The sequence below is a fragment of the Bradyrhizobium sp. sGM-13 genome, assembly GCF_018398875.1.
Lineage (GTDB): Bacteria > Pseudomonadota > Alphaproteobacteria > Rhizobiales > Xanthobacteraceae > Bradyrhizobium.
Genome location: NZ_JAGWDK010000005.1, coordinates 330,494 through 382,943, shown reverse-complemented (window position 1 = coordinate 382,943; position 52,450 = coordinate 330,494). Strand labels below are relative to the sequence as shown.

Below are 52,450 nucleotides of genomic sequence, written 5' to 3'. Positions count from 1 at the left end.
TTCATATTCCGTTGTCGTCACCCGCGAAGGCGGGTGACCCAGTATTCCAGAGACGTCAGTGATTGAACTGACAGGCCGCGGCGTACTGGATCCCCGCCTGCGCGGGGATGACAACTGTTGCTGCGTCGTCACTATTCGTCATCTCGTGGAACGCAGCGCCCTACTCCCGCCCCGGCGGATTTTCCTTCAGGAAACGATCGACGTCCTCCTGCACCGAATATGGCAGCGGGATCGGGTCGCCCATGTGGTCGATCGCACGGTCGAGGCAGAGGCGCAGCATGCGCGCCAATTCGGCTTTGCGGTACGGCTTGGCGAGCAACAGCACGCCCTCGCCGGGGCGCTCGCTCGAACCAAAGGCATCGAAGGTATGGCCGGACGTATAGAGCACTCGAAGCGGCCGGCGCAGCTTGGCGACCTCCTCCGCAAGCTGCCGGCCATTGATCGCGCCGGGCATGACGATGTCGGTGAACAGAAGATCGAATGCTGCACCGGAGTTGACCAGCTCAAGCGCCTGCGCCGCGCTGGCGGCGGCAATGACCTTGTAGCCGAGGCTTTCGAGCCGGCCGACGACGTGCGCCCGCACCACGTCGTCATCCTCCACGCAGAGGATGGTTTCCGTTCCGCCCCGCAGTTCGCCGTCCGCCTCCGGCGGTGCATCGCTCGCGTCGAGCGCGTCCGAGGGCTCGGTATCGGCCTTGGGGAGAAGGATGCGGAAGCAGGCACCCTTGCCCTCCTCGCTCTCGACCACGACGCTGCCGCCGGATTGCTTTGCAAATCCGAACACCATGCTCAGCCCAAGTCCCGTGCCCACGCCGAACTGCTTGGTCGAAAAGAACGGCTCGAAAATCCTGTCGCGGATCGCGGGTGGAATGCCGGCGCCGGCATCGATCACCTCGATCACGACATAGGCGCCCGCGCCGAGCCCGCCCATGTCGGCGTCATGCTCGCCGCGCGTGAGATTTCCCGTCCTGAACAGCAGCCTGCCGCCATCGGGCATGGCGTCGCGGGCGTTGATCGCGAGATTGACGAGGGCGGAGGAGAGCTGGCTGCCGTCGACCAAAGCCGGCCAGACCTGATCGCTCAACGCGGTTTCGATTTGAATCTGTCGTCCGAGGGTCGGCTCCAACAGTTGCACCACTTCCTCGACCAGCGCGTTGACGTCGGTCTCGCGCGGGCGCAGCGGCTGTTTGCGGGCAAAGGCCAAGAGGCTGGCCGTAAGCTGGGATGCGCGATCGGCGGCGTCGCCGATCATTCGGGCGATCGAGGCGAGCGCCGGATCATGCTTGACGCCGTCGGCCAGGATTTCGATCGTGCCCGTGATTACGGTCAGCACGTTGTTGAAGTCATGGGCGATGCCGCCGGTCAGTTGCCCGACCGACTCCATCTTCTGCGTCCGGAACAACTGCTCCTCCGCGGCGCGCTTCGCGGTGATGTCCCTAATGAAAGCGTTGATGACATAGCCTTCGCCGCGGCGCAGTGCTGTGAGCGATACTTCGGCGAAGAATTCGCGGCCGTCCTTGTGCAGCAACAGCGTTTCGTAGCGTCCTCCGACGGCATCGCCCGCCGCCTCGCTCAGGAATCGATCGATCCATTGCCGGTGCACCGTGCGCTGCGATTCCGGAAAGACCAGTTCGTCCACGCTCCGGCCGATGGCCTCAGTGCGCGTCCATCCCATCAGGGCCTCGGCATGCGGGCTCCAGCCGAGGATGACGCAGCGCTCATCGGTCTGGACGAAGGCGTCGAGCGAGCCTTCGATAATGGCTTGCGCCATTTCGCTGTCGATCAGCGTCTGGTCAGCGCGTCCCTCCTCCGCTCCGTTGCGTCCATCCGCAAGATCCGCGACATCGGAAAGCCTGTGCCAAAGCCTCGCCGCGGCAAGAATCGCAAACAGGCCGATGATTGCAGCGCTCGCCAGCGCGGCGCCGACGATGATCGCCAGCGGCCCCAGCGAGGGGGCGCGCGTCGCCAGGAAATAGGTCACTGCACTCACGACGCAGGACGTCACGAGGACCAGCAAGATCATCGCCGGCGCGAGACGTCCTGGTTGCTTCATGGCGGCTTTACCAGCGTAGAGATGATGGCTGACTTAACCAACTTCCCGGAGCCGGTCCTATCTTTTCGGCCCCGTAGGATTACGGATCAGGTCGCTTCGGGACGCGCCCGCTCGGGATTTGTCCGGTCAGCTCGCGCGCGTGTGCGCTTTGAGCGCCGCCCCGAACGCCTCGAACAGCTTGCGATTGATCGGGTTGCGCTGCGGATCATACTCGGCATGCCACTGCACACCGAGCGCAAAGCTCGGTGCGTCCGCGATCCGGATCGCTTCGATGGTGCCGTCCTCGGCAATGCCTTCGATGACGACGCGCCTCCCCGGTTCGAGGATGCCCTGCCCGTGCAGCGAATTCACCCGGATGGTTTCGCAGCCGAGCAGGCTTGCAAAGGTGCCGCCGGGCGTGAGATGGACGTCATGGCGGTCGGCGAACACGACCGTCGGGTCCGGATGGATTTCGCCGTTCTCCAGGCGCGGCATGCGGTGGTTCATGCGGCCGGGGATCTCGCGGATTTCCGGATGCAGCGAGCCGCCGAAGGCGACGTTCATTTCCTGCAGGCCGCGGCAGATGCCGAAGATCGGCACGCCGCGGGCAACGCAGGCCTCCGTCAGCGCCAGCGCGACGTCGTCCCGGTGGATGTCGTAGGGCTCGTGCCTCTCGTGCGGCTCGGTCTTGAAGCGGGTCGGATGGACATTGGCCCGTGCGCCGGTCAGCACGATACCATCGACGACGTCGAGCAGCGCGCCGATGTCGGTAATCTCGGGCGATCCGGCAAACATCAGCGGCAGGGCCCCCGCCACGTCGGCGACCGCGCGCAAATTGCGCTCTCCGACCACCTGGGTCTGAAAACGATTTTCGACGCGATAGGCGTTCCCGATCACACCGACCACGGGCCGTCTCATCGCCAATTTTCCGCTGTCATCGTCCTCTGCAAGGATCTTGTGGGTTGGGCCGCTATTGCGGACGATAATGCCCGCGAGCCGGCGGCGGATCAATATCCGGCAAGGGCTCGCGGGCCTGCCCTGCTATTTTCGCGTGAAAGCCTCGCGGGCGTCCATGCCGTCGACCCCGGGCAAACCGGCCGCCCGGAGCGCCGCGGCAGCCGAATTGCCGGCATCACCAAGCCATGGCAGTTTCGCCTGAATTCCACGTGTGACCGGCTCGCCCAGCGCGCCGCCGAAATCGACCGGCCAATATCCATTCGGCACCACTTCAGCCGATATCCCCTGAATGCGATACCCGCTGCCGAGCACCGCCTCGGCATCGTCGGGTGCGATCCGCCGCGCGGTGCCGGGCTTGGCCGGATCGGTAAAGGTCACGAGCACCGGGATCAGCGTGTCCTTTACCGGCACGACGCCGGTCAACCGGCTCATCTCGTCAAACGAGACCCGCTTGCCGGCCGCCGACGTGTAGGCGCGCAGAGCCACGTAGTTCACGTCGTCGAGGACGAGGTTGTTGTCGACATGCGCGAGCAGCGCGACAAGGTTCTTGCCCTGCCCGAGATCGACGAAAATGGCGTCGCCGACGGTGCGGGTCTGACCGCGGCGGGTGTAGCTGCGATCGGGATGAACGGCGACCACGCCAGATGCCGATTTGCGCCCGTCCGGCGTCTCGACGTCGACCGACAGACGATATTTGTGGGCGGGACGGTTGATTCTGATCTGGTCGCCGATCACCAGCGCCGCCAACAGCGCAATCGGGCCGAACCATTTAAAATTCATCTCGTCCTCGCCGGCGCTATATCGGATTCGGCTACCGCTTGGCATACCGGACGTGGCAGCGTCAAACCGGCGCGTGCGCTCCCGCTTGATCCCGGCGGCGTTTTTGGCGAAAGACTGCAGACGACATTCTGCGAAAAGGAATCAACGTGAAAGGTCCGGCTGACAATCGCCTTCAGGCCCGCAACGATATGGCGTGGGCGATATCGGTCGGCGGCATCGGCGTCGTGCTGTTCGCCGCGCTGCTCGTGTTCACCTGGCACTTTGCCGCGACACTGTTTCTTATCTTTTCCGGCATCCTGCTCGGCGTCACCCTCAACGCCATGAGCAACCTGCTTGGACGCGTGGTGCGGCTGCCGCATGCGCTGCGCCTGACGATGGTCTGCCTGGTGGTCGCGGGCATGCTGTCGGGCATCGTCTTCCTCGGCGGCACCACAATCGCCCAGCAGACAACGACGTTGAGCAACACGCTCAAATCGCAGCTCGTCAACGTCAAGGGCTTCCTGGAGCGGAACGGCATCGATACCAGCTTTTTCGATTTCGGCACCCTGTCCTCGACGTCGGATGATGGCACGCCGGCGCCCGCCGCGACGCCGACGCCGCACACACTTCCCAGCGCCGGCACGATTGCGGCCAGCGGCGGCGCCATCTTCAGCCAGAGCCTCAAACTGATTCTCGGCACCGCCAGCGCAGTCGGAAACTTCTTCATCGTGCTGTTTTTGGGGATTGCCTTCGCCACCCAGCCAAGCGTCTACCGCAACGGACTGCTGTTCATGGCGCCCGTGAGGCATCGCGCGCGCGCGGTTGCGATCGTCGACCGGATCGGCGAGACGCTGGAGCGCTGGCTGATCGCGCAGATCATCACCATGGTTGCAGTGTTCCTGGTGACCTGGATCGGGCTATCGATCATCGGCATCCAGAGCTCGTTCATCCTGGGCATCCAGGCTGGGCTGCTCGCCTTCATCCCGACGGTCGGCGCCATTCTCGGCGGGCTGATCGTGGTGCTGGCCAGTCTCGCGTCGGGATGGGTCGCGGGCCTCTCCGCCTTCATCCTGTTCCTCGGGGTGCACGCGCTGGAAAGCTACGTGCTGACACCGATCATTCAGCGGCAGGCGCTGGACATTCCGCCTGCGACGCTGTTTGCGTTCCAGATACTGCTCGGCGTCGTGTTCGGCATTTGGGGGCTGGCGCTCGCGCTGCCTCTGATGGCGATCGCCAAGGTGATGATCAATCATTTCAAGGCGGAAGCGGCGCCGGCCGCGATTGCAGCCGGCTGATAGCTTCAGTCCGCCGTGGTCAGCACCGTCTCGGTATGCTCGACCTCGGGCGGCGAAGCAAAGTACGGGCCGACCAGCGCGCGCCAAGCGGTGAAATCTTCCGAGCCGCGAAAGTCCACGGTGTGGTTTTCCAGCGTCTCCCATTTCGCCACCAGCCGATATCGCTGCGGCTTCTCGATCGACTTGTGCAGTTCAAACCCCTTGCCGCCCTTGGCGCGCAGGAACAGCGGACGGGCCTTGGCGACGGCCGCTTCAAAATCCTTCTCGGTGCCCGGCTTGACGTCGATTTGCGCGATTTCGGTGATCATTGGTTACGCCCTCTCATGAGAATTGGCGTGTCTAACCCAGCCGCCTCAAAAGCAAAAGGCGGATGCATGGACGTTGTTGCGATGCACGGTAGTCGTTGATGCCGCAAGCGTGAGGAAACCGCGCCAGTGACATGCTCCCGCCGCAACCCTGGTCTGGTGTAGGCTTGCGCCAATAACGAGCGACAACAAGCTCATGGTCACGGGGAGAGAAACGATGAATCTCGGTCGGATCCTGTTCTCCTTCACCCTGGCTGCGGCGGCAAGTGGACTGAGCTTGATGGCGGCGCCATCGCATGCGCAGCAGCCAGCGGCGGTTGCGATCGACAATGATGATATCGGCGGCGTGGTGCGCGGATCGAGCGGCCCGGAGGCCGGCGTCTGGGTCATCGCTGAGACCACCGAGTTGCCGACGAAATTCGCCAAAATGGTGGTTACCGACGACCAGGGCCGCTACGTGATCCCGGACCTGCCGCCGAACGTCAACTACGCGATCTGGGTTCGCGGCTATGGTCTTGTGGATTCACCCAAGCTGCGCGCCAAGCCCGGCCAACAGGTCAATCTCACGGCGGTCGCGGCGCCGAACGATGCCGCCGCCGCTCATTATTACTCGGCGATCTATTGGTACACGATGATGAAGATCCCGCCGGCGAAAGATTTCGGCGGCTCCACCGAGATCCCGAAGGAGATTACCCAGGAGATCTGGCGCCAGCGGATGAACAATGTCGACTGCATCGGCTGCCATCAGCTCGGCCAAGAATCCACGCGCACGATGCCGGCAGCGTTCGGCGAATTCAAGTCCGGCGAGGAAGCCTGGATGCGCCGTGTCGCTGCAGGGCAAACCGGCGAATGGATGGTGAACCGGCTCGCGGGGCAAATGGGCGGCGTGCCGTTCAAGTATTTCGGCGACTGGACAGACCGGGTCGCCAAGGGCGAACTGCCGAAAGAAAAACCGCCGCGGCCGGCCGGCCTCGAGCGCAACGTCGTCATCTCATCTTGGGAATGGGCGACCGAGAAGCACTTCGTCCACGATCTGATTTCGTCAGACCGCCGCTACCCGACGGTCAACGCCTACGGCCCGCTGTACGGGGCGAACGAATATTCCTCCGATGACATGCCGATCCTCGATCCCAAAACGCACAAGGTGACGTTCTCGAAAATGCCCGTCGCCGATCCCAACGCTCCGGAATCGTTCGGCCCTCCGCTGCATGGCACGGCCCTCCTCAATCCGGTCAGCCCTTCGGCCTATTGGGGCGACGAGAAGATATGGAGCCAGCGGACCAATAATCACAACAGCATGTTCGACAAGAAGGGCCGGCTGTGGTTGGCGGCCGCCGTGCGCGGCATCGAAAATCCGGCGTATTGCAAGAGAGGATCTGATCACCCGTCGGCCAAGGCGTTTCCGCTCGAACGCTCGGGCCGGCAAGTGTCGGTATTCGATCCCAAGACCCAGAAGTACAGCTTCGTCGATACCTGCTTCGGCACCCATCATCCGCAATTCGGCTACGACGCCGACGATACGCTGTGGCTCTCGGGGACCGGTCCGGTCGCCGGATGGGTGAACACCAAGCTATGGGACGAGACCGGCGATGCCGTCAAAGCGCAGGGATGGGCACCATTCGTGCTCGACACCAACGGCAACGGCAAGGTCGACGAATATACCGACCCGGGTAAACCGGCGGAGGCCAACAAGGACATGCGCATTGCGGGCTCCGGCCCCTACGCGGTGATGCCGCATCCGACTGACGGCTCGGTCTGGTACACCGTCAACGTGTTCGTCGGTCCACCCGGCTTCATGCGGTTCGATCCCAAGACCAAGCTGTCGGAATTCTACGCGATTCCGAAGGAAGGCATCGGCATCCGCGGCGGCGATATCGACAAGAACGGCGTGCTCTGGGGCTCGGGCTCGAACGGCAGCCTGATCCGCTTCGATCGCAGCAAGTGCAAGGCGCCGCTGAACGGGCCGGGCGCGACCGGCAATCACTGCCCGGAAGGCTTCGCCTACTTCAAATATCCGGGCCCCGGCTTCGAAGGGTTCGAGAACTCCAGCGCCGAGGCGAGCTATTACACCTGGGTCGATCACCACAACACGGCCGGGCTCGGCGAGAACATCCCGATCTCCACCGCCAACCTCAACGACGGCTTCGTCGCCTTCAAGGACGGGCAGATGGTGATGCTGCGCATCCCCTATCCGCTCGGCTTCTTTGCCAAGGGCCTCGACGGACGCATTGATGATCCAAACGCAGGCTGGAAAGGCCGTGGTCTCTGGAGCTCGAGCGGTGACCGCACACCATGGTTGATGGAAGGCGGCAAGGGCTCAAAGCCGCGGGCGGTGCATATTCAGGTTCGCCCCGACCCATTGGCGAAGTGAGGAGTAGCGGCTAGCCGAACAGCAGCGCCGTGCCGGCGATCATCAGCGCAAAGCCGATGAACAGTATGGCAGGCCAGCGCATTCTGCGCTGAAGGTAACGCCCCTGCGCACGGCGCTCGGTGATGAGCGCCATCTCAAATTCTTCCGAGGTCGAGAACATGCAACCAAACCCGCCGCGGGCGGAGGCCGCGGCCGCTTCGAGCGACATCAGGGCAGCCTGTGGGTTTCGTCTGCGGGGTGAATTCATACGCCGATGATATGGATGGAATGGTAAACGGGAGGTTACCGCGCCAACTTCATCCGGAGACCAATTCGAAAGTGTTGAATTGGCCTTCGGACGTATCGTCTTGTTCACGCGTAGAGAAGCGCTACTCCAGCTTGATGTTGGCGGCTTCGATGACCTTCTTCCATCGCGCCGTCTCCGACGCGATGTAAGCCGCAAACGGTTGAGCATCGAGCGCCACGGCGTCAGCGCCGAGTTCGGCCATCTTTTGCACCGTCTCCGGCTGCTGCATGAAAGCCCGGATCTCCGCCGACAGCTTTTCGACGATCGGCTTGGGCGTGGCGGCCGGGACGAAGAAGCCGTGCCAGGCGACCGCCTCGAAGCCGGGTAGATGCTCGGCGACGGTGGGAAGGTTCGGATCGAACGACGCGCGCTTGGGCGTTGCGGCCGCGATCAGCGCGAGCTTGCCGGTCTTCGCCTGCGGCAAGAGCAGCGGCACATTGTCGAACGCGAGGTCGATCTGGCCGCTGAGGAGATCCGTCAACATCGTGCTCGAGCCCTTGTAGGGCACATGCACCATTTTGGTACCCGTCATCTGCTGGAACAACTCGCCCGCCAGGTGCTGCGAGGTGCCGACGCCGGCCGAACCGAACGACACCTTGTCCGGATTGGCCTTCAGATAGGCGATCAGGTCCGGCAGGGTCCGCGCCTTGATCTTGTCAGGATTGACGACCAGCACGTTGGGCACGACGCTGATCTGGGCGATCGGCTGCAGATCCTTATCGGGCTGATAGCTGAGCTTCGGACCATACAGCGACGGGTTGATCGCAAGCGCGGATGTGCTTGCCAGGCCCAAGGTCAGTCCGTCCGGAGCCGAGCGCGCCAGCCGGGTCACGCCGACGATGCTGCCGGCGCCGCCGACATTTTCGACCACGAACGGCTTGCCCAATTTCGCCTGAAGGTGATTGGCGACCATCCGCGCGAAGATATCCGCAGTACCGCCGGCGGCGAAGGGAACGATCACACTCACCTGCCTGGAAGGATACGCCTCTTCCGCCTTCGTTGGCGCCGCCGCCAGCAGCATCGCTGACGTAATAATAAGCCTCATCGATCTCATCGAAGTTTCCTCTGCTTCCTGCTTGTTATTGGTTGGTGCCGTGCGCCGCAGCCGGGCGGGCTAGAACGCCTTCTCGTACATCTTCAAAATCTCGTCACGGCTCAAATCGCGCGGGTTGTTGTCGAGCAGACGACGGATGGCATGCGCCTCGTCCGCCATGACGCCGAGATCGTCCTTGGGAACGCCGAGCGCGGACAACCGCATCTCGATGCCGAGATCGGCGCAGAACCCATAAGCGGCGTCGAACGCAGCCGCTGGAACGTTACGTTCTGGCAAGCCGAGCGCGTGCAGCGCGGCGATCGTCTTCGCCGAAGTCGCCGGCATGTTGAACGCCAGCGTATGCGGGAAGATCACCGCGCAGGCGAGGCCATGCGCCACGTGATGCCGCGTGCCGAGCGGATAGGCCACCGCGTGGCCCGCCGTTGTATTGACCGGGCCGAGGCAATAGCCGCCATAGAGCGAGGCCAGCGCGAGGCCGGCGCGCGCCTCGCGATCGCTGCCATCGGCTACCGCGCGCCGCAGATAGCGCCCGACCAGCCGCGCGCCTTCGATCGCGTAGAGGTCGATCGCAGGATGCGCCTTGCGGCTGGTATAGGCTTCGACGCAATGCGCCAGCGCATCGACGCCGGTTGCTGCGGTGACGTCGCGCGGCACAGTCATCGTGAGGTCGGGATCGACGATGGCGATATCAGCGAGCATAACGCGGCTCTGCACCGCGAGCTTGTTGCGGCTGGCCGGATCGGTCACGAGCGCCCGGGTGCCGGCTTCGCTGCCGGTCCCCGAGGTGGTGGGGATCTGCATCAGCGCAACGCTGCGGCCCGTGACCTTCTCGGCACCGACGACGTCGGCAAAGACGGTATCATCGGTGCAGAGCACGGCAACCAGCTTGGCGAGATCCATCGCGCTGCCGCCGCCGAAACCCACGATGAGATCGGGCGCGGCTTCACGCGCCATCGCCACCGCCTTATCGAGGTTGGGCATATCAGGCTCGGGCTTGACGTCGCCGAATACCTTAACGGCACCGGGCAATGCCAACTGATCGACGCGCCGCGCGTTGAAGGGATCCGAAATGACCAGCGGCCGTCGCGCGCCGATCCGCTCCGCAAAGCGCTGAGCGGCAGCAATCGTTCCGCATCCGAACTCGACCACCGTGGGACGCAGAATTTCGATCGGCGTGAAGGAATTGGTCATTGGATGTCTGCTCTCGTCACTTTGGAGCTATGGAGGTCCGCCGGCCAGGCGCTCGGCGTAATCGATGGCCTCGATCAAGCTATGTTCGTTGGCAATGCCCTTGCCTGCGATATCGAAGGCGGTGCCGTGATCGACGGAGGTGCGGATGATCGGAAGGCCCAACGTGATGTTGACGCCGGAAAGCTCCTGCCAGCGGCCAGTGGTAGGATCGACCTGGAAACCGAGCAACTTCACTGGAATATGCCCCTGGTCGTGATACATCGCGACGACCGCATCGAATTGGCCGGCGCGCAGCTTGACGAAGATGGTGTCGCCGGCCACCGGGCCGACGACGTCGAGACCATCGGCGACCGCCTTGGCAATGGTCGGCGCCGAGACGTCGATATCCTGCCGTCCGAACAACCCGCCCTCGCCCGCATGCGGATTGAGCGCCGCAATTGCGATCTTGGGGCGCGCGATGCCGAGCCGGCGTAACGCATCGTCGGTGAGGTCGATCACCTGACGGAGCCGCTCCGGGGTCAGCCGCTTCGGCACGTCTTCGAGCGCCACGTGCGTCGAGACATGGCTGACGCGCATGTTGCCGTGGGCCAGCAGCATCACCGAGCCGCGCACGCCGGTGAGATGCGCCAGCATCTCGGTGTGACCGGGATAGTGGTAGCCCGCCTTGTTGAGCGCCTCCTTGTTCAGTGGCGCCGTGACGATGGCCGCTGTCCGCCCGGCCTGTGTCAGCCGCACGCCCCGCTCGACCGCCTTGAACGCAAACCTTCCGCCATCGGCACTCAACACGCCCGGATGGATCGGCGCGCCGTCAGCGTCGGCCTGTAGAAAACAGAGATTGGGCCAATCGCGGTCTTCGGCGCTCACTTCCGGAATCGCGATGCTTGCGCCAAGCGCGGCCTTCGCGGCGCCCAATGCGGCGCCGCTGCCGATGATCAGAAGGCCCAGATCGCCCTTGGCGATCCTTTCCTGCAAGCCGATGCAGGCCTTGACGATGATCTCCGGCCCGATGCCGGCCGGATCGCCCATGGTGATCGCGAGATGGCGAGAGGTCATGTCGGTTTCCCTGTTCTGAGCAGTTGATTGTCATGGAGCAGATCGCGCCATAACTCCCTTGTACCAAACGCTCCGGATTTGGAGATCACGTCAACGCCAGCCCAACGGCCGCCCTGCAGGGTCGAGCGCGGCAGGCCCGGCACGAGGCGGCCTGCGACCCGCAACGCCTGCGCGCCGAGAGCGACGCAAACCGCTTTCAAGGTCTCGCCGCCGGCCACGATCAGCGTGCCAGGAGGATCAAGCGCTGCAATCAATGCGGTCATTTCACGCGCGATCCGCCTGGCCGCCTCCGGGCGCGAAAGGCCCTCGGAAAGCGAGAACTTCACCAGCGCCACGCCGTCATCGGCAAGCTTGCGGTGCACCCGCGCCGCACCTCCGGCCTCGGCTTCGACAAGGGCGATGGTGGCCTCTCCGCATGCCTCAAGCTGGGATGCGGTGACGATTTGATCGGAGCCAAACAATCCGAGCACCGGCTTCTTCAAGCGCCGCGATGCGCCAGCGTAGCTGCCGCGCGCCAACGCGCCGGCCAGTCCGCCGCTCCCGGACCATAGCACGGGCGCAGCAAGCTGGCGGCCCATTTCGACCACACGATCGAGATCCTGGTCACTCGCGGCATCGAAGACCTGAACGCCGCCATGCGACAGCGTCTCGAACCGGCCTTGCCGGGCGTGGATGCTTTCCGCTTCGAGTTGCGCCAGCAGATTCGCGCCGACCGGATACCACTCGCCCTGCGACTTGCGGGCGAACTGCTGACCATCGCACGTGCGGCGTCCCTGGTACTCGAAGGCCGGCGCAATGACGCAAGAGGCCCAATAACCAGTACGCAAGCAGGCGCCAAGTTCGGCAACCCACGCTCCGCGCAACAGGCTGTCGATCTTCTTGTAGGCAATCGTGCCATCACAAAGCAGCGGCGCCAGCCGTCCAACGATCTCGACGCCCTCTGCTTTTGCGAGTTCGCGCGTTCCGCTGTCGATCGCAAGGTTTTGCGGTTCGCGCGTCGGGAGCGCCTCCGGCCAGGTCACGTCGAACGGTCCGCACAAGCCGACGAACTCGGCCGCGGTGTCGAGCGCACCGGTGAGGTCATCGGCAAGAAGGCGGACGCTCGCCATCGTCATGCCCCTCCAGCGCTGCGGGTCGTACGGCGCTCGCTCGCGAAGATCTTGTCTGGATTCATCAGGCCGTTCGGGTCGAGCAATTGCTTGATGCCGCGCATCAGGTCGACATCGAGCGCATCGGCCACCCGCGCGAGCCGGTCACGATTGGTGATGCCGATGCCGTGCTCGGCGCTGATGGCCCCGCCCTGAGCGGCGGTTTCGTCGTCGACAATCTCGTTGATCTCCGCCACCAACGCGGCCGTCGCGTCGGGCTCACGGCAGCGATCACGGTCGATCAGGGCGATCACGTGAATATTGCCGTCACCGATATGGCCATGCATCACGACCCGCGCATGGGGTACCGCCGCCATGATCCTGGTCTCGACATTGGCGACGAACGCGGCCTGCCGCTCCAGCGGAACCACGCTGTCGTGCGATAGCACATGGCCGCTGCGCTTGTTGCCTTCGGACACGCTGTGCCGCACCGCCCAAATCGCCTTCGCCTGGGCAACGCTCGAGGCCAGCACGGCATCCTCGGCCAGTCCCGCATCCAACGCCTCCGAGAGCACGGCGGCCAGCGGCTCGTTGAGGTCAATCCCGGCCAGCGTATCGGTCAGTTCGACGATCAGATACCACGGCGTGGTGAGTTCGAAGGGAATGGCGACATGGGGCACGGTCGCGGCGATCGCCTCGATCTGGCTGCGCGACATGATTTCCAGGCTGCCGAGCCGATCGCCGACGGCGCCGCGCAGCCGCTGCATGATCTGCAGGGCGTGGTCAACGCTCTGCAGTTTCAGCAGCGCCAAAGCCGAGCTGCGTGGCGGCGCGAACAGCTTCAGCACCGCCGCGGTGACGATGCCGAGTGTCCCCTCCGCGCCGATGAAGAGCTGCTTGAGCGCGTAGCCGGTGTTGTCCTTGCGCAGCGCGCGGAGGCCGTTGAAAATCCGCCCGTCCGGCAGCACCGCTTCTAGCCCGAGCACCAGGTCCCGCATCGGTCCGTAACGCAGCACCGCCGTGCCGCCGGCATTGGTCGAGATATTGCCACCGATCTGGCACGAGCCCTCGGCGCCGAGGCTCAACGGAAAATGACGGTCCACAGCCGCGGCCGCAGCCTGCACTTCGGCGAGGATACAGCCGGCCTCCACCGTAATCGTATTGGCGAGCGGACTGATGTCGCGCACGCGCCGCATGCGGTCGAGCCGGATTACGACGTTGAATGCGCTGTCATCCGGTGTGGCGGCGCCGCACATCCCGGTGTTGCCGCCTTGCGGGACGATCGAGAGCCGCTTGTCTGCACAATAGCGGACAACCGCCGCAACCTCAGCCGTCGAGCCAGGCTTGACCACCGCGACAGCGCGGCCGCGATAGCGTCCGCGCCAGTCCACCACATAGGGCTCCTGATCGGGTGCGGAATCGATGACATAATTGTCGCCGACGATTGCCGCCAGTCCAGCAAGCACATTTTGGAAGGATCCGGTCATCAGTTCGTCTCGTCGCCCACTGGCGCTAGACGCCGGCGGCGGCAAACGCGCCGGCGTTAGCAAGCAGCTCTTTCAACTGCGGTGCCGGCAGCAACTCCAGCGGCGGCCGGAGGCGTTGCCATCCGGCATGGCCGGTTCGCTGCGCAACCAGAGCCTTCAGCGATGCCATTTGCGCAAAACGTGAGACAAGCTCGCGCGCCTTCACGATGCGCGCCTGCGCCGCCGCGAGCCCGGGGTCATCGTCGCTGTCGCGGAAGTGCCGATAAACATAGGCAAGATCGCGCGCGACGAGGTTGGAGGTGGCGGTGATGCATCCCGCGCCTCCTTTGCGCAACAGCGGCAGGAGCAACGGATCCGCGCCGGCCAGCACCGCAAAACCCGGAAAGCGCTCGACTATTGCGGTCATGTTAGCGAAGTCACCCGAGGAGTCCTTGATGCCGACGAAGGTCGCCGGATAGACCGCAAGCAGCCGCTCTATCAATGCATGCGAGATCGGTTGCGCCGACATCTGGGGAATATGGTAGAGCACGATCTTGAGCCGCGCATCGCCAAGCCGCTGCACGACTTCGCTGTAGGATGCATAGACGCCGTCATCGGTGACGCCCTTGTAATAGAATGGCGGCAGCATCACCACGGTATCGATGCCGACCGAGAGCGCGTGGCGCGTCAGCACAATCGTATCGGTGAGCGCCGCGACTCCGGTTCCGGGCAGCAGCCGGTTCGGCGCGATGCCGTCCCGCACGACCGCCTCGAGCAGCGCGGTGCGTTCGGCGACCGAGAACGAGTTGGCTTCGCCGGTGGTGCCGAGCATCGCGATGCCATCGCAGCCCTCACTCAGGAGATAGCGGCAGTGCGCGACAAAGCGCGCGTGATCGGGTGCGAGCTCGGCGTCGAGCGGCGTCAGCGCCGCACAGAATACACCGCGAGGATGCAGGGATGATGTCGACAAAGTTCCTCCGATCGCCCGAAACCCGTTGTTCGGAATGCGAACATTTGTTATGTAGCTTGCACTCTCCTAGAACCGGACCGCTGCCCCCGTCAAGGGCCGCCGGCCGTCGTTCTTGCAAGCGGGCACTGACGAGATGGCCAAGACATCCAAGCGCGCGCCGACCACCGCGCCGAAAAACCCGAAGAACCACGTCGCATCCGTCGGCAAGGCCTTCGGTGTTCTGCAGAGCTTTTCGAGCGACGCCTTCGAGTTGACGCTCAGCGAGATTGCCGCGCGCGCCAATCTCGATCGCGGCACGGCGTTCCGTTTGATCCAGACGCTGATTGAGCTTGGCTATCTCCACCCCGTTCCGCAAAGCCGCCGGTTCAGGCTTGGCGTCGCCTGCCTCGATCTCGGCTACACGGTGCTATCGGGGGGAGCGCTGCGCGCTTTGGCCGAGCCGTTACTGCGCGACCTCGTGCCGTCAGTATGTGATGCGGCCTCGCTCGGCGCGCTCGACGGAGGCGACGTGATCTATCTCGCACGCGTCGGCACGGGCCTCGACCGGCACAAGATGGACCGTCGGCCCGGCACGCGAATTCCGGCTTACAGCGCCGCACTCGGCCACGTCATGCTGGCGTATCTGCCGCGGGACGAACAGATCCGCCGGCTGGAATCGCGGCCTCGTATCAAATTATCGGAGCGAACCCTGACGGATCTCGATGCCCTGCTCGACCGGCTCGACCTCGTCAGGCGGCAGGGACACGCGATCTCAGACGGCGAAAACGCTTACGGTCTCCGCACGCTGGCAGCGCCAATCTTCGACGCGCAAGGTTCGGTGACTGCCGGCTTGAGCATCACGGTCGATGCGACGCGCGTGGACATGGCCGCCTTCCACGACCAGGCCCTGCCCCAACTGATGCGTGTCGCCACCGTCGTGCAAGACCTCGCAATCAAATCCGGGCTCCCGAACTAGCACTTCAGCCGCGCGCACCATTCCGGGCTAGGTCGCTGTCGCGGGGCGTTGCGAAGCTGCGCGCCCCGCGGTCTTGCGTCGCCACTTCTCGAGCGACAGCGGCAGCTCTTCCGCGGCCTCGACCCGGTTACGGCCGCCGCGCTTGGCCTGATAGAGCGCGGTATCGGCTGCCGCCAGCAATACTTCGAGCTCCGTCCCCGCCGGCCCGCCGGCGACGCCGATGCTGACGGTGGTGTCGACCGGGCCTTCCTCGCAGACGATGTTGGATGCCTCGAACGCCTCGCGCACGCGTTCGGCCACGATTACGCCCTCTTCCAGCGGACACGCCAGCAACGCCGCGAACTCCTCGCCGCCGATGCGCCCCGACAGATCGCTGATGCGCAAATTACTGACCACGACAGTGGAGAACAATTTGAGGATTTCGTCGCCCGCGGGATGGCCGAAGCGGTCGTTGATGCTCTTGAAATGGTCGATGTCGAAAATCATCACCGTCACCGGCCGCCCCGCGGCGGCCTCGCGTTCGATCACCTGATTGCAGGCTTCCGAAAAGCCGCGACGGTTCAGCATTCCGCTCAAGGGATCGACCGAGGCCGCGGTCTTGTGCACCGTCACGGCGCGGTCGGACACCAGCATGAAGATCACGAAGACGGTGCCGATCGCATACAAGATCAGTTCGACCGAGAATGCCGTCACCCATATGCTGCTGGCAAACGTCTCGTCATGCGGGCGCAACAGGCTGCCGAGCAGGATCGGCAGCGCCAACACGCAACCATGCATCACGGGCACGACAATCGTCGGCCAGCGCTTGTGCATCGTCCGCCGCCGTTCGCTCCACAATTCGGAAGCCGTCAACCCAGCGTAGATCGCGACGATCGCCGCACCGACGACCAGCCGCATGGCGGGATTCAACGACGGCAAAGCCAGCACCGTGCCGACCCAGGCGATCGCGCCGAGGGAAAGCCCTGGCAGATTGGGCTTGCGGCCGTGGAATACGCGTGCGGCGTTCCAGACCATGCCGCAGGCCGCGAAACCAAGCGCATGCAGCGTCAGCAACAGCGGCTCGCCGAGTTTGGCGCCGCCGATGGTCCAGATCGCCACCGACGATGCGCCAAGCAGATAGGCCGTCCCCCACCACTTCAAGGCTGGAATGTTTTCCTGCTTGCCGAACAGCACCAGCATCGCCCCGAGCATGCCTGCGACCATCGTGGCAAATAAATAGAGCGTGGAAGTATCGAACGACATGGGCTCACCCGAACGCGTGTGATGGTACTTGTTCGGCGCACACTGAAAATGCAATTTCGCGCCAGCGCATCAGGGGACACTAGGAGGGCCGTGTTCCAATTTCGTGAGTGCGGGTAAGCAAGTTTTCACGAAAATCCGTGGTAACCCATCACTAAATAGTAAGCAAAAAGGGCGCCGATCGGCGCCCTCTTTTCTTCCGGTGAATGCAGCAATCCGCTGCAATTTTTAGCGAAGCTATTAGCGCTTCGAGAACTGGAACGACTTGCGCGCTTTGGCCCGGCCGTACTTCTTGCGCTCCACGGTGCGGGAGTCGCGGGTCAGGAAGCCGCCCTTCTTCAGCACGCCGCGCAGATCGGGCTCGAAGTTGGTCAACGCCTTCGAGATGCCGTGACGCACGGCACCCGCCTGGCCCGACAGACCGCCGCCGGCGACCGTGCAGATGACATCGTACTGGCCGGCACGCGCGGCCGCGACCAGCGGCTGCTGGATCAGCATGCGCAGCACCGGACGGGCGAAGTAAATCTCGACTTCGCGGGTGTTGACCGTGATCTTGCCGGCGCCCGGCTTGATCCAGACGCGGGCGACCGCATCCTTGCGCTTGCCGGTGGCATAGGCGCGGCCGTATTTGTCGACCTTCTTGACGTATTTCGGCGCTTCCGGAGCGGCCGTCTTCAACGACGCCAATTGGTCGAGCGACTGCATGGTATCCGACATCTTATGCGGCCCTCATGTTCTTGCGGTTCATCGAAGCGATATCAACCTTCTCGGGCTGCTGGGCTTCATGCGGATGTTCGGCGCCGGGGTAGACGCGCAGATTGCCCATCTGCACGCGTCCGAGCGGACCGCGCGGGATCATTCGCTCGATGGCCTTCTCGACCACGCGCTCGGGGAACCGGCCCTCGAGGACCTGTTTCGCGGTGCGCTCCTTGATGCCGCCGATGAAGCCGGTGTGCTTGTAGTAGACCTTGTTGTCGCGCTTGCGACCGGTCAGCACCACATGCGCCGCGTTGATGATGATGACGTTGTCACCACAATCGACATGCGGGGTATAGGTGGGCAGATGTTTGCCGCGCAGGCGCATCGCGACGAGCGTGGCGAGACGGCCGACCACCAGACCTTTGGCGTCGATCAAGACCCACTTCTTCGTCACCTCGGCGGGCTTTGCCGAATAGGTTTTCATGTGAGGAAATCCGTGAAAATGGAAATCGGCGCCAGATGCGCCGAACTGGCGGGTTTCTAGAGAACGGCGCGTTCCCAGTCAACGTCAATGTTTGCAAATTACATCAATAAAAACAATTGCTTAAAAATATGGTGTAATACTACCTTTCAAAACTCTATGTGTTTGGAATGGAATAGGTCGCCGTCACATGGGCGATCGGATCGGGCGACGAGCCTGACAGCAGATTGACCTCGCCAACCGCAAGCCGCTTGCCGAGTTTCAGCAGGCGCGCTGCGGCTAGCACGTCCTGTCCCGGCTGGCCCTTGCGCAGGAAATTGATGTTGAGATTGGTCGTTACCGCCAACCCCACCGGGCCGATCGCCGAGAGCAGCACCACATACATCGCGAAATCGGCCATCGCCATCAGGGTCGGCCCCGACACCGTGCCGCCTGGACGCAGCATGCGCTCGTCGTACCGCCGGCGCAGCAGGCAAGTCTCGCCGTCGGCGCTCTCGATCGTGATATCGCCATCGCTGAAGGCCTGCGGAAATTCCTCGCGGAGGAACTTTTCCAGCTCAGCCACGCTCATTTTCGCTGCCGCCATGCCGCCCCTGCCCTCGATTAAGACTGCCTGTTACATTACGTTATCAGCAAAGCCAAAATGAAAATCTTGGAGTGGAAACCTCAGAGATGACCGCCCAAACTGCTCGCGCACCTACGCCGCAACCTCCGATCCTGCTGCAGGAAAATGTCGGCAGCATCCGGGTGCTCACGCTCAACCGGCCGGCGGCGCGCAACAGCCTGTCGGAGGGGCTGATCGCCGAGCTGCACGGCGCGCTGCAGGCAATCCACGGCGACAACAGCGTCCGCGCCGTCGTCATCGCCGCCAACGGTCCCGCGTTCTCCGCGGGCCACGACATGAAGGAATTGACTGCACGCCGCAGCGATCCCGATCGCGGCCGCGCCTATTTCGGGCAGGTTATGAACGCCTGCAGCGCGATGATGCAGACTGTCGTGCACCTACCGAAGCCCGTCGTCGCCGCCGTGCAGGGCATCGCGACCGCCGCCGGCTGTCAATTGGTGGCGAGCTGCGATCTCGCGGTCGCCTCCGAGGCCGCAGGCTTCGCCACCCCCGGCGTCGATATCGGCCTGTTCTGCTCGACCCCCATGGTGGCGCTGTCGCGCAACGTCCCGCGCAAGCAGGCGATGGAGATGCTGCTTACCGGTGAACCGATTTCGGCGACGACGGCGAAGAATATCGGCCTTATCAACCGTGTGGTGGCCGCCGGCACCGAGCGCGATGCGGCGATCGCGCTGGCGCAGAAGGTCGCGCTCAAATCCGCCTATACCATCAAGCTCGGCAAGGAGGCGTTCTATCGCCAGGCCGAAATGAGCCTCGCCGAGGCATATCGCTATGCGGCCGAAGTGATGACCGAGAACATGATGGCGCGCGACGCCGAGGAAGGCATAGGCGCCTTCATCGAAAAGCGGGAGCCGAAGTGGCAGGATAAGTGACGACGCAAAGCGTCGTCACTCCGGGGCTCGCGAAGCGAGAACTATGGGGCGCCCCTTGCGCCCCTGAGAATCTCGAGATTCCGGGTTCGATGCTTCGCATCGCCCCGGAATGACAGGAATTAAAAATGAACCACGACACCTACGACGACAATTACATCCGCAGCATCCTCAACTCCGTGAAATCGATCGCGATGGTCGGGGCCTCGCCGGTCAATGTGCGGCCGAGCTACTTCGCGTTCAAATACCTGGCGCAGCGTGGCTACGACATGATTCCGGTCAACCCCGGTCATGTCGGAAAGCAGCTACTCGACAAGCCCTTTGTCGCCTCGCTCTCCGATATCGGCCGTCCCGTCGACATGATCGACATCTTCCGCAGCTCCAGCCACATCATGCCTGTCGTCGACGAGGCCCTGACATTGTCGCCGTTGCCAAAAGTGATCTGGATGCAGCTCGGCGCGCGCGACGACGCGGCTGCCGAAAAAGCCGAAGCCGCCGGCATCAAGGTGGTGATGAACCGCTGCCCGAAGATCGAGTGTGGTCGGCTGTCGTCGGAGATTTCATGGATGGGAGTCAATTCGCGCACGCTGAGCTCGAAGCGCGCGCCGATCCCGACGCAGGGCATGCGGCTGTCGCTGAACCGGATGAGCGTGGGCGGGGCGGCAACGGCAGCATCGGATCGCGCCGCGAAGAACAAAGGCGAGCCGACGTGAAGCAATGAGAAACAATAATTTCGAAGACGCGGCCTGAAGAAGCAGACCCGTTTCCAATCCGCCGCATGTGAACGCCTCGCCTTGACGCCGGACGCGGCTGCGATCAGCATCGTCAACGCATTTTCAAGCAAGCCAGAGAACAGGACGAAGAAGAATGACCGACCGTCTCCCGGGATTTTCGACCCTTGCCGTGCATGCCGGCGCGCAGCCCGATCCCACCACCGGCGCGCGGGTGACGCCGATCTATCAAACCACGTCCTTCGTATTCAATGATGCCGACCATGCCGCCTCGCTGTTCGGGCTGCAGGCGTTCGGCAACATCTATACCCGCATCGGCAATCCGACGACTGCCGTACTGGAAGAGCGCATGGCGGCGCTGGAAGGCGGCACTGCAGCGCTTGCGGTCGCCTCGGGACATGCCGCGCAGGTGGTCGTGCTGCAGCAATTGCTGATGCCGGGCGACGAATTCATCGCCGCGCGAAAACTCTACGGCGGCTCGATCAACCAGTTCACGCATGCGTTCAAGAGCTTTGGCTGGAACGTGGCGTGGGCGGACCCCGACGATATCGGCAGTTTCGAGCGCGCGGTGACGCCGCGCACCAAGGCGATCTTCATCGAGTCGATCGCCAACCCCGCCGGCAGCATCACCGACATCGAAGCGATCGCAGAGGTGGCCCGCAAGGCCGGCGTGCCACTGATCGTCGACAACACGTTGGCAACTCCATATTTGATCCGTCCGATCGATCACGGCGCCGACATCGTCGTGCACTCGCTGACGAAATTCCTGGGCGGCCATGGCAATTCGCTCGGCGGCATCATCGTCGATGCCGGCACCTTCGACTGGTCGAAGGACAACAAATATCCGATGCTCAACGAGCCGCGGCCGGAGTATCACGGCATCAGGATCCAGGAGACGTTTGGCAATTTCGCCTTCGCGATCGCCTGCCGCGTGCTGGGTCTGCGCGATCTCGGCCCGGCGCTGTCGCCGTTCAACGCCTTCATGATCCTGACCGGCATCGAGACGCTGCCGCTGCGCATGCAGAAGCATTGCGAGAACGCCAAGGCTGTCGCGGAATTTCTGGCCGGCCATCCCGCGGTGGCCTCGGTGAACTATGCGGGCCTCGCCAGCGACAGGTACAACAAGCTCGCGCGCAAGTACGCGCCGAAGGGCGCCGGTGCCGTATTCACCTTCAGCCTCAGAGGCGGCTACGACGCCGGCGTCAGCCTGGTGTCGAACCTGAAATTATTCTCGCATCTGGCCAATGTCGGCGACACCCGCTCGCTGGTGATTCACCCGGCTTCGACCACACACAGCCAGCTCGACGACGACGCCAAGGTGAGAAGCGGCGCGGGGCCTGATGTCGTGCGCCTGTCGATCGGCATCGAGGACAAGGAAGATTTGATCGCGGATCTGGAGCAGGCGCTGACGTAATCGTTCGTCATTCCGGGATGGTGCGTTAGCACCAGACCTCAAGTGCGCAATTGCGCACCGGGGAATCTCGAGATTCTCAGGGGCGCAAGGGCGCCCCATAGTTCGATGCTTCGCATCGCCCCGGAATGACGATCGTTTGACGCGATCGCCTGCCGAAGTGCCCGAAACGCCAAGCCTCTCGTTAACCGTCATTCCGGCATAAAGTGGCGTGACCCGCCCCCGAACGATTCGGAGCCAACCATGCTGCGCTGGACGATGTCATTGCTGATTGCGACGTTCGTGATCGGAACCGCTGTCGCCGCCGACGGCCCCGCCGCCAGCAAGCGCGCCGCGGTTCGTGCCGCCAGCAATTTGCCGCTGGGCCTACCTCGGGCGCATTACAATTACCGAACCACGGTCGCCCCCGCCGCATCACTCTACGTGCGGCGCGGCCGCCAACTGGTGGTCGTCGCGGAAGACGAGCCCGAAGTGCTGATCAAGCCGGTGGGCGTGATGCCCTACGTGCCGCTGGTCAGGGGTACGCCATTGCTGCCAGGGTCGTCGACGCTGCCCGGCTATTATGGAACGAGCCATTCCTACAGCTATGACGGCCCTTATTATGGCGGCGCCTATACACCCTACTGGGCTCGCCTGCCCTACGCCTGCGGCGTGTACGGATATTGCTAACGGCGCATCAGCGACGGAGACGGACAACAGAGGTGGCAGGGGCATTGAAGAAAGACAGGGCAACAGGTGCTGCCAACGCGGTCACGGCGGATCTGGTCGCCGTCCTCGTCGCCGTCACCGAGGGCGAACCCAAGATCATGACCATCGCCAACGACGGCGCGCTGCCGAGCGGCCCGTTCGAATTCGCGCACCGTTCGCTGCAGTCGGGATTGCGGGCTTGGGTCGAGGCACAGACCGGCCATCCACTCGGCTATGTCGAGCAGCTCTACACGTTTGCCGATCGTGGGCGCACCGGAGATGCCAAGTCGCCGCATTCGATCTCGATCAGCTATCTGGGCCTGACCCGCGAAGACAAGGTCGGCCAGGGATTTGAGGCGCACTGGTCCGGCTGGTACGAGTATTTCCCATGGGAAGATCGCCGAGCCGGTCTCCCCGCTTCGCTGGCCAAGACATTGGCGTCGCGGCTGCGGGCTTGGGCGAAATCCGCTGAGACCACCGGCCTGCAGCGCCAACGGTGGCAGCGCGCCGCCATCACGTTTGGCCTCGACGATCGCGAATGGAACGAGGAGCTGGTGCTGCAGCGCTACGAGCTGCTCTATGAGGCCGGCTTGATCCCGGAAGCGGTGCGTGACGGCGCGGCCGCCACGACCGTCATTCCGGGTAAACCAATGACCGGAGATCATCGCCGCATTCTTGCCACCGGGATCGCGCGACTGCGCGCCAAGATCAAATACCGCCCCGTGGTGTTCGAACTGATGCCGGCGGAATTCACCCTGCTGCAACTGCAACGCAGTGTTGAGGCGCTTGCAGGCCGGCTGGTACACAAGCAGAATTTTCGTCGCCTGATCGAGCAGCAGCAACTCGTTGAGGAAACTGGCGCAATCGCCACTGAGGCCGTCGGCCGCCCGGCCAAATTGTTCAGGTTCCGCCACGGCGTACTGGCCGAACGGGCGATCGCCGGAACCAAGCTTCCCCTATCGCGCACTTGACTCCGATTATGCTCAGGATAAGTATAAGCCAAGATATACTCACGGAGAGTATAAATGGCCAATCTCAGCTCCTCAGCGCTCGCCCGCACCGCACCACTTTATGATCGGGTCAAACGGGTCATCCCGCCACCTGAATGGGCCGTCTTTGCCGAGGATGTCGACGCGATTCTGGCGCTCAAGCGCGAGCGCAACGCCGTCGTCCTGGCGCACAACTATCAGACGCCTGAAATCTTCCACGGTGTCGCCGATATCGTCGGCGACAGCCTGCTGCTGGCGCGCGAAGCCACCAAGGTCAACGCCGACATCATCGTGCTGGCCGGCGTGCACTTCATGGCCGAGACGGCCAAGCTGTTGAATCCGGAAAAGACCGTGCTGATCCCCGACCTTGCGGCGGGCTGTTCGCTGGCAGATTCCATCACCGCGCAGGATGTCCGGCTGATGCGCCAGCGCTATCCCGGCGTTCCCGTCGTCACCTATGTCAACACCTCGGTCGCGGTGAAGGCGGAATCCGACATCTGCTGCACCTCCGGCAACGCGCTCAAGGTCGTGGAGTCGCTGGGCGTGGAGCGCGTGATCATGCTGCCGGATGAATATCTCGCCCAAAACATTGCCACGCAGACGGACGTTAAGATCATCGCATGGAAAGGCCATTGCGAGGTGCACGAGCTGTTTACGGCCTCCGACGTCCGGCAACTGCGCGAAAACCATCCTGATGTGACCATCCTGGCGCATCCGGAGTGCCCACCCGAAGTGGTGGCGGAAGCCGATTTCTCCGGCTCGACAGCCGCCATGTCGGAATACGTCGGCAAGCAGAGGCCGCCCCGCGTCGTGCTGCTGACGGAATGCTCGATGAGCGACAACGTTTCCGTGCTCCATCCCGAGGTGGAGTTCATCCGGCCCTGCAATCTCTGTCCGCACATGAAGCGGATCACGCTGAAGAATATCCGCCATGCACTGGAAACTGGCCGAGACGAGGTGACGATCGATCCCGCGATCGCTGCGCCCGCCCGTCGCGCGGTGGAAAGGATGCTGGCGCTATGAGCACCGAGATTTCAGCGCTCAACCACCGTCCCGTCATCATCGGCGGCGGCGCCGCCGGATTGATGGCGGCGCTTCAGATGGCGCCCGAGCCGGTCGTATTGCTGTCGAAGGCACCGCTCGGCGCGGAAGCCTCGAGCCTGTGGGCGCAAGGCGGATTGGCCGCAGCGATGGCCGACGATGACGCCCCTGCCCTGCACCTGGCTGATACGATCGCCGCTGGCGCCGGGCTGTGCGACGAAGCCGTCACTCACCGGATCGTTCATGCGGCGCCTGCCGCAGTCGAACATCTCGCACGGCTTGGCGTTGCCTTCGATCGTACGCCCGAAGACGGCTGGCGGCTCGGCTTGGAGGCCGCACACAGCCGCAACCGGATCGTGCACGCCACCGGCGACGGCACGGGCCGCGAGATCATGCGCGCACTGATTGCAGCGGTACGCCGCTGTCCATCAATTACGCTGCTGGAGGGTGTCGAGGCGCGGAGCCTGATCGTCGAGGATAACGTCATCAGGGGCGTGCTCGCGGTGAACGCGCAGGGGCCACTGGTGATCGATACCGGTCGCGTCGTGCTGGCGACGGGCGGCGTCGGCGGCCTGTTTCTCGACAGCACCAACCCCGCCGGCTGCTACGGCCACGGACTGGCGCTGGCGGCGCGCGCGGGCGCGCTGCTCGCCGATCTTGAATTCATCCAGTTTCACCCAACCGCCTTCGACGGGCCGTCACGCCCGATGCCGCTGGTCACCGAGGCCGTGCGCGGCGACGGCGCCATCCTGATCGACGACACCGGCCAGCGCTTCATGGCGGATCAGCCAGGCGCCGAGCTCGCGCCCCGCGACATCGTCGCGCGCGCGGTCTGGCGCCGTCGCGCGGAAGGGCGTCGCGTTTTCCTCGACGCGCGCAAACATCCGGGAGCGGAATTTGCAAAGCGCTATCCCGTCATTTCCGCGTTTTGCAAAATGGCCGGAATCGATCCCGCGGTCGATCCAATTCCGGTGAGGCCGGCGGTGCACTACCACATGGGCGGGATCGCCGTTGACGGCGAAGGCCGCAGCAGCGTGGACGGCCTCTGGGCCTGCGGCGAGGTCAGCCGCACGGGCCTGCATGGCGCCAACCGGCTCGCCAGCAATTCGCTGATGGAAGCCATCGTCTGTGCGCAATGGGTTGCAGAGAGCGTCACCGGCGCCAGTCACAGCCCGCTGAAAGCGCGCGTGGCCGACGCGCCTGCGCCCGCGTCCGATCCTTCGGCCATACGGCCGATCCTGTCGCAAGGCCTCGGCGTGCTCCGCGACCGGCACGGCATAGAGCGCGCAATTCGCGGCCTCTATCCTCTGGCCAACGGCAGAAGTGCAGCAGCCGATCCCGCGCTGGTGGGATTGATGATCGCGGTCGCCGCCTGGCGGCGCGAGGAAAGCCGCGGCGGGCATTTTCGCACCGACTTCCCCGATGTCCTGCCTTCGGCCGCATCATCATCCATCTCACTTGCGGACACACTCGACGCCGCGCGCGACATCGTGGAAACCGGATATCTGTTTACCGGGAGCGTCCAGCCGTGACACTAACCCCGCTTCTGCCCGTGATGTACGAGCCGCTGGTTCGAACCGCCCTGCTCGAAGACTTGGGCCGCGCTGGCGACATCACCGCAGACGCGATCGTTCCGGCGGACAAGCGCGCCGCGCTGGTGCTGCGCGCGCGCCATCCCGGCGTGGTGGCCGGGCTCGACATCGCGCGCAGTGCATTTCAGCTCGTCAATCCTGCCACCCAACTCGAAGCGGAGCGCCCCGACGGCAGCGTGGTGGCGCCGGGAGACGTGATCGCCGCGATCGAGGGGCCGGCACGCGGACTATTGACCGGCGAACGGACGGCGCTGAATTTTCTCTGCCACCTCAGCGGCGTCGCGACCGCAACGGCCTCGCTGGTATCGGCCGCACAAGGCACCAAGGCGCGCATCGTCTGTACTCGCAAGACGACGCCCGGGCTGCGCGCGCTGGAAAAATACGCGGTCCGCGCCGGCGGTGGCAGCAATCACCGTTTTGGCCTCGACGATGCCATTCTGATCAAAGACAACCATATCGCACTGGCCGGCGATATCAGGACCGCGATCGAACGCGCAAAGGCGCATGCCGGCCACCTCGTTAAGATCCAGGTTGAGGTGGATACGCTGGCCCAGCTTGAACAGGCGCTCGCGATCGGCGTCGATGCCGTCCTGCTCGACAACATGACCGTCGAGGAACTGCGGCAGGCGGTGGCGATGACCGGCCGTCGGGCGATTACCGAGGCTTCCGGCCGCATCACGGCCGAGACGACTAAAGCGATCGCGGCCACCGGCGTCGATCTGATTTCCGCCGGTTGGCTGACCCACAGCTCCGCCGCGCTCGATATCGGCCTCGACTATCTCGGACTCAATCGGCAGGCGGCGTAGCTTTGGCGGATCACTCGGCCGCGCGCATTGCCTTGTCCTCGCGCATCAGGCGGTTGTTGCGCTGGACCACCGAATAGCTCGCCAGCGCAAACAGGATCACCAGGCCCTGGATCGACAGCGCTTCCATGGAAGGATTCAGGCCGATCGCTGTCAGAAACGCCGAGCCCTTCACGTCGGTGACCGTGATGATCGCCTGCTCCTGGAACTCCTGCACCGCCTCGCCGATGAACTTGATCGCCATTACGAACAGGAACGCCGAGGTGACGATGAACAGCGGCCGAAGCGGAAGCTTTCGCGCAATCAGGTTGATGAAATAGAACAGCACGGCGAGGCCCACCGTCGCCACCGCAAGCCCGGCGAACAGGCCCGCGCTCCAGCCGCCCTCGGTCTTCGCCAGCGCATGGATGAACAGCACGGTTTCGGCGCCCTCACGGAACACCGCGAGGAAAGCCAGTGCGCCGACCGCCCACACCGTGTCCTGCGACAGTGCGCGGTCGGCTTTATGCGCGAGATAGTCCTGCCAGCCGCGCGGGTCCTGCTTCACCATCAGCCAGCCGCTGACATAGAGCATCAGGGCGGCGGCGACGAGAATGATGACGCCCTCGAGGATATCGCTGTGGTCGCCGGAGTTCAGCACCGCAAACAGCCAGGCGGCGACGAAGCTGGCGCCGACCGCGGCGAGCGCGCCGCCGTACAGCGCCTGAATGCGGTGGGCGGCACCGGCTTTGGTCAGGTAGCCCGCGAGTGCCGCGATCACCAGCATGGCTTCGAGCCCCTCGCGGAGCAGGATGATTGCGGCCTGGATGAAAGCTGACGACATGAAACTGAACCTTTGTTTTGGCTCGTTTTATCGTCCAAACGATTCAAGTAAAGCGGTCGCGCGCCACCCAAATGCGTTGGGGCCTTTGCGCAGCAAGAAACCCCCGCAAATCGGGCACTTCCGGCAATGACAGCAGATTAGAATTGCTCAATTTCAGCCGGGCTGCCCGAGCGGCATCACCAGCTTCTGCCTGTCGTGCTCGGTGCGCCGCGCAACCAGGCGCTCGGTTTGCAAAACCGCCAGCGTCAGGACCACGATGGCTGTGGCCTGATGCGCCAGCGCGAGATCGATCGGCACCTGGCGCAGCAGCGTCAGAATGCCGAGCCCGGCCTGCAGCGCGATCGCCGCCACCAGAGACCAGGCGCCGCCGACCACGGCAATGCCGGCCCGTGACCTCACGCTATCGACCGCATGAAAGACCGCCAGCACCAGCAGCGCGTAGGCGGTCATGCGGTGTTCGAACTGCACAGTGAGCGTGTTGTCGAACAAATTGCGCCACCACGGCTCCTCGAAGAACAGCCGCGCCGCCGATGGAACGAAGGCGCCATCGATCTCGGGCCAGGTGTTGTATACCCTGCCCGCCCGCAGGCCTGCGACCAGCGCGCCGAAATAGAGCTGCAGGAAGGTCAATCCCAGCAACACCACAGCGGTTATCTTCAGTCGTGGCGCCGCCGCAGGTTGCGGACGCGCACGCATCCGCCGCAGCGTCCAGATGATCGACGCAAAAATGATCAGCGCGAGCACCAGATGCGTCGCCAACCGATATTGAGATACCTCGGTCCGTTGGGACAGGCCCGAGGCGACCATCCACCAGCCGACCGCGCCCTGCAGCGCACCGAGTCCGAAGATCAGCCACAACCGCTTTTTCAATTCAGCGCTGAACGCGCCACGCCACAGAAAGTACAGGAACGGCAGCAGGTAGACCGCGCCGATCACGCGTCCGAGCAGCCGATGGCTCCATTCCCACCAGAAGATGGTCTTGAACTCGGCAAGGCTCATGCCGGCGTTGAGTTCGCGGTATTGCGGAATGGCCTTGTAACCCTCGAACGCCTGCGCCCATTGCGCCTCGTTGAGCGGCGGCAGCGTGCCGGTAACCGGCTTCCATTCCACGATCGACAATCCGGATTCCGTCAGGCGCGTGGCGCCGCCGACCAGCACCATGACCGCAATCAGCGCGGCAACCACGATCAGCCACCATCTGATGGCACCGGCATGCGGGCCCTGCTGTGTGGAACTGGCGGTCATAAACCCGTCTTGAAGTCGGTCCTGGCTCGCCTCGAAGGCGCGCTTGATTGAATTGGCGCGCCCCTTATAGTCCGCCCCTTCCCGCGCGCAACCCGCCACGAGCCTGATATATCCGACATGACGATACGCACCCGCAAATTCTTTGGAACCCTCGCTTTGCTGGTGCTGGTCGTGGTGTGGTCGCTGTTGGGCATGACCATCGCCCAGACGCCGTGGCTGGCCAGCTCAGGCCTGTTGCAGGCGATCTTCTATGTCGTGGCAGGGCTTGGATGGGTGCTGCCGGCGATGCCGATCGTGAGCTGGATGTCGCGGCCCGATCGCGCCGCTTAGACCCAATTGTCCAGAGTCGGCCTGATCGCGGGAAACATCATCCCTGACAGCAACACCCGCATCGAGCGCAGCGAACCATGCCGTCCGTCCCAGGCGATCCGCGGCAATGCATGCAGATTCGTATATCCTTTGGCCTCGACGACGCCTGGGATCGTCGATACCGCGCTGGCGAAACCTGCCTCCTGCGCCATGACGACGTGCTCCCGGCTCCAGGATTGCTGGTCGCCGAACGGATAGGCGAAATGCCTGACGGGCTGGCGCAAGGCGGTCTCCGCTACCGCCTTGCCCATCGTCATTTCGCGCTGCGCGTCCGTCCTTTTCAGGTTGGACAGTGGGGGATAGTTCACCGTTGCGCTGCCGATCGTCACCAGCGGATCGGCGGCGAGCTTGGCCAGATCGTCCCAATCCATCGAGGCCGCGCGCGACAGCGCCGCGAGATCGACGGAGTAGCGCGTGCAGAGGTCGTGGATCGCGAAGGAAAGATCCGGCGGCGGCAGTGTCCGCATCCAGTTCGCCAGAAATTCGAACGTGTCATGCTTCTCGGGCGTGCTGCCCGTTGCGAAACGCCGCTCCTTGCGGTCGATCACCAGGCTGATGCGATCCTCGCGCGCGATCATCTCTTCCAGCGCGAGCCACCAGGCTTCGCCGAGCCCATCCGGAAACGCGGTGGGCAGGTAGACGGTGAAGGGCACGCCCTGCTTCGACAACACCGGATAGGCCTGCGTGATGACATCCTTACAGCCGCCGTCGAAGGTCAGGCAGGCAAACCGATTGGCCCTTGGCAGTGTGACCGCTCGCCGGCACACCTCGTCCATCGCGATCAGGTCGAAGTTCCAGCGCTTCAGCGCACGGATCGTCCGGTCGAGAAATTCCGGCGTGATTTCACGCCACCGATTGGGCTGAAACGGCCGGGAATCCCGCGGACGCACCCGCTCGAACCGCAAAATGACGCCGGCGCCACCGCGCTGCCGCTGCTTCAGCCTGAAATAGCCGCTGAAATAGGCGAGCTCCATCCAGGCCCGCCGCAAAAATCCGAAATCCGACGCCAAACGTACCGCCCTCACCATGCGGTCGCGCTGCCCCCGCCGCGCCGCATCGTATTACCCTTTGTTGACATTTCCCTGCGAAGGTCGGCCAAAGCCGAAATTGTAAACAAATTCATATAACACGGGCTCTGCGATGACCATGGCTGCCGCGATCGAAGACCGTACGGCGGGTGCAGACGGATGGTCGAAGGCGAGCCGCATCGCCGGCATCGACATCGTTCGCGACCTCGCTGCGGCGGAAGGCGTCTGGCGCAACCTGGAAGGCGCGCAAACCTTCTTCACGCCGTATCAGCGCTTCGACTTCCTCAGCCCCTGGCAGCGGCAGGTTGGCGCGCGCGAAGGCCTTGCTCCCTTCATCGTGATTGCCTACGACGCGGAACGCCGTCCACTCGCGCTGCTTCCGCTCGCGCTCAGGCACGCTTATGGCGCGCGCTGCGCCAGTTTCATGGGCGGCAAGCATTCCACCTTCAACATGGCGCTGTTCGACCGCGATTTCGCCGCAAGCGCAACGCAAGCCGATCTCGAAGGCCTTATCTCGGCGATATCGCAGCGGTCGGAAGCCGATGTCCTCGCGCTGCACCAGCAACCGGTTCGCTGGCGCGATCTACCCAATCCGTTCGCCTTGCTGCCGCATCAACCTTCGGCCAATGATTGCCCGCTATTGGTGATTGAGCCTGGCGCCGCGCCCTCCGCGCTGATCAGCAACTCGTTCCGGCGCCGCCTCAAGGGCAAGGAACGCAAGCTGCAGTCCCTGCCCGGCTATCGCAGTCATATTGCGTCGTCAGCGGCCGACATCACCCGGCTGCTCGACTGGTTCTTCCAAGTCAAGCCGCTGCGGATGGCGGAACAGAAGCTGCCGAATGTGTTCGCCGATCCCGGCATCGAGGAATTCGTCCGCAGCGCCTGCACCGCGCCGCTCGCGGGCGGCAGGCATGCCATCGACATCCACGCGCTGGAATGCGACGAGGAAGTGATCGCGATTTTTGCCGGCGTCGCCGACGGGCATCGGTTCTCGATGATGTTCAACACTTACACGATGTCGGCGAATTCAAAGTACAGCCCCGGCCTGATCCTGATGCGCGACATCATCGACCACTATGCCGCACAGGGTTACCGCGCGCTCGACCTCGGAATCGGATCGGACGACTACAAGCGGCTGTTCTGCAAGAGCGACGAGCTGATCTTCGACAGCTTCATCCCGCTCAGCCAGCGCGGCAAGCTCGCCGCCAGCGTCATGTCCGGCCTCAATCGCACCAAGCGGCTGGTGAAGCACAATCCGGCGCTGCTGGAGATGGCGCAAAAGCTGCGCAGCGCGTTTAGCTAGATTATAAGCCTAGGGTGGGCAAAGGCGCATTTGCGCCGTGCCCACCATTCAAGATGACGTTGTGAAATGGTGGGCAGGCGCTAGCGTGCGTTTTGCCCACCCTACACGAATCGTTCAAGCCGCCACAACGCGCGGGCCGGCTTCGACGGCGTACGACGACTCGCACGGTTTGCTTAGCATCGTCACCTCAAAGAAGCCGACTGCCCTGAGCTGATCGCACATCAGCACGCGCGCATCCTGCGTCATCGATGCTTCTGGCACCACGACCGCACGCGCCTGCGACGTCAGCAATTCGGCCGGCAGATCGGACGCCGTGCCAGCATCCAGCAGCACATGATCGTAGACCCGCAGCAACGCGTCGATCGCAAGCGTCAGGCGCGGTGATTGAAGCTGCGCACGGTCGAAGCCGGGGCGTCCCGCGCTGACGAGATGAACGCGCGATAGCCGATCCTTGGTGATGATCTGCGCAAACGAGGCTTCGCCCTGCATCAATTCGGCAAGCCCCGGTGCTACCGGATCGACCGACGCCGCCGTCATCGTCGGCGAGGACGCCACGAGATCGACGACCACGATCTTTGCCTGCTGCGCCATCAGCCGCGCCAACGTCAGTGCGGTCAGCGTAATGCTCTCGCTCGATGCCGTGCCGAGCACGGTGACCTTGGGCGCTGCGGCGCCTGCGCCAACCAGCTCATCAGCCAGTTGCTCGATCTCGCTGTCCCCCGCCCCAGCATCCATGCGCGGGGCGTCGGCATGCGGCTCATTCAACGTTGGCTCTGAAACGTGATCCGCTTCAGCGAGGTTCGCCACAGGCAGCTCGGGCGCGATCGCCGGCGTACGCACCTGTTCCGGCGCAGACGCCAGGACGATTTCGGGTGCAATTTCCGGCGCAATTTCACGCATAACTTCCGGCGAAGCCGTACGGAGTGTCCGCGGCGCAGTCATGCGCAAGAGTTCACCGGTCGCGATCACGCCCGAAGTGAGCAGCAGGGTCGCCAGCGTCGCAATCAAGACGATAGGCAGCTTCTTCGGATAGGTCGGGGTGTTGGAAACGCTGGCGCGGGAGATGATGCGGCCATCGGCCGGCGCTGCCTCGATATTCTCGCGGGTGTTCGCCTCGCGGTATTTGGCGAGATAGGATTCCAAGAGGTCCCGCTGGGCCTTGGCCTCGCGCTCGAGCGCGCGGAGCTGCACGTCCTGGCCATTGGTCGAAGAAGCCTGTTTTTTTAGCTGATCGAGGCTCGCTGTCAGGCCTTCGACCCGGCCGCCGGCGATGCGGGCGTCGTTCTCCAGCGAGCGGGACACCTTACCCGCCTCCTCGCGCAACTGCCGATCGAGATCGGCAAGCTGGGCCTTCAATTCCTTGATGCGGGGATGACCACCGAGCAGCGTCGAGGATTGCTCGGCGAGCTGCGCACGGAGCGTCACGCGCTGCTCGGACAGCCGGCGTACCAGTTCGGAGTTGAGCACCTCGGAAGCCTCGATCGGCTTGCCGCTCTGAAGCATCTCCTTGATCAGCCGCGCCTTGGATTCGGCATCCGACTTCAGCGCGCGGGCGTTGTTCAACTGCGTATTGATCTCGCCCATCTGCTGGTTGGACAGCGTGGTGTTGTTGGTGCCCACGAACAGGCTCGACTTGGAGCGGAAATCCTCGACCCGCGATTCGGCGTCAGCCACGCGCTTGCGCAAGTGTTCTATTTCGCCCGAGAGCCACTGGCTGGCAGACTTCGCTTGCTGCTGCCGCGCGTCCTGCTGCAGCACCAGATAGCCTTCCGCAATCGAGTTGGCGACGCGCGCGGCGAGTTCGGAATCACGCGACTGGAATTCAACGACGATGACGCGCGACTTGTCGACGGCATAGGCCGTGAATCGCTCATAATAGGCCTCCAGCACGCGCTCTTCCGGCGTCAACGAAAACGGATCGCGCCCGATGCCGACCAGTGCCAGCATCGACTTCAGCGGCGAGATCCCCTGCAGCACCGGATCGAATTCGGGAAGCTCGGCAAGCTTGTTCTTTTTGATGATCTCGCGGGCCAGATCGCGCGATTGCACCAACTGCACCTGGCTGGTGACGGCCTCGGCGTCGAGCGCGCTGCGCTCCTCGTTGCGCTCGCCGTTCGGCCGCAGGAAAACGTTCTCGCGCCCGTCGACCAGGATGCGCGCTTCCGACTTGTAGCGCGGCGTGATCATGTTGACCGCGGCCAGCGACAGCACCAGCGCCAGCAATGTCGGAACGATGATCCAGCTCCGCCTGCGCATCAACGCCTGACCAAGCGCATGCAGATCGAGATCGCCGGAATCGGATGCGACGGAATTCGGCGCCGAAGCCACAGGCCTTGCCGTCGCCCGCTGCACCACCCGCTTGTCCTTGCCTGCACGCCAGAACGCCAAACGCATCCCACACTCCCGTGGACGCAACTATCGGTCCACTCGACAGAGGCGATTACACTTCATTATGGTTGCCGCTGGGTTAACTTGCCTTCGCGCCCGAGCAGCACCTCGCGCGCGCAGTCATTTTTTGTTAACCATCAAAGCCCTTAATCGCTGAATACTTTTCCAGGATACATGTAATGCGCGGCGTGCTCGCCCCTATTCCATATCTGATTGCTGCGCTGACGCTTGCGGGCTGCCTGGCCCGGACCGCGCAGGTTCCCGTCGCATCTGAAGGCGGTCTCGATGCCTGTCGTTGACGGTCAGCCGCTTCGGATTCTGCACGCAACGCGCGCGCCGGTCGGTGGCATCTTCCGCCACATCCTCGATCTCGCCAACGGCCAGGTCGACCGCGGCCATCACGTCGGCATCATCGCCGATAGCCTCACCGGCGGCGAACGCGCCGAGCAGGCGCTGGCGGAAATCGCCCCGCGCCTCGCGCTCGGCGTTCACCGCACCGCCATTCGCCGCGAGCCGCTTCCGAGCGATCTTCTGGTGTGGGCCCGGTTCCGGCGCATGATCCGCCAACTGAAGCCGGACGTGCTGCACGGTCACGGCGCCAAGGCCGGCGCCTTCATGCGCATAAGGACCGCTTCCCGCGACAGGATCAGGGTCTACACCCCGCATGGCGGCTCGCTGCACTATCCACTGTCGACGCTGAAGGGCAACATCTATGCCCGTGTCGAACGCGCGCTGATGAACGATACCGACCTGTTCCTGTTCGAAAGCGCGTTTGCTCGCAACACCTACCAGCGCACCATCGGCACGCCGAAGGGGCTGGTGCGATGCGTGTTCAACGGCGTCACCGCCAGTGAATTCGATCCCGTCGTCAAGGCGGAGGACGCCACCGACCTGATCTATGTCGGCGAGTTCCGGCACATCAAGGGCGCCGACCTTCTGATCGATGCGGTAGCGCGGCTACGCGCCGACGGCCGTCCGGTGACGCTGACGCTCGCAGGCGACGGCGAGGAAAGCGAAGGCCTCAAAGCCCAGGTCGCGCGGCTCGGCCTCGGTGAGGCCGTGCGCTTCATCGGCCACGTCAAGGCGCGCTACGGCTTCTCCAAGGGCTCGCTGCTGGTGGTTCCCTCCCGCGGAGACTCAATGCCCTATGTCGTGATCGAGGCGGCGGCCGCCGGCATTCCGATGGTCGCCGCCAATGTCGGCGGCATTCCCGAAATTTTCGGCCCGCATGGCGATGCCTTGTTCGCACCGAGCAACGCCGCCGCCATAGCCGATGCTATCGAAGCCGCGCTGAAGGATCCGGCCGCGACCAAGGAGCGGGCCAAATCGCTGCGCGAACGAATCTTCCAGCATTTTTCGCAGAAGGCGATGGTCGAGGGCGTTGTTGCCGGCTACCGCGAGGCGTTTGCCAATCGTTAACCGAAAATTACCGACGTAACTGTTTCTTCCGATTTGTCCCGTAAGTCCGTGGTGTGGGGAATTCCGCACCGGCGGGCACGTTGCTATGTGCCCGCTCAAGAACGGACGTGGACCAGTGGAACCGATTAACGCACGCTCGATGCTCGATGCCGCGGCGACCGCCAGCGCCGATCGTCCGCAGATCGAACGGCGCCGCAGGCTGTCTCCGGCAGCGCTCGCCGTCACCAATCAGAAAGTTGGCCGCGCCTATTCGCCGATCGTGATCGCAGGCGTGGTTCGCGTGATCGATTTCGCGATGTTGAGCGCGATCGGCACTGCGCTCTATTTTGGTTACGTCGTGCCTCTCAGCGGTTTTTCCTGGGAATTTCTCGCGGCGATCTTCGGCGTGGCGGCAACGGCCGTGATCTGCTTCCAGGCCGCCGATATCTACCAGGTGCAGGTATTCCGCGGCCATCTTCGCCAGATGACGCGGATGATTTCATCCTGGGCGTTCGTGTTCCTGCTGTTCATCGGCGCATCCTTCATCGTGAAGCTCGGCAGCGAGATTTCGCGGCTGTGGCTTACGGCGTTTTTCGTGAGCGGCCTCGCGGCGCTGGTCACGCAGCGCCTGTTCCTGCGCTCGCTGGTGCGCCGCTGGGCCCGTCAGGGCCGGCTCGATCGCCGCACCATCATCGTGGGCGCGGACCAGAACGGCGAGGAACTCGTCCAAGCGCTCAAAACGCAGGACGATTCCGATATCCATGTGCTCGGCGTGTTCGACGACCGCAACGACGACCGCGCGATGGACACCTGCGCCGGCAGTCCCAAGCTCGGCAAGGTCGACGACATCGTCGAGTTTGCGCGCCGCACCCGCATCGACCTCGTGCTGTTCGCGCTGCCGATTTCGGCCGAGACGCGCATTCTCGATATGTTGAAGAAGCTCTGGGTGCTTCCGGTCGATATCCGCCTTTCGGCCCATACCAATAAACTGCGCTTCCGTCCCCGCTCCTATTCCTATCTCGGCGAGGTGCCTACCCTCGACGTGTTCGAGGCGCCGATCACCGACTGGGACCTGGTGATGAAGTGGCTGTTCGACCACGTCGTCGGCTTCGTGATCCTGCTGCTGGCGCTGCCGGTGATGGGTCTGGTCGCGATTGCAGTGAAGCTCGACAGCCCCGGGCCGATACTGTTCCGCCAGAAGCGGTTCGGCTTCAACAATGAGCGCATCGATGTCTTCAAGTTTCGCTCGATGTACCACCATCAGGCCGATCCGACCGCCTCCAAGGTCGTGACCAAGAATGACCCGCGCGTCACCCGCGTCGGGCGCTTCATCCGCAAGACCAGCCTCGACGAACTGCCGCAGCTCTTTAACGTCGTGTTCAAGAGCAACTTGTCGCTGGTCGGGCCGCGCCCGCACGCCGTGCAAGGCAAGTTGCAAAGTCGGCTGTTCGACGAAGCCGTCGACGGCTATTTCGCGCGCCACCGCGTCAAGCCCGGCATCACCGGCTGGGCGCAGATCAACGGCTGGCGCGGCGAAGTCGACACCGACGAGAAGATCCAGAAGCGCGTCGAGTTCGATCTGTATTACATCGAGAACTGGTCGGTGCTGTTCGATCTCTACATCCTGCTCAAGACGCCGATCGCACTGATGACCAAGAGCGAGAACGCGTATTGAGTTGAGGACACGCAAACCGTCATTGCGAGGAGCGATAGCGACGAAGCAATCCATCTATCGTCGCTGGGCGCCATGGATTGCTTCCGCCTTCGCTCGTCGAGCTACGGCGGACAAGTCGCTTTGCTCGCAATGACGGAAGCGGCGGTTCAATTGTTCTGTTGAGTTGCGTGAGTATGTGATGGCGTATGCGGCGACAGCCGGGGAATCACTCCCATCGATAACAGCCGCGCCCGGCGTGCTCGCGCTGCAGCGCGCGCTGGTATGGCTGGTGGGCGCGTCCATCGCCATCGTCTTCATCGAGCCGAGCCCCTATGAGCTGGCGACGCTTGCTGCCTCGGTGATCTTCTTCGCCACGGGCGCACGGATGCGGCTGGTGTTCATGCCGCTGCTGTTGCTCCTGTTCCTGCTCAACCTCGGCTACAGCATCAGTGCCGCCGCCGTAATGGATCGGCCCAACGTGCCGAGCTGGATTGCGACCTCCTGGTATATGGCGATCACGGTCATCTTCTTCGCGATGGTGATCTCCGAGGATACCGCGGCGCGGCTCGACATGCTCCGGCGCGGCCTCATCGTCGGCGCGATGATTGCGGCGCTCGCGGGCATCGCGGGTTACTTCAATCTCGTCCCCGGCGGTCGCGACCTGCTGACACTGTATGACCGCGCCCGCGGCACCTTCAAGGACCCGAACGTGCTCGGCGCGTTTCTGATCCTGCCCGGGCTGTTCGCGCTGCAAAGCGTCGTCTCCGACAAGTTCGGCAAGTCGCTCCGCAGTGCCATCGCGTTCGGCGTGATATCGCTAGCAATCCTGCTTTCGTTCTCCCGCGCCGCGTGGGGTCAACTGATCGTTACATCCGCCTTCACGCTGGCATTGATGGTGCTGACCAGCCGCTCGCAGTCACAGCGCTCGCGCATCATCGTGATGGCGCTCGTTACCGTCGTGCTGGCGGCCGCGCTGGTTGCGGTGCTGCTGTCGTTCGATTCGATTGCGCAGCTATTCAAGGAGCGCGCCAGCCTGGACCAGAGCTACGACGAAGGCCGCTTCGGCCGGTTCGGCCGGCACATCCTCGGCGCAGAAATGGCATTGGGCCTGCCATTCGGCATCGGCCCGCTACAGTTCACCCGCTACTTCCCGGAAGACACCCACAATTCGTACCTGAACGCGTTCATGTCGGGCGGTTGGCTCTCCGGCGTCTGCTATCCGACGCTGGTCTTCGTCACGGTTCTGACGGGCTTCCGCTATGTCTTCGTCCGCGCGCCCTGGCAACCGGCCTATCTGGCAATCTTCGCAGCCTTCCTCGGCACGGTCGGCGAGAGCTTCATCATCGATACCGACCACTGGCGGCACTTCTGGATGATGCTGGGAACGATGTGGGGCATGTTCGTCGCCGCCGAACGCTGGAAGGCGGGCCATGATCCGGCGCGGGCGGAGCGATTGCGACTCGTAGCAGCGTAGGGTGGGCAAAGGCGCTTGCGCCGTGCCCGCCATCTATCCACCCGCACATTGACGGTGGGCACGCTGCGCTTTGCCCACCCTACGATCTGCGGCTATTTCTCAACTTCAAACGTCAGCCCCGCGTGATCAACCAACCGCCTGATCAACTTGTGCTGCATTGCTGCACCCGGCGTCCATATGCCGGCCGGCACATCGGGCGCGTCGCGCAACAGACAGATCGCGCATTCGGAGATCATCTTCGCCGTCGCGCCGTAGGGATCGCAGTTGCCTTTCACGGACGTGCGCACCTGTCGTCCATCAGGCGCGGTCGCGACATAGAGCAAATCGTAACGGCCATTTTCGCGCTCTTCCTTCGACGGCCCCTCGCCCGGCTTGAGTGCGTTGGGGCCGGTCTTTTCGTTATTCGCAGCCACTACAAGCTTCGCGTTCGCTTCTCCCCGATCGCCGGGACCGGTCAATACCATTTCGTCGTAGACGAACTCGCGGCCGTACGGGAATCCCATAAGCATGTTAGAGCGATGAACGTTGCGTGTGTTGATCAACGCCATCGTGAAAGGCGCGGCCCAGGATTGAAGATCTTCTTCGTAAGCCGGCTTGTTACCGCGCGGCTGGCGCACGCCGCTAAATCCCGGTGTGAGCGCAAAGGGATCGTTCAGGATGGAGATGAGGCTGAGATCCCTGGCGACAGCGCCGAACGTCGCCTTGGCGCTTGCGGCAGTACCGCCAGAGAGCGTGCCGCGCATATCGCGCACCCGACCTTTGACGCGAGAGGCGGGCCCACCTAACACGCGCTTGGCCTCCGTCTGGACGAAGAACGCACCAAGTTCAAACGGCAGCGAGTCGAAGCCACATGAGAACATGATCCGCGCTCCGCTCGCTTTCGCCTGCGCCTCGTGCGCGTCGATCATTTGCCGCATCCAGATCGGCTCGCCGCAATAGTCGAGATAATCGGTGCCGGTTGCAGCGCAGATGGCAACCAGATCGCTTCCGTACAACTGATATGGGCCAACACCCGCAATCACCGACTTCGCCTGCTCCACCATCGCTTTCAGCGATGCCACATCACTTGAATCGGCCACGATCAACGGCGTGTCCTTGGGCGCACCGATCGCATCACGGACGGCAGCGAGCTTGTCCTTGCTGCGGCCGGCCATCGCCCATTTGAGGCTGGCGTCACCTTTGTAATGCTCGGCGAGATATTCGGCGACGAGCTGACCGGTGAAGCCGGTGGCGCCATAGACGACGATGTCGAATTTCGACGAAGACATAACTGGGATTTCCTACAGATACGAATTTGGCCCGTTTTGTCATTGCGAGCGAAGCGAAGCAATCCAGAAATCGAGCCACGATGGAAGGCTGGATTGCTTCCGCCTTCGCTCCTTGAGCTACGGCGGACGCGTCATCGCCTCGCTCCTCGCAATGACGGCTGGACTATTTCTTCGGATAGGACACGCCCATCCCGGCGCGCACATCAGCTTGGATCCCATAGGGCGCGATCGGATAGCGCAGGCCGTTCTTCGCGAGCTGCTTCATGCCTATGATGGCCTTGGCAAGGTGCTCCGGCTTGAGCGCGATCAGCATCTCCTCATCAGGCACGCCGCCATAACGCCGTTCGGCAAAGCACGGCAGCGAGAGCGATGGCTCGCCGGTCTTGAGCGCCCTGCCCCAGGAATCCGCGCAGGCGGTCTCGCCGACCACGCCCCATTCGAATTTCTTGTAACCGGTATATTGCAGGCCGTTGATCAGAATGATCATCTGCCCGGGCGTGGCGTAGACCAGACAGATATCCGGCGGATTGAGCCGTCCGCTGGTGAGCGGGCTCACCGCCATCGCTTGGTACTGGCCGAAGGGCACAACGTCGAGCGCTTCCTGACGCTTGCGTGCGTCCTCGGCGGTGCCATGCCAGACGCCCACGTAGTTTTCCCCCGCGAGCCACTTCTCGTCCTGCGGCGCAAGCCCGATCACCGCACGGCATTGCGCGCCGACCAGATCGTCGCCGGTGATGCCGACGGTCCAGCCGAGCCGCGAAGCCATGCTGACGATCTGATCGGTGGTATGCACCGCCGAGGGACGCCGGATTTTTGGAATTGCCGTCATCTCCTCGACGCTGGCAAACATCTTGATACCGATCACAGTCGTCTTCAGCCGTAGCAGACTGTTCAGGTCGGCCACCATGCCGGCGAAATCGAACGCTTCCGGCGTTTGCTGTTGCATGGCGTCAACTCCCAAATCGGCGCGCTTAGCCGGCGCCTGTCGTTTGATTGTAGCCCGGCTGGCTGCCCGCTGCTACTTTGCCGGGCCCGGCAACAACTCGTCGATCTTGCCGGTGGCGCGGTAAGCGATCAGGCCCATCCACTCGCGCACTGCGACATCGGTCCGTCCGAGTCCATCGATCGCGATATTGGTGAAGTCAAATACATCGTCACATCCGCCGACCCGCCAGTCGACGGGATAAGGTTCGACCGCAAATCCCGCCTTCCGGAACAGGCCGATCGATCGCGGCATATGGAAGGCCGAGGTCACCAACAGCCAACGCTCGCCTTCCTTGGGCGCAAGCAGCCGCTTGGAGAATTCCGCATTCTCCTGCGTGTTGCGGGAACCCCGTTCCATGATCAGCCGCGACTTGTCGATGCCGAGGCTTTCGAAGATGGCGCCAGCGAAATCGGCTTCCCTGGCGTCGTTCGAAATCAGTTTCGCACTGCCGCCGGAGAAAACAATGCGCGCCTTCGGGTAGCGGTGTGCCAGCGCGGCAGCCGCGATCAGGCGGTCGGGTGAGCTGCGCACCACCGGTGTGCCGTGCGCAGTGGAAAGATCGGCTTCGATAGACGCGCCGAGCACGATGATGCCGTCAGGCCCGCCGCGCGCCCCGTCCCACGGCGGAAAGCGTTGCTCCAGCGGATAGAGCAGCAGGTTCCCGAGCGGCGACAGTCCGCAGATGACGAGCAGCAGAACGGCTGCGATCACCAGTTTGCGGCCGAGCGATGCAAAGCGCGTGAACAGCAGGATGGCGCCGACGAAGCCTATGCCGATCAGCAGATTCGTCGGCAACAGCAGAAAGCCGAGCGTCTTGGACAGGACAAAAAACAAGGGAAGCCTCTGATAATGTCTGGTACAGCGTCATACGACGCCATTGCAGCAACCAAAAGCCTCCGCATGCCCCATCATCACCTGCATTCCAGCCCCGAAACCTGCCACTGGGGCTTCTTCGAAGCCAAATTGAAGCCCGTCCTGACCATCGCCAGCGGCGAAGAAGTCACCATCGACACCGTGACCGGCGGCCCGGACGTGGTGCCTGATCGCAGCAAGTTTCACGTACCTCCCGAGCTTGCCGAGATACACGTGCGAAGCGAGCGGATGCTGCCGGGCCATATTCTCACCGGTCCGGTCGCCGTGGAAGGGGCCGAGCCCGGCGACGTGCTGGAGGTCGATATTCTCGACGTCCAGCTCCGGCAGGATTGGGGCTACAATCTGATCCGTCCGCTGGCGGGCACGCTACCCGACGATTTTCACGAAACGCGGATCCTGAACATTCCGCTCGACCGCGAGGGGATGGTGGGACGGATGCCGTGGGGGCTCGATCTGCCGCTCAAGCCGTTTTTCGGCGTGATGGGCGTGGCGCCGCCGCCCGCCTGGGGCCGCATCACCTCGCTGATCCCGCGCGCGATGGGTGGCAATCTCGACAACAAGGAGCTGGGCGCCGGCGCCAAGCTGTATCTGCCGGTGTTCGTGCCGGGCGCGCTGTTCTCCTGCGGCGATGGCCACGGTGTGCAGGGCGATGGCGAAGTCTGCGTCACCGCGATCGAGACCGCGCTGCAGGGCCGCTTCCGTCTGACGCTGCGCAAGGACCTGCGGCTCGCCTATCCCCGCGCGGAAACGCCTGACCATTACATGACAATGGCGATGGACCCCGATCTCGATCAATGTGTGGTGCGGGCGCTGCGCGACATGATCGTGCTGCTCGGTGAGAAGCGCAATCTGTCGCGCGAGGATGCCTACACGCTCTGCAGCCTCGCCGCCGATCTGCGCGTGACGCAAACGGTGAACGGCTCCAAGGGCATTCACTGCATGATCGCGAAGGCGGTCGTGCACGGCTGATTGGACGACCTGCGCCTCTTTAAAAAGGAGAGCGCAGCTTCAGCCTGGCGTAGAACAATACGCTGGTCTTTCCGACCAGCGCAGTCCCCTGCACTTGCGCGCCATCGGCGGCGTACGACCCGCTGAAGCCGCACGTGACTTCGCGCCCACCAAATAGCGGCAGTGCGCCGACCGATTTCGTGTGCTCGTTGGTGATCAGTTCGCCGCGCCACTTGCCGCGATCTGCGGTGTAAGAGCCCGTGTAATAGAAATAGGAATCACCGCCGGCGATCTTGCCGTCGAGCAGTACGATCACGCCGTGCGCGCGGCCATGGCCGCCGTCCGTCATCTCAATATGAATAGTGTAGAGACCGTTCGTTACCGTCATTGCGCCCTTGCCGCCGTCCCAGGGCATCATCGGCATTCCTTGCAGCGCGAAGCAATGGGGAAATGACCCCCACACGGCTGGATCGTTTCGCCGGGCCTGTAACCGCCGCTGAGACTGCCGCGCGCTGCGCGTCACAAGCGCTTTGGTTAATCCACAAACCCGCCCTTCGCTTTTAATTTGTTTTTCAAACGGATAGAGAGATATCCACAAGCCGTTTGACTCATGTGTGCAAAACTAAATAGAGTCGAAATAGTAACTTTTCAGTACAGCGTTTAAAAGTTAGCGTTCCCCATGGCTACAGAAAAAGCCGAAACCGACCGCGTTCCCGTGACCTTGGCGCTCTCGACCATCGCTTATATGGAAAGACTGGTGAGACAGGGCACCCACGGCACAAGTGTTCCCGGCGTTGCAAGGACCCTGATCGAGGAAGGCATTCGGCTCGCCATTAAGGATGGGCTGCTTGCAATCCGCGACAACGGCAAGACGTCCTGACGGGAGCAACGCGGCGGTTTTCACAGAATGTGGAACCGAAAAAATGCTTACGAACCTACCGACCTGGACCACCGATCGCGTCGAACTCCTGAAAAGCCATTTTGAAGCCGGCCTCACCTGCCGCGAGATCGCGGCCAGCATCGGTGTCAGCCGTAACGCCGTGATCGGCAAACTCTCGCGCCTGCAATTGACGCGCGGCCCCGCCCCCGCCGAACCTCGTCCGACCAAAGTTGCCAGGGAGCGCTCCAGGAAATCCGTCCCCAGACTGCAGTATCAAGTTCTGCAAGCCGTCTACGAACACGCGCAGCCGTTCCAGGAAGAGCCGATTATCAGCGACAATCGTTGCTCGCTGCTCGAACTCAGCAACGAAACATGCCGCTGGCCGATCAGCACGCCAGGCGCAGAGGACTTCTGCTTTTGCGGCAATACGCCGGTGGAAGGCATGCCCTATTGCTCAGGGCATACCCGCCTCGCCTACCGCCCGGGTTCGCGTCAGCGCGTCTCGCGCGCGTGAGCGGCGTCAGTTGCCGTGATGACGCGTCCAGAATGCAAAGTGCCGGTTCTGATTCCATCAGAACCGATCGTCCGCTACCCGAGCCGCCAGCCGACCTCTTCCGTAAAGCTCTTGTAGAACTCCGGCGTGTAGGCCTTCTCCGGGGCCTGCCGCACCCGCTCGTCGAGCTTGTGAGCATCGTCGCCGACGAGAATCCGCCAGCGCTCGGCCTTGACGCCGTCGAGGATGATTTTTGCCGCAGCCGCCGCCGTGGTCGGCGCCTCCTCACGGAAAGTGCGGGCGCGGTCGAGTGCGATCTTCTGGATGTCGTCATCCGACATTGGCTCGGTGTCGATGCCCATACCCTTCAGGCGCTGCCGCGTCGCCAAAATTTCGTTCGGGCTGAGTTCATCGGATTCCGATCCGCTCTGGATCTTGCGCGAATTGGCAACGATCGAGGTGCCGATATGCCCGGGCATCACGACAGAGCATTTGATGTGCGGAGCGTTGAGCCGCAGATCCGTCATCAACGCTTCGGTAAAGCCTTTCACTGCGAACTTGGCGGCGCTGTAGGCTGTGTGCGAGGCACCCAGGCCCACGGACGCCCAGAACCCGTTGACACTCGATGTGTTGATAATGTGGGCCTCGTCGGCCTTAATCATAAGCGGCAGAAAAGTGCGGACGCCGAGATAGACGCCGCCCCAGCAGATGTTGAAGGTGCGCTCCCACTGTTCGCGCGTGTTGGTGAACAGACTGCCACCGCCGCCGATACCGGCATTGTTGAACAACAGATGGATCTTGTCGGTTGCCTGCTGCTCGATCAGTTCGTCACGGAAGCGCTGCAGATGCGCCTCGATCGAAACGTCGGCGACATGGGTGGTGACGCGCAGGCCCTGCGGCAGCGTTTCCGCCTCGCACAGCCGCTTGGTCTCGGCCATCGCTTCCGGTGAGACGTCGCACATCGCGACATTGCAGCCCTCGGCCACGAGCTGACGCGCGAGCTCGCGGCCCATGCCCGTGCCGCCCCCGGTGATCACGGCAAACTTTCCGGCAAAATCCTTCATTGAGACGCTTACCTCGGTTTTCATTTTTTGAGTTGGGGCCCTCATGACATGGAGCCCGTGCCGAACGACAGTAACAGGTGGGAGCTGCCGGTAAAGCCGTCCGCGAGACGGGCGGCTCGATTGTCTTACAGGGCGTTTTCGCGCAGCGGAATTTACTCCGCCGCCTCGCGCGAGCCGCCGAGCGCGCCCAAACCCTCCAGCGCCTTCCGGATCGCTGCCTGCTGCGCGGGCGATGCTTCCGGCATCGGCGCGCGGGAGAATGTCGTCGGCAGCCCCTGCAATGACTGCGCATAGCGCGTGCATGCCGGCAGATTGTCCGAGACGATCGCGTTCCACAGCGTCAGCAGTTTCTTGTGCAGCTCGAGCGCGCGAGTGTGGTTGCCTGCCTTGACCACATTCCAGAGCTCGACGGAAGCATGCGGCGCGGCGCTCAGGATCGCCGCGATCGAACCATGCGCCCCGAGCGTATAGGACGGATACATCAACGCATCGACCGCGCTGTAGATCAATTTATCCGGCGCCATGATCATGAGGTCGGCAAACAGTTTCAGATCCCCCGCGCTCTGCTTGACGCCGACGACGAGCGGCACCTCGTTCATGATCCGGGTCAGCAGCGCCGGCGAGAGGTACGACCACGGCACCACGTTGTAGATGATGATCGGCATGCCGGTTTCGTCGGCCATGCGGCGGAAATGGTCGACCATCGCCTGCTCGTCCGGCTTGAACAGATAGTGCACCGGCGTCACCTGAAGTGCTGCGACGTCCATGTCGCGCACCAGCTTGCCGCGCCGGATCGCATCGCGGGTGGAATCGACGATGATGCCGGCGATCACTGGCGCGCGCTCTTTCGCGGCCTCCACCGTCGCCGCCACCAGATCACGATATTCTTCGTGATCGAGCGTATGTCCCTCCCCGGTCGAACCGCCGGCCGCAATGCCGTGGCTGCCGGCCCCGATCAGCCAATCGACCTGCGATGCAACGAGTTTGAAATCGATCTCGCCGTCCTTTCGGAACGGCGTCGTCATCGGCGGTATCACGCCGGTCGGACGTGTTTTCATGGGCTGACCCTCGCGTTTCGATTCCCTGATGACGGGTGCATCTCCGTCGCCTTTCCCGACCTGCCCGCCGGTTGCGGCAAGCCTATTGAAGGTCGGGACTGCGATCCAGTTGCGGAATTGACACGGCTGGGCATCGGAAATGCCGTGCAAGTCCCCATGCACGGCACAGCTTTGATCCGCCGCGAGGCCAATTCGCTGAAATAGCCGCAGGCGAGCACATTTGGCCGGGCGCTACAGAAGCACGCCGCGGTGGTCGGTCCACGATGTAGCGCCGAGCAGGCGGCAGGGCCGCAGCTCGAGCTCACGTCAAGAGCCCTGAGGTTGAAGAACCCCACAGCCGGCATGCCCAGGACGCCGCGCGTCTCCGACCGGTTGGACATGCGCAGGTATCGAGCTTGGTTGGGTCATGAAGACTGCGGGGAAATACTTCGCGGCCGCGTAGCTTGAACCTTGAGCCCGCGGCAGCGACTTACATACGGGAGGCAGTATCAATAAAAATGAACAGGAGGCCGCCATGACCCAGTGGCGCGATACTATGGTCGATCGACCGGAAACCGATGGTGCGGCCTATTTGACCGGCTGGACAGTCAGCGGAATAGCTGTCTTGGGGACCATTGTTGCCGTCTGGGTTCTCGGCATCTAGCAGCGATCAAAATCGCCACCGTGAAAGAAATGGTCGGAGCGAAAGGATTTGAACCTTCGACCCCTAGTCTCCCAGACTAGTGCGCTAACCGGGCTGCGCCACGCTCCGATGCCGTTCCATTAGCTGCGATCAGCGCCCGGCGCAAGGCAGGAGAGCGGCCTCATTGCGGCCGGTAGACCACCAGTTCCGTCCGCCCGCTCAGCCGTCCTTCTCAGCCGTCCTTCTCAGCCGTCCTTCATTGCGTTATCCAGCAATTGCTTGCAGGTGATCAGGTCCTGCAGCACCCGCTCCAGGCGCTCGCGGTCGGCGTCCGACGGGCCCGGCTTGCCTCTGGCGAACGGCAGCAAAATGCCGTCGTCGTCGGTATCGACAAAGCGGTAGTCGATTTCCTTCTCTTCAGTCTCGTAATCCTCGTCGTCGGCTGCGACGGTCGGGATCTCGCCCTCATCGGGCTCCTGCAGGCTGAGGCCGATCGCTTCCTCGACGGCGCCGAAAGTGACCGCCGAGGTCTGGTCGGCGAGGCCCTGCACCGATTTGATGCCGTGCTCTTTGAGGATCCGCTGCACGCCGCGGATCGTATAGCCCTCGCCGTACAGCAGACGGCGGATGCCCTTCAGCAAGTCGACGTCGTCCGGGCGGTAGTAACGCCGCCCGCCGCTTCGCTTCATCGGCTTGATCTGGGCGAACCGCGTCTCCCAAAACCGCAGCACGTGTTGGGGAATGTCGAGTTCTTCAGCGACTTCGCTGATGGTGCGAAACGCATCGGGCGCCTTGTCCAAGTGCCAGCTCCTCTCAACTTATTTCGTTGGTGAAGACGCGGTACTCGCCTTGCTACGCGGCCGTGTTACTCGATCTCGCTAGTCGGTCTTGTTAATCGGTCTTACTTTCGCCGTTGCCGGGCGCGTGGCCGTTGATCCGCTGCTTCAGGATCGCCGATGGCTTGAACACCATCACGCGACGCGGCGAGATCGGCACTTCAGTACCGGTCTTCGGATTACGTCCGATACGCTGACCCTTCTTGCGCACCATGAAGGAGCCGAACGACGACAGCTTCACCGTCTCGCCCTTCTCCAGGCAATCGGTAATTTCTTTCAGAACGAGCTCAACAAACGCCGAGGATTCCGTCCGCGACAGGCCCACCTTCTGGTAGACCGCCTCGCACAAATCCACGCGTGTAACTGTTTTTCCGGTCCCGGTCATCGCCTGCCCCGCACTCTCGGCGAACAAAATTTATTCCCTGAAATTATGAGGTTAGCACGCAATGGTCAACAGCGACCATCATGCAGAAGCATGGAACCGCACTACAATTTTAAACAGCATTTCTGCGCCGCGTCTACCAGCGCACCAGTGCGGAACCCCAGGTGAAGCCGCCGCCCATGGCCTCGAACAGCACCAGATCGCCCTTCTTTACCCGCCCGTCCCTGACGGCAACCGCGAGCGCCAGCGGGATTGACGCAGCCGACGTGTTGCCGTGCAAATCGACGGTCAACACCACCTTCTGCGGCGCAATATGAAGTTTATGCGCCGAAGCATCGATGATTCGCTTGTTGGCCTGATGCGGGATGAACCAGTCGATGTCCTCGGCCGTCGTCCCGGTCGCATTGAAGGCGTCCACGATCACGTCCGTGATCATGCCGACCGCGTGCTTGAACACTTCGCGGCCCTCCATCCGCAGATGGCCGACGGTCTGCGTCGTGGACGGGCCACCGTCCACGAACAGCTTCGACTGGTGCCGGCCGTCCGAGCGCAGATGGGTCGTGAGCACGCCGCGATCGGAAGGCAAACCCGGCTGATCCTGCGCCTCCAGTACGACCGCGCCGGCGCCGTCGCCGAACAGCACGCAGGTGCCGCGGTCGTTCCAGTCGAGAATGCGCGAGAACGTCTCCGCACCGATCACCAGGGCACGCTTGTAGGCGCCGGAGCGCAGGAAATTGTCGGCGGTGGCGAGCGCAAAGACGAAGCCGGAACACACCGCCTGCAGATCGAAGGCGGCGCCATGATGGATACCGAGCCCGTTCTGGACTGCAACCGCGGTGGCCGGAAAGGTGTTGTCCGGCGTCGAGGTCGCGAGCACGATCAGATCGATCGCCTGGGCGTCGAGGCCGGCATGTTCCAGCGCCGCGCGCGCGGCGTTGATCGCCAGGTGCGAGGTGAACTCGCCTTCGGCCGCGATGTGGCGCTCCCGAATGCCGGTACGCTGCACGATCCACTCGTCCGAAGTATCGATTCGGGCCGCCAGTTCGGCATTGGTCAGCACCTTCTGCGGCAGGTAAGAGCCGCAGCCCAGCACCACCGAACGTTTCGCAGTCACGAGACAGCCTCCTGCGCGGTCGGTGCCAGCGCACTGCCGTCGCTATTTATCATCTGATTGATCTTGGTGAGGAGATCGCAGCGGACCATCTCATAGCCAACATCGACCGCGTAGGCAAAGCCTTCGGCGCTGATTCCGCCATGGCTTTTGACAACCACGCCTTTCAGGCCGAGCAACACACCGCCATTGGATTTATTCGGGTCGAGCTTGTCCCGCAGCGCCTTGAACGCGCTCCGGGCGAACAGGTAACCGATCCGAGAAAACCAGCTTGAGGCCATAGCATTGCGCAGAAAATCCGCCATCTGGCGTGCGGTTCCCTCCGCGGCCTTCAACGCGATGTTGCCGCTAAAACCTTCCGACACGATCACGTCAGCCGCGCCCGCGCCGATCCCGTCGCCCTCGACGAAGCCGATATAATTGAGCTGCGACGCGCGCAGCAGCTCGGCGGCCTCGCGGATCTCCTCATGACCCTTGATCTCCTCGACCCCGATGTTGAGGAGGCCGACAGTCGGCCGTTCCCGGTTCAACAGCACGCTCGCCATTGCGCTGCCCATCACCGCCAGCGCCACGAGATGGTGCGCGTCGCCGCCGATCGTGGCGCCGAGGTCGAGCACGACGGAATCGCCGCGCGCCGTCGGCCACACGCCGGCAATGGCCGGACGATCGATCCCCTGCATGGTGTGCAGATGGAAACGCGCCATCGCCATCAGCGCGCCGGTATTGCCCGCGGAGACCGCGACGTCGGCCTCCTTTCTCTTCACCGCATCGATCGCAAGCCACATCGACGACGTCTTGCGGCCGCGCCGCAGCGCCTGGCTCGGCTTGTCGTGCATGCTCACAGTGACGTCGGTGTGGATCACGCGCGACGCCTTTTGCAGCGCCGGGTACTTGGCGAGTTGTTCGTCGATCTGCTTGCTGTCGCCGTAGAGCAGGAATTCGCTGTCGGGATGCCGCTTCAAAGAAATTGCAGCGCCGGGAATGACGACCGATGCGCCGACATCGCCACCCATGGCGTCAAGCGCGATGCGAACCTTTTGCGGCATGAACGTCCCGGAAACCTGATCTCTTGCGGCCCTCGTAGAGCCCGGCCGCGCACTGGAATGGCGCCGCTACGCGGCGCCTGGCGAAACGCAACCCGCGCCCCCGCCGGGCCGCGACAATAGCGTGTCCCCGCCCCGACACAACCTCTTGACCACGCTCTTTTGGCGAAAGGGGAAGCTGTGTGGCCCGGAATCACGGATGGCAGATATTTCTATGCAATTCAACACCTTACGGGATATTTTTGGCGTGATTTCAGAATTACCTCACTCTACGGCAGCTTCGCCGGCCATTTTAACTCCCGCCTACTTGCCCTTGGGCTTCCTGGCCCGCGGCCTTTTCGGTGCCGCCGCCTTCAACGCCTTGAGCGCCGCGAATGGGTGATCCTCGGGATTGGCGGCTTCAACCATCGGCTCGAATACGGCGCCGGGTTTGCGCGGATATGGATCGACCGCGAGATACAATGCATCGGTGGCAACCCTGCCGAGATCGATCACGCCGCTCTCGATCGGCTCGGGCGGATCGGGCGTTTCCTCGTCGCTCGCCTCCGCGTCATCGACCAGCGCGGCCATCTGCGGGATCTGCTCGGGCGGAGCGAATATCAGGTCGATCGGCTCGTCGATCTCGTTCTCGATCTCTTCCAGCGTCACCACGCAGGTCTGCCCGATCCGCGCCCGCACATGGCCAGCCACATGGAAGCGGCCGCCGCTCTTCGGCGTCACGTCGAAGGAAGCCTGCGCCGATAGCACCTCGCGCAAGTCGCCCGTGTCGGCCATGGCTTTGCGGATGGCCTGATCGGCCTCGATATCGCGATGGAGGCCCGTCTCAGGGATCTGCGCCACCGCAACGGGAACACGCCACGGGTTGGCCTTCTCTGTGCCAGTCTTGCTCATTGTTGCGCGCCTGCTTTCTCCGGCGAGGGAAACTTGCCCCGGCCGTTGACCAGCGTCGCCTCGTCGAGGCTGTCGAGGTCCGCCATGGCCGCCTCGACGTAAGCGGCCAGCAGTCGGGCTTTTTCGATGTTCCCGCCGTTCAGGATGTTCTTGCACATCGCCTGCGCCAGTGCCTCGCGGCCCTCGGTCAGCGCAAGGTCATAGGCCGCGGTCCGGCCATAGAAGGCTTCGCCAAAGGCCTGCATGCGCTTCGGCACCGCGAGGTCTCCGACCCCCATCTCGCGCAGATTATCGTCCATATCGTTGCAAAAATGGTCGAATAGCCCCTGCGATAGCGTCGTGCCGCCTTCCACCGACTTCAGCCGTCGCAGGACCAGCCACAAGTGCAGGAGAAGTAGGTCAAAGCGGCCGTTAACCGTGTCCGGAACCCCAAAGTCCCGATAAAACAACGGTTCTCGCGCCTGCGTCACGATCATGCCATAGATGGCCTCGATGGTGCCGCGCAGCGGCGTCCGGGGTTTCCTGAAGTGATTGAACGGCCAAAGCATTGTGGGTTCCGCAAGCGAGCCCTCCCGGGCCGCGCATGTTGCAATCAAGCGTGCTGCCCGGTACGTCAACGCACCGCGCGATGCAAGAGGACGGGCGAATTCCTGAGATGACCGAAATGAGCCACCTGAGCGCCCGCGTGTCCACGCCGCGCCGCCTGACCGCGCGCCGGCGCGGTTTTCGCGCCGGCGCAGCCATTGCACTGGTCTGCGCCGCGCTCGCCGGATGCACCGGCGAGCAGTTCCAGAAAGGCTACATCCTGCCGCCCAACGCGCTGGAGCAGATTCCGATCGGCGCCAGCCAGGACCAGGTGCTGATCGTGATGGGAACGCCATCCACGGTCGCGACCTTGAACGGCGAGGTGTTTTATTACATCTCGCAGCGCTCCGAGCGCAAAGTCGCTTTCATGAATCAGCAGGTCGTGGACCAGCGCGTGATCGCGATCTATTTCGACAAGAACCGCCAGGTGACGCGGCTCGCCAATTACGGATTGCAGGACGGCAAGATCTTCGACTTCATCAGCCGCACCACGCCGACGTCTGGCCAGGAACTCAGCTATCTGACGCCGCTGTTCAAGCTACTCAGCTTTAACTAGCGCTCGGTCAGTTCTGATTCACTCTGTTCCGTGGCGCGGAAATCATGCGCCAAGTCGCCCGCTTGCTCTCTGCATGCGCGCTGCCTACGCTTTCCTGCAAACAATGATTCAGCAGGGAGTGAACTTGTGAAGATTAAAGCTATTTCTCGACGCCGCGTTTTGACTGGAGCTGCAGCCATTTCAGCGGCAGCGATCTTGCCGCGCTCAAGCTTCGGCTCCGACTG

52 protein-coding genes, 1 tRNA gene and 1 pseudogene (1 of these 54 only partly in view) are annotated in these 52,450 nt (G+C 63.3%); 22 read left to right on the top strand and 32 right to left on the bottom strand.

Annotated elements, in window-relative coordinates; genetic code table 11:
* Window positions 1–160: 160 nt before the first annotated feature.
* The 3 genes from KJQ96_RS10595 to KJQ96_RS10585 form a co-directional block, all read right to left on the bottom strand.
* On the bottom strand, window positions 161–2,053 hold the full coding sequence (locus tag KJQ96_RS10595) for a PAS domain S-box protein (RefSeq protein ID WP_213286558.1): 1,893 nt from the start codon (window positions 2,051–2,053) through the stop codon (window positions 161–163).
* A 126-nt stretch (window positions 2,054–2,179) separates the two neighbouring features.
* Window positions 2,180–2,950, bottom strand: coding sequence for a gamma-glutamyl-gamma-aminobutyrate hydrolase family protein (locus KJQ96_RS10590; RefSeq protein ID WP_213286557.1), 771 nt, complete (start codon window positions 2,948–2,950; stop codon window positions 2,180–2,182).
* A 123-nt stretch (window positions 2,951–3,073) separates the two neighbouring features.
* The gene (locus KJQ96_RS10585) at window positions 3,074–3,769 is read right to left on the bottom strand and encodes a hypothetical protein (RefSeq protein WP_213286556.1); all 696 of its coding nucleotides are present in this window, start codon (window positions 3,767–3,769) and stop codon (window positions 3,074–3,076) included.
* Between the two features lie 146 nt (window positions 3,770–3,915).
* Between KJQ96_RS10585 and KJQ96_RS10580 the strand changes: the two genes are divergently transcribed.
* Complete coding sequence (locus tag KJQ96_RS10580; RefSeq protein ID WP_213286555.1) at window positions 3,916–5,043, top strand: AI-2E family transporter; 1,128 nt, start codon at window positions 3,916–3,918, stop codon at window positions 5,041–5,043.
* 5 nt (window positions 5,044–5,048) lie between these two features.
* Here KJQ96_RS10580 and KJQ96_RS10575 read toward each other — a convergent pair whose 3' ends face one another.
* The gene (locus tag KJQ96_RS10575; protein WP_057839131.1) at window positions 5,049–5,351 is read right to left on the bottom strand and encodes an antibiotic biosynthesis monooxygenase; all 303 of its coding nucleotides are present in this window, start codon (window positions 5,349–5,351) and stop codon (window positions 5,049–5,051) included.
* Window positions 5,352–5,565: 214 nt separating this feature from the next.
* Between KJQ96_RS10575 and KJQ96_RS10570 the strand changes: the two genes are divergently transcribed.
* Window positions 5,566–7,719: a carboxypeptidase-like regulatory domain-containing protein gene (locus KJQ96_RS10570; RefSeq protein ID WP_213286554.1), complete on the top strand. Its 2,154-nt coding sequence runs from the start codon at window positions 5,566–5,568 to the stop codon at window positions 7,717–7,719.
* A 10-nt stretch (window positions 7,720–7,729) separates the two neighbouring features.
* On the opposite strand, the gene KJQ96_RS10565 is transcribed toward KJQ96_RS10570, so the two are convergent.
* The 7 genes from KJQ96_RS10565 to KJQ96_RS10535 all read right to left on the bottom strand — a co-directional run bounded on the left by KJQ96_RS10565 (window position 7,730) and on the right by KJQ96_RS10535 (window position 14,827).
* Window positions 7,730–7,966, bottom strand: coding sequence for a hypothetical protein (locus tag KJQ96_RS10565; protein ID WP_213286553.1), 237 nt, complete (start codon window positions 7,964–7,966; stop codon window positions 7,730–7,732).
* A gap of 121 nt (window positions 7,967–8,087) precedes the next feature.
* Entirely contained in the window at window positions 8,088–9,059 is a 972-nt protein-coding gene (locus KJQ96_RS10560) for a tripartite tricarboxylate transporter substrate binding protein (RefSeq protein ID WP_213286552.1), read from the bottom strand.
* Window positions 9,060–9,119: 60 nt separating this feature from the next.
* Window positions 9,120–10,250, bottom strand: a complete 1,131-nt coding sequence (locus KJQ96_RS10555) for an iron-containing alcohol dehydrogenase (RefSeq protein ID WP_213286551.1) — start codon at window positions 10,248–10,250, stop codon at window positions 9,120–9,122.
* Window positions 10,251–10,277: 27 nt separating this feature from the next.
* Window positions 10,278–11,303 (bottom strand): 4-hydroxythreonine-4-phosphate dehydrogenase PdxA, encoded by a 1,026-nt coding sequence (gene pdxA / locus KJQ96_RS10550; protein WP_213286550.1) that lies wholly within the window; start codon window positions 11,301–11,303, stop codon window positions 10,278–10,280.
* Window positions 11,300–12,412 carry a four-carbon acid sugar kinase family protein gene (locus tag KJQ96_RS10545; RefSeq protein WP_213286549.1) on the bottom strand — a complete coding sequence of 371 codons (1,113 nt, stop codon included), beginning with the start codon at window positions 12,410–12,412 and terminating at the stop codon, window positions 11,300–11,302. The genes pdxA and KJQ96_RS10545 overlap by 4 nt, the downstream gene beginning before the upstream one ends.
* Before the next feature lie 2 nt (window positions 12,413–12,414).
* Window positions 12,415–13,878, bottom strand: coding sequence for an FAD-binding oxidoreductase (locus tag KJQ96_RS10540; RefSeq protein WP_213286548.1), 1,464 nt, complete (start codon window positions 13,876–13,878; stop codon window positions 12,415–12,417).
* Window positions 13,879–13,903: 25 nt separating this feature from the next.
* Window positions 13,904–14,827: a dihydrodipicolinate synthase family protein gene (locus tag KJQ96_RS10535; protein ID WP_213286547.1), complete on the bottom strand. Its 924-nt coding sequence runs from the start codon at window positions 14,825–14,827 to the stop codon at window positions 13,904–13,906.
* Between the two features lie 133 nt (window positions 14,828–14,960).
* On the opposite strand from KJQ96_RS10535, the gene KJQ96_RS10530 reads away from it, so the two are divergent.
* A complete protein-coding gene (locus KJQ96_RS10530) occupies window positions 14,961–15,782 on the top strand; it encodes an IclR family transcriptional regulator (protein WP_213286546.1) in 822 nt (273 codons plus the stop codon).
* Window positions 15,783–15,809: 27 nt separating this feature from the next.
* Here the strand turns inward: KJQ96_RS10530 and KJQ96_RS10525 are convergent, their stop codons facing one another.
* From KJQ96_RS10525 to KJQ96_RS10510, 4 genes are all read right to left on the bottom strand, one after another.
* Window positions 15,810–17,024 (bottom strand): GGDEF domain-containing protein, encoded by a 1,215-nt coding sequence (locus tag KJQ96_RS10525; RefSeq protein ID WP_213286545.1) that lies wholly within the window; start codon window positions 17,022–17,024, stop codon window positions 15,810–15,812.
* Between the two features lie 237 nt (window positions 17,025–17,261).
* A complete protein-coding gene (gene rpsI, locus KJQ96_RS10520; protein ID WP_028345743.1) occupies window positions 17,262–17,738 on the bottom strand; it encodes a 30S ribosomal protein S9 in 477 nt (158 codons plus the stop codon).
* Between the two features lies 1 nt (window position 17,739).
* Window positions 17,740–18,204, bottom strand: coding sequence for a 50S ribosomal protein L13 (rplM, locus tag KJQ96_RS10515; protein ID WP_028345742.1), 465 nt, complete (start codon window positions 18,202–18,204; stop codon window positions 17,740–17,742).
* A gap of 154 nt (window positions 18,205–18,358) precedes the next feature.
* Window positions 18,359–18,787 carry a PaaI family thioesterase gene (locus KJQ96_RS10510; RefSeq protein ID WP_213250498.1) on the bottom strand — a complete coding sequence of 143 codons (429 nt, stop codon included), beginning with the start codon at window positions 18,785–18,787 and terminating at the stop codon, window positions 18,359–18,361.
* An 86-nt stretch (window positions 18,788–18,873) separates the two neighbouring features.
* Here KJQ96_RS10510 and KJQ96_RS10505 point away from each other — a divergent pair, with 86 nt between their 5' ends.
* From KJQ96_RS10505 to nadC, 8 genes are all read left to right on the top strand, one after another.
* Complete coding sequence (locus KJQ96_RS10505; protein ID WP_213286544.1) at window positions 18,874–19,698, top strand: enoyl-CoA hydratase; 825 nt, start codon at window positions 18,874–18,876, stop codon at window positions 19,696–19,698.
* Between the two features lie 125 nt (window positions 19,699–19,823).
* Window positions 19,824–20,408 carry a CoA-binding protein gene (locus KJQ96_RS10500; RefSeq protein ID WP_213286543.1) on the top strand — a complete coding sequence of 195 codons (585 nt, stop codon included), beginning with the start codon at window positions 19,824–19,826 and terminating at the stop codon, window positions 20,406–20,408.
* Between the two features lie 154 nt (window positions 20,409–20,562).
* On the top strand, window positions 20,563–21,840 hold the full coding sequence (locus tag KJQ96_RS10495; protein WP_213286542.1) for an O-acetylhomoserine aminocarboxypropyltransferase: 1,278 nt from the start codon (window positions 20,563–20,565) through the stop codon (window positions 21,838–21,840).
* A gap of 240 nt (window positions 21,841–22,080) precedes the next feature.
* Complete coding sequence (locus KJQ96_RS10490) at window positions 22,081–22,506, top strand: hypothetical protein (protein ID WP_213286541.1); 426 nt, start codon at window positions 22,081–22,083, stop codon at window positions 22,504–22,506.
* A 44-nt stretch (window positions 22,507–22,550) separates the two neighbouring features.
* Window positions 22,551–23,495 carry a hypothetical protein gene (locus tag KJQ96_RS10485; RefSeq protein WP_249733902.1) on the top strand — a complete coding sequence of 315 codons (945 nt, stop codon included), beginning with the start codon at window positions 22,551–22,553 and terminating at the stop codon, window positions 23,493–23,495.
* Between the two features lie 54 nt (window positions 23,496–23,549).
* Window positions 23,550–24,536, top strand: a complete 987-nt coding sequence (nadA, locus tag KJQ96_RS10480; RefSeq protein WP_213286539.1) for a quinolinate synthase NadA — start codon at window positions 23,550–23,552, stop codon at window positions 24,534–24,536.
* Complete coding sequence (locus KJQ96_RS10475) at window positions 24,533–26,086, top strand: L-aspartate oxidase (RefSeq protein WP_213286538.1); 1,554 nt, start codon at window positions 24,533–24,535, stop codon at window positions 26,084–26,086. The genes nadA and KJQ96_RS10475 overlap by 4 nt, the downstream gene beginning before the upstream one ends.
* Complete coding sequence (gene nadC / locus KJQ96_RS10470; protein WP_213286537.1) at window positions 26,083–26,952, top strand: carboxylating nicotinate-nucleotide diphosphorylase; 870 nt, start codon at window positions 26,083–26,085, stop codon at window positions 26,950–26,952. The genes KJQ96_RS10475 and nadC overlap by 4 nt, the downstream gene beginning before the upstream one ends.
* A 10-nt stretch (window positions 26,953–26,962) precedes the next feature.
* Here the strand turns inward: nadC and KJQ96_RS10465 are convergent.
* Window positions 26,963–27,775: pseudogene (locus tag KJQ96_RS10465) on the bottom strand (FTR1 family protein); the annotation flags it as partial.
* A gap of 150 nt (window positions 27,776–27,925) precedes the next feature.
* Window positions 27,926–29,017 (bottom strand): COX15/CtaA family protein, encoded by a 1,092-nt coding sequence (locus tag KJQ96_RS10460; protein ID WP_213286535.1) that lies wholly within the window; start codon window positions 29,015–29,017, stop codon window positions 27,926–27,928.
* Window positions 29,018–29,134: 117 nt separating this feature from the next.
* On the opposite strand from KJQ96_RS10460, the gene KJQ96_RS10455 reads away from it, so the two are divergent.
* Complete coding sequence (locus KJQ96_RS10455; protein WP_057844248.1) at window positions 29,135–29,347, top strand: DUF2842 domain-containing protein; 213 nt, start codon at window positions 29,135–29,137, stop codon at window positions 29,345–29,347.
* Here the strand turns inward: KJQ96_RS10455 and KJQ96_RS10450 are convergent.
* Window positions 29,344–30,396, bottom strand: coding sequence for a polysaccharide deacetylase family protein (locus KJQ96_RS10450; protein WP_213286534.1), 1,053 nt, complete (start codon window positions 30,394–30,396; stop codon window positions 29,344–29,346). The genes KJQ96_RS10455 and KJQ96_RS10450 overlap by 4 nt on opposite strands.
* 130 nt (window positions 30,397–30,526) lie before the next feature.
* Between KJQ96_RS10450 and KJQ96_RS10445 the strand changes: the two genes are divergently transcribed.
* Window positions 30,527–31,717: a GNAT family N-acetyltransferase gene (locus tag KJQ96_RS10445; RefSeq protein WP_213286533.1), complete on the top strand. Its 1,191-nt coding sequence runs from the start codon at window positions 30,527–30,529 to the stop codon at window positions 31,715–31,717.
* A 114-nt stretch (window positions 31,718–31,831) separates the two neighbouring features.
* Here the strand turns inward: KJQ96_RS10445 and KJQ96_RS10440 are convergent, their stop codons facing one another.
* On the bottom strand, window positions 31,832–34,111 hold the full coding sequence (locus KJQ96_RS10440) for an exopolysaccharide transport family protein (protein WP_213286532.1): 2,280 nt from the start codon (window positions 34,109–34,111) through the stop codon (window positions 31,832–31,834).
* Between the two features lie 279 nt (window positions 34,112–34,390).
* Between KJQ96_RS10440 and KJQ96_RS10435 the strand changes: the two genes are divergently transcribed.
* The 3 genes from KJQ96_RS10435 to KJQ96_RS10425 all read left to right on the top strand — a co-directional run bounded on the left by KJQ96_RS10435 (window position 34,391) and on the right by KJQ96_RS10425 (window position 38,631).
* The gene (locus KJQ96_RS10435) at window positions 34,391–35,524 is read left to right on the top strand and encodes a glycosyltransferase family 4 protein (RefSeq protein WP_213286531.1); all 1,134 of its coding nucleotides are present in this window, start codon (window positions 34,391–34,393) and stop codon (window positions 35,522–35,524) included.
* A gap of 115 nt (window positions 35,525–35,639) precedes the next feature.
* Window positions 35,640–37,178: an undecaprenyl-phosphate glucose phosphotransferase gene (locus KJQ96_RS10430; protein WP_213286530.1), complete on the top strand. Its 1,539-nt coding sequence runs from the start codon at window positions 35,640–35,642 to the stop codon at window positions 37,176–37,178.
* Between the two features lie 178 nt (window positions 37,179–37,356).
* Window positions 37,357–38,631: an O-antigen ligase gene (locus KJQ96_RS10425; RefSeq protein WP_213286529.1), complete on the top strand. Its 1,275-nt coding sequence runs from the start codon at window positions 37,357–37,359 to the stop codon at window positions 38,629–38,631.
* A gap of 92 nt (window positions 38,632–38,723) precedes the next feature.
* On the opposite strand, the gene KJQ96_RS10420 is transcribed toward KJQ96_RS10425, so the two are convergent.
* From KJQ96_RS10420 to KJQ96_RS10410, 3 genes are all read right to left on the bottom strand, one after another.
* Window positions 38,724–39,899 carry a trans-acting enoyl reductase family protein gene (locus KJQ96_RS10420; RefSeq protein WP_213286528.1) on the bottom strand — a complete coding sequence of 392 codons (1,176 nt, stop codon included), beginning with the start codon at window positions 39,897–39,899 and terminating at the stop codon, window positions 38,724–38,726.
* Between the two features lie 163 nt (window positions 39,900–40,062).
* Window positions 40,063–40,845 (bottom strand): DUF169 domain-containing protein, encoded by a 783-nt coding sequence (locus tag KJQ96_RS10415; protein WP_213286527.1) that lies wholly within the window; start codon window positions 40,843–40,845, stop codon window positions 40,063–40,065.
* A gap of 72 nt (window positions 40,846–40,917) precedes the next feature.
* Window positions 40,918–41,718 (bottom strand): YdcF family protein, encoded by an 801-nt coding sequence (locus KJQ96_RS10410; RefSeq protein ID WP_213286526.1) that lies wholly within the window; start codon window positions 41,716–41,718, stop codon window positions 40,918–40,920.
* 66 nt (window positions 41,719–41,784) lie between these two features.
* Here KJQ96_RS10410 and KJQ96_RS10405 point away from each other — a divergent pair, with 66 nt between their 5' ends.
* Window positions 41,785–42,726: an acetamidase/formamidase family protein gene (locus KJQ96_RS10405; RefSeq protein ID WP_213286525.1), complete on the top strand. Its 942-nt coding sequence runs from the start codon at window positions 41,785–41,787 to the stop codon at window positions 42,724–42,726.
* 19 nt (window positions 42,727–42,745) lie between these two features.
* Here the strand turns inward: KJQ96_RS10405 and KJQ96_RS10400 are convergent, their stop codons facing one another.
* Window positions 42,746–43,303: a GrlR family regulatory protein gene (locus KJQ96_RS10400; RefSeq protein WP_249733900.1), complete on the bottom strand. Its 558-nt coding sequence runs from the start codon at window positions 43,301–43,303 to the stop codon at window positions 42,746–42,748.
* A gap of 81 nt (window positions 43,304–43,384) precedes the next feature.
* Here KJQ96_RS10400 and KJQ96_RS10395 point away from each other — a divergent pair, with 81 nt between their 5' ends.
* Together KJQ96_RS10395 and KJQ96_RS10390 are read left to right on the top strand one after the other, a co-directional pair.
* Window positions 43,385–43,585, top strand: a complete 201-nt coding sequence (locus KJQ96_RS10395) for a hypothetical protein (RefSeq protein WP_057845825.1) — start codon at window positions 43,385–43,387, stop codon at window positions 43,583–43,585.
* A 43-nt stretch (window positions 43,586–43,628) separates the two neighbouring features.
* Entirely contained in the window at window positions 43,629–44,099 is a 471-nt protein-coding gene (locus tag KJQ96_RS10390) for a GcrA family cell cycle regulator (RefSeq protein WP_213286524.1), read from the top strand.
* 74 nt (window positions 44,100–44,173) lie between these two features.
* On the opposite strand, the gene KJQ96_RS10385 is transcribed toward KJQ96_RS10390, so the two are convergent.
* Together KJQ96_RS10385 and KJQ96_RS10380 are read right to left on the bottom strand one after the other, a co-directional pair.
* Entirely contained in the window at window positions 44,174–45,142 is a 969-nt protein-coding gene (locus tag KJQ96_RS10385; RefSeq protein ID WP_213286523.1) for an SDR family oxidoreductase, read from the bottom strand.
* 152 nt (window positions 45,143–45,294) lie between these two features.
* Window positions 45,295–46,200 carry a dihydrodipicolinate synthase family protein gene (locus KJQ96_RS10380; protein ID WP_213286522.1) on the bottom strand — a complete coding sequence of 302 codons (906 nt, stop codon included), beginning with the start codon at window positions 46,198–46,200 and terminating at the stop codon, window positions 45,295–45,297.
* Window positions 46,201–46,714: 514 nt separating this feature from the next.
* On the opposite strand from KJQ96_RS10380, the gene KJQ96_RS41345 reads away from it, so the two are divergent.
* Window positions 46,715–46,843 carry a hypothetical protein gene (locus KJQ96_RS41345; RefSeq protein WP_256441605.1) on the top strand — a complete coding sequence of 43 codons (129 nt, stop codon included), beginning with the start codon at window positions 46,715–46,717 and terminating at the stop codon, window positions 46,841–46,843.
* Between the two features lie 30 nt (window positions 46,844–46,873).
* Here KJQ96_RS41345 and KJQ96_RS10375 read toward each other — a convergent pair.
* The 7 genes from KJQ96_RS10375 to KJQ96_RS10345 all read right to left on the bottom strand — a co-directional run bounded on the left by KJQ96_RS10375 (window position 46,874) and on the right by KJQ96_RS10345 (window position 51,633).
* Window positions 46,874–46,951 (bottom strand) — tRNA-Pro (locus KJQ96_RS10375).
* Window positions 46,952–47,067: 116 nt separating this feature from the next.
* On the bottom strand, window positions 47,068–47,622 hold the full coding sequence (locus tag KJQ96_RS10370; RefSeq protein WP_213286521.1) for a MerR family transcriptional regulator: 555 nt from the start codon (window positions 47,620–47,622) through the stop codon (window positions 47,068–47,070).
* A gap of 91 nt (window positions 47,623–47,713) precedes the next feature.
* The gene (locus KJQ96_RS10365; protein ID WP_057845762.1) at window positions 47,714–48,043 is read right to left on the bottom strand and encodes an integration host factor subunit alpha; all 330 of its coding nucleotides are present in this window, start codon (window positions 48,041–48,043) and stop codon (window positions 47,714–47,716) included.
* 133 nt (window positions 48,044–48,176) lie between these two features.
* Window positions 48,177–49,154 carry a beta-ketoacyl-ACP synthase III gene (locus KJQ96_RS10360; RefSeq protein ID WP_213286520.1) on the bottom strand — a complete coding sequence of 326 codons (978 nt, stop codon included), beginning with the start codon at window positions 49,152–49,154 and terminating at the stop codon, window positions 48,177–48,179.
* Window positions 49,151–50,197: a phosphate acyltransferase PlsX gene (plsX, locus tag KJQ96_RS10355; RefSeq protein WP_213286519.1), complete on the bottom strand. Its 1,047-nt coding sequence runs from the start codon at window positions 50,195–50,197 to the stop codon at window positions 49,151–49,153. The genes KJQ96_RS10360 and plsX overlap by 4 nt, the downstream gene beginning before the upstream one ends.
* Before the next feature lie 300 nt (window positions 50,198–50,497).
* Complete coding sequence (locus tag KJQ96_RS10350) at window positions 50,498–51,085, bottom strand: DUF177 domain-containing protein (protein ID WP_213286518.1); 588 nt, start codon at window positions 51,083–51,085, stop codon at window positions 50,498–50,500.
* Window positions 51,082–51,633 carry a ubiquinol-cytochrome C chaperone family protein gene (locus KJQ96_RS10345; RefSeq protein ID WP_213286517.1) on the bottom strand — a complete coding sequence of 184 codons (552 nt, stop codon included), beginning with the start codon at window positions 51,631–51,633 and terminating at the stop codon, window positions 51,082–51,084. Before KJQ96_RS10345 ends, KJQ96_RS10350 begins: the two co-directional genes overlap by 4 nt.
* A gap of 107 nt (window positions 51,634–51,740) precedes the next feature.
* Between KJQ96_RS10345 and KJQ96_RS10340 the strand changes: the two genes are divergently transcribed.
* Together KJQ96_RS10340 and KJQ96_RS10335 are read left to right on the top strand one after the other, a co-directional pair.
* Window positions 51,741–52,226 carry an outer membrane protein assembly factor BamE gene (locus KJQ96_RS10340; RefSeq protein WP_213286516.1) on the top strand — a complete coding sequence of 162 codons (486 nt, stop codon included), beginning with the start codon at window positions 51,741–51,743 and terminating at the stop codon, window positions 52,224–52,226.
* A gap of 126 nt (window positions 52,227–52,352) precedes the next feature.
* Window positions 52,353–52,450, top strand: partial view of a tripartite tricarboxylate transporter substrate binding protein gene (locus tag KJQ96_RS10335; RefSeq protein WP_213286515.1) — the 5' portion only. It continues 907 nt past the right edge of the window; the window shows 98 of its 1,005 coding nt (coding positions 1–98); its start codon is at window positions 52,353–52,355; the stop codon falls past the right edge of the window.

Bases quoted from the DNA above. Each gene is read 5' to 3' on its own strand.
- KJQ96_RS10595 (WP_213286558.1), bottom strand. From the start codon at position 2,053: ATGAAGCAACCAGGACGTCTCGCGCCGGCGATGATCTTGCTGGTCCTC.
- KJQ96_RS10590 (WP_213286557.1), bottom strand. From the start codon at position 2,950: ATGAGACGGCCCGTGGTCGGTGTGATCGGGAACGCCTATCGCGTCGAA.
- KJQ96_RS10585 (WP_213286556.1), bottom strand. From the start codon at position 3,769: ATGAATTTTAAATGGTTCGGCCCGATTGCGCTGTTGGCGGCGCTGGTG.
- KJQ96_RS10575 (WP_057839131.1), bottom strand. From the start codon at position 5,351: ATGATCACCGAAATCGCGCAAATCGACGTCAAGCCGGGCACCGAGAAG.
- KJQ96_RS10570 (WP_213286554.1), top strand. From the start codon at position 5,566: ATGAATCTCGGTCGGATCCTGTTCTCCTTCACCCTGGCTGCGGCGGCA.
- KJQ96_RS10565 (WP_213286553.1), bottom strand. From the start codon at position 7,966: ATGAATTCACCCCGCAGACGAAACCCACAGGCTGCCCTGATGTCGCTC.
- KJQ96_RS10560 (WP_213286552.1), bottom strand. From the start codon at position 9,059: ATGAGATCGATGAGGCTTATTATTACGTCAGCGATGCTGCTGGCGGCG.
- KJQ96_RS10555 (WP_213286551.1), bottom strand. From the start codon at position 10,250: ATGACCAATTCCTTCACGCCGATCGAAATTCTGCGTCCCACGGTGGTC.
- pdxA (WP_213286550.1), bottom strand. From the start codon at position 11,303: ATGACCTCTCGCCATCTCGCGATCACCATGGGCGATCCGGCCGGCATC.
- KJQ96_RS10545 (WP_213286549.1), bottom strand. From the start codon at position 12,412: ATGGCGAGCGTCCGCCTTCTTGCCGATGACCTCACCGGTGCGCTCGAC.
- KJQ96_RS10540 (WP_213286548.1), bottom strand. From the start codon at position 13,878: ATGACCGGATCCTTCCAAAATGTGCTTGCTGGACTGGCGGCAATCGTC.
- KJQ96_RS10530 (WP_213286546.1), top strand. From the start codon at position 14,961: ATGGCCAAGACATCCAAGCGCGCGCCGACCACCGCGCCGAAAAACCCG.
- KJQ96_RS10525 (WP_213286545.1), bottom strand. From the start codon at position 17,024: ATGTCGTTCGATACTTCCACGCTCTATTTATTTGCCACGATGGTCGCA.
- rpsI (WP_028345743.1), bottom strand. From the start codon at position 17,738: ATGTCGGATACCATGCAGTCGCTCGACCAATTGGCGTCGTTGAAGACG.
- rplM (WP_028345742.1), bottom strand. From the start codon at position 18,204: ATGAAAACCTATTCGGCAAAGCCCGCCGAGGTGACGAAGAAGTGGGTC.
- KJQ96_RS10510 (WP_213250498.1), bottom strand. From the start codon at position 18,787: ATGGCGGCAGCGAAAATGAGCGTGGCTGAGCTGGAAAAGTTCCTCCGC.
- KJQ96_RS10505 (WP_213286544.1), top strand. From the start codon at position 18,874: ATGACCGCCCAAACTGCTCGCGCACCTACGCCGCAACCTCCGATCCTG.
- KJQ96_RS10500 (WP_213286543.1), top strand. From the start codon at position 19,824: ATGAACCACGACACCTACGACGACAATTACATCCGCAGCATCCTCAAC.
- KJQ96_RS10495 (WP_213286542.1), top strand. From the start codon at position 20,563: ATGACCGACCGTCTCCCGGGATTTTCGACCCTTGCCGTGCATGCCGGC.
- KJQ96_RS10490 (WP_213286541.1), top strand. From the start codon at position 22,081: ATGCTGCGCTGGACGATGTCATTGCTGATTGCGACGTTCGTGATCGGA.
- nadA (WP_213286539.1), top strand. From the start codon at position 23,550: ATGGCCAATCTCAGCTCCTCAGCGCTCGCCCGCACCGCACCACTTTAT.
- KJQ96_RS10475 (WP_213286538.1), top strand. From the start codon at position 24,533: ATGAGCACCGAGATTTCAGCGCTCAACCACCGTCCCGTCATCATCGGC.
- KJQ96_RS10460 (WP_213286535.1), bottom strand. From the start codon at position 29,017: ATGACCGCCAGTTCCACACAGCAGGGCCCGCATGCCGGTGCCATCAGA.
- KJQ96_RS10455 (WP_057844248.1), top strand. From the start codon at position 29,135: ATGACGATACGCACCCGCAAATTCTTTGGAACCCTCGCTTTGCTGGTG.
- KJQ96_RS10445 (WP_213286533.1), top strand. From the start codon at position 30,527: ATGACCATGGCTGCCGCGATCGAAGACCGTACGGCGGGTGCAGACGGA.
- KJQ96_RS10440 (WP_213286532.1), bottom strand. From the start codon at position 34,111: ATGCGTTTGGCGTTCTGGCGTGCAGGCAAGGACAAGCGGGTGGTGCAG.
- KJQ96_RS10435 (WP_213286531.1), top strand. From the start codon at position 34,391: ATGCCTGTCGTTGACGGTCAGCCGCTTCGGATTCTGCACGCAACGCGC.
- KJQ96_RS10425 (WP_213286529.1), top strand. From the start codon at position 37,357: ATGGCGTATGCGGCGACAGCCGGGGAATCACTCCCATCGATAACAGCC.
- KJQ96_RS10420 (WP_213286528.1), bottom strand. From the start codon at position 39,899: ATGTCTTCGTCGAAATTCGACATCGTCGTCTATGGCGCCACCGGCTTC.
- KJQ96_RS10415 (WP_213286527.1), bottom strand. From the start codon at position 40,845: ATGCAACAGCAAACGCCGGAAGCGTTCGATTTCGCCGGCATGGTGGCC.
- KJQ96_RS10405 (WP_213286525.1), top strand. From the start codon at position 41,785: ATGCCCCATCATCACCTGCATTCCAGCCCCGAAACCTGCCACTGGGGC.
- KJQ96_RS10395 (WP_057845825.1), top strand. From the start codon at position 43,385: ATGGCTACAGAAAAAGCCGAAACCGACCGCGTTCCCGTGACCTTGGCG.
- KJQ96_RS10390 (WP_213286524.1), top strand. From the start codon at position 43,629: ATGCTTACGAACCTACCGACCTGGACCACCGATCGCGTCGAACTCCTG.
- KJQ96_RS10385 (WP_213286523.1), bottom strand. From the start codon at position 45,142: ATGAAGGATTTTGCCGGAAAGTTTGCCGTGATCACCGGGGGCGGCACG.
- KJQ96_RS10380 (WP_213286522.1), bottom strand. From the start codon at position 46,200: ATGAAAACACGTCCGACCGGCGTGATACCGCCGATGACGACGCCGTTC.
- KJQ96_RS41345 (WP_256441605.1), top strand. From the start codon at position 46,715: ATGACCCAGTGGCGCGATACTATGGTCGATCGACCGGAAACCGATGGT.
- KJQ96_RS10365 (WP_057845762.1), bottom strand. From the start codon at position 48,043: ATGACCGGGACCGGAAAAACAGTTACACGCGTGGATTTGTGCGAGGCG.
- plsX (WP_213286519.1), bottom strand. From the start codon at position 50,197: ATGCCGCAAAAGGTTCGCATCGCGCTTGACGCCATGGGTGGCGATGTC.
- KJQ96_RS10350 (WP_213286518.1), bottom strand. From the start codon at position 51,085: ATGAGCAAGACTGGCACAGAGAAGGCCAACCCGTGGCGTGTTCCCGTT.
- KJQ96_RS10345 (WP_213286517.1), bottom strand. From the start codon at position 51,633: ATGCTTTGGCCGTTCAATCACTTCAGGAAACCCCGGACGCCGCTGCGC.
- KJQ96_RS10340 (WP_213286516.1), top strand. From the start codon at position 51,741: ATGACCGAAATGAGCCACCTGAGCGCCCGCGTGTCCACGCCGCGCCGC.